The sequence below is a fragment of the Lysobacter concretionis Ko07 = DSM 16239 genome, from assembly GCF_000768345.1.
Taxonomy (GTDB): domain Bacteria; phylum Pseudomonadota; class Gammaproteobacteria; order Xanthomonadales; family Xanthomonadaceae; genus Novilysobacter; species Novilysobacter concretionis.
In genome coordinates this window covers 1-54,666 of record NZ_AVPS01000011.1, presented here as the reverse complement: position 1 = coordinate 54,666, position 54,666 = coordinate 1, and the positions used below count along the sequence as shown (strand labels likewise).

Sequence of the window (54,666 nt, the reverse complement as noted above, 5' to 3'; positions counted from 1 at the left end):
TCGGCGCCGGCACCTGGGCCGACCGGCAATGCGGCGTGTCGGGCACGGGCTGGGGCGAGTTCTACATCCGCAACGCGGTCGCCCATGACATCTGCGCACGCGTGGCCTATCGCGGCGATTCGCTGGGCGATGCGGCCGAGGAAGTGGTCAACAGGATCGTGACCGCGGCCGGCGGCGACGGGGGCGCGATCGCGCTGGACGTCGACGGCAATATCGCGATGCCGTTCAACAGCGGCACCATGTATCGCGGCTGGATCCACCCCGACGGCAGCCGCGGCGTGGCGATCTTCGAAGACTGAGCGGACCCGGTTCTGCCCGATGATGCCGGCGCCTCGCCGGTCGGTTTGCTGCCGGCGCAAACGGGGCGTGATGACGGGCGTTGTGTCAAAATCCCCCGTTTGTCGCGGCCGCTGGCAGTATCCACCCGGCCTGGCGGTATGACCCTGAGACCTCCGGCTCCATGTTGATGCCCCGAATCCTGATGCCCCACCAGTCTGGTTGTCCTTGTCCGTCTCGCGCGCCGGTTTGTCGACATGGCCGATAAGTTCGGTCACCTGCCGCGTGGGCCGGGACGGGTGCTGAAGGCGGCGAAATGGTCGATCCAGGGGCTGGCTGCCGCGTGGCTGCACGAATCCTCGTTCCGGCTTGAAGTCTGCCTGTTCGTGGTTCTGGCGCCGATGGGCATCTGGTTGGGCCAGACACCGGTGGAACAGGTGCTGCTGGTTGGCGTGCTGATTCTGGTGCTGGCCGCCGAGCTGCTCAATTCGGCGATCGAAGCGGTCATCGAGCGTTTCGGCAATGAGCTGCACGATCTGGCCGGACGCGCCAAGGACATGGGCTCGGCGGCGGTGTTCGTGCTGATGATGAACGCGCTGCTGGCCTGGGGCCTGATCCTGGGGCCCCGTCTGTTCTTCACGTGATGCGACAGGTCGCTGCGAGCGCTTGATCGGGTCGCGACGGCCTCTGGTCGATACTTCTTTTCATGCCATTTTCTCCAACCAATCTGGAAATTCCCCGTGATTGAAATGCTGATGGATCCGGAAGTCTGGATCACCCTGGTCACCTTGAGCGCGATCGAGATCGTGCTCGGCATCGATAACCTGGTGTTCATTTCGATCGCGGTCAGCCGCTTGCCTATCGCGGTGCGGGAGAAGGCGCGCAAACTCGGCATTGCGGTCGCCTGTCTGACCCGCATCTGTCTGTTGTTGACCCTGGCCTGGCTGGCCGGGTTGACCAGCGACCTGTTCCAGCTGTTCGGCCAGGGGATATCGGTGCGCGACCTGGTGTTGATCCTGGGTGGCGCGTTCCTGCTGGTGAAGGGGACGATGGAGATCCGCGACGGCATCGTCGGCGAGCACGAGTCCAGCGATGTGCATGCCAGGCCGGTGGCATCGTTCGGCATGGTACTCGGGCAGATCGCCGTGATCGATCTCGTGTTCTCGCTGGATTCGGTGATCGCCGCGGTCGGCATGGCCAACCACACCTGGATCATGGTGACGGCGATCCTGCTGGCGGTGGTGGTGATGCTGGCCGCCGCGACCCCGCTGGGCCGTTTCATCGACCGCAATCCGACCGTGAAGATGCTCGCTTTGGCGTTCATCGTCCTGATCGGCGCGTACCTGGTGCTGGATGGCTTCGGTCTGCATATCCCGAAGGGATACATCTACGGTTCGATGGGTTTCTCGGCGCTGGTCGAGGGTCTCAATCTGTGGGCAAAGAGCCGCGCGTCGAAGCACGTGCTTGCCGAATAAGGCGGTGCCCGGCCCCGGTATCTGCCGCGCATCGCGCGCGGCCGGACACCGGGGATGACACGACGCCCGCCACCGTCCGCGGTCTGAGCGGGCACAATAGCCGGATCGCCATCGACCGGAATGCCTCGATTCATGATCATCCTGCACCAGATCGATCCGATCGCCCTCAGTCTGGGGCCGCTGCAAATCCACTGGTACGGAATCATGTACCTGCTCGGATTCGGCATCGCCTGGTGGCTGGGTGTACGCCGCATCCGCGCCGGCCGATTGCCGGGGGTGACCGAGCAGGCGTTTGGCGACCTGCTGTTCTACGGCATGCTCGGTGTGGTGCTGGGCGGCCGGATCGGGTACGTCCTGTTCTACGGGTTCAAGGACCTGCTCGATGATCCGCTGATGCTGTTCCGGATCTGGGAAGGCGGCATGAGCTTCCACGGCGGCCTGTTGGGGGTGGTGGTTGCGGCCCTGTGGTGGTCGCGCCGGCAACGCCTGCATTTCTTCGATGTCGCCGATTTCATCGTGCCGCTGGTGCCGGCCGGACTGGGGCTGGGCCGGGTGGGCAACTACATCGGCGGCGAGTTGTGGGGCAAATTCACCGGAGGCGGCTGGGGCGTGCTGTTCCCGCGTGCGCCGGAGTTTGCCGGCTGGAGCCAGGAGCAGCTGCAGGCGCAGTTCGCCAGTGGCGCCCTGGACCGCTTCGCCCGCCATCCCTCGCAGCTGTATCAGGCGCTGCTGGAGGGATTGGTGACGTTCGGCGTCCTGTGGTGGTTCTCGCGCAAACCGCGCCCGCGCTACGCGGTGTCGGGGTTGTTCATGCTGCTGTATGGCAGCTTTCGATTCCTGGTGGAGTTCGTGCGGGTGCCGGACGTGCAGCTGGGCTACCTCGCGTTCGGCTGGCTGACCATGGGGCAGGTGCTGAGCCTGCCGTTGATAGCGCTCGGCCTGTTCTGGCTGTGGTGCTCCCGCCGTTCCCCAACTATCCAGCCCGCGCCGGTCGCGGGATCCTGACATGCGCCAGTACCTCGATCTGTTGCGTCACGTCCTTGAGCAGGGCACCGAAAAATCCGACCGCACCGGCACCGGTACCCGCAGCGTGTTCGGCTGGCAGATGCGCTTCGACCTGGGCCAGGGGTTCCCGCTGGTCACCACCAAGAAGCTGCACCTGCGCTCGATCGTGCACGAGCTGCTGTGGTTCCTGAAGGGCGAGACCAACATCGCCTACCTGCGCGACAACAAGGTTGCAATCTGGGACGAGTGGGCCGATCCGGACGGCGAGCTGGGACCGGTGTACGGCAAGCAGTGGCGGCACTGGGCGGGCGCAGACGGAAGCGAGATCGACCAGATCGAATGGGTGGTGGGCGAGATCAAGCGCAACCCGGATTCGCGCCGGTTGATCGTATCGGCATGGAACGTCACCGACCTGCCGAAGATGGCCTTGATGCCCTGCCACACGATGTTCCAGTTCTACGTGGCCGACGGCAAGCTCAGCTGCCAGCTGTACCAGCGCAGCGGCGATATCTTCCTCGGGGTGCCGTTCAACATCGCCAGCTACGCGCTGCTGACCCACATGGTGGCGCAGGTGTGCGGCCTGGGTGTCGGCGACTTCGTGCACACGTTGGGCGATGCGCACCTGTATTCGAACCACGTTGATCAGGCGCGCGAGCAGCTGTCGCGTCAGCCGCGTGCGTTGCCGACGTTGAAGCTCAACCCGGCGGTGTCGGACATTTTCGGGTTCAGCTTCGATGACATCGCGATCGAGGGCTACGATCCGCTGCCGGCCATCAAGGCGCCGGTGGCGGTGTGAGCGTGGAGTTGGTGCTGATCGCGGCGCTGGATCGCCATCGCGCGATCGGTCGCCACAACGACCTGCCATGGCGGCTGCCCGACGACCTCAGGCGTTTCAAGGCGTTGACCCTGGGCAAGCCGATCCTGATGGGTCGAAAGACCGCGCAATCGCTGGGACGCGCGCTGCCGGGGCGGCGCAATCTGGTGCTGACCCGCAGCGGCCAGGTGCCCTTCGGGCAGATGGAGCCGGTCGCGTCACTGGATCAGGCCCTGGAAATGGTGTCCCACGGCAGCGATGGGCAGGCAGCGGCGGCGGAGCTGTGCGTGATCGGCGGCGGCGAGGTCTACGCCCTGTGCCTGCCGCGCGCCACCGCCATGCACCTGACCCATGTGGATACCGTGGTCGAGGGCGCCGATGCGTTCTTCCCGGCATTCGATCCGGCCGCGTGGCAGGTGCTGGCGCGCGATCCGCATGCGGCTGATGCACGGCATGCGCATGCGTTCGAGTTCATCGACTACCGGCGCATGCCACTTTTGTAGCCCCTGTAGGAGCGACGTGAGTCGCGAACGCGCAGAGACCGTGCGCTGGAGGGATTCCCTTCGGTGTGGAGCGTGGGATGTCGATGTCGCCACGTCCCCGTTCGAGGTCACTCGGTCGCGGGCGAGGATGGCCGGGTCGCGACTGACCGGTGGAGGCATGCCTCCACCACGCCTACGACCGAAAGAAGTCCAGTCGGGCGACCACATCGACCCGGTACGTCTCAACGGCGACGGCGGTGGCGTGGCTTCGGCGGGTTCGCCGGTACCGTGCGGCCGGGCACCTGCACCACCCGCAGTTCATCGGTGTCGAGTTGCAGCGCGGTGAGCTTTCCACCCCATACCGCACCGGTGTCGATCGCATGCACGCCGTGGCCGATGAACAGATCCAGCGCGGACCAGTGGCCGCACACGATTTTCAGGTCGCGCTCGACCCGGCCGGGGACTGCGTACCAGGGATACAGCCCGGGCGGCTGAGTCCCCGGCACGCCCTTTTCCTCGTACGAGATGCGTCCACGCGGCGAGCAATAGCGCAGCCGGGTCAGCAGGTTGATGATCGCGCGCTGGCGATCGATCCCGACCAGTCGCGGGTTCCACACGGGGCCATCGCCGTACATGTTCTTCAGCAATCGCTGGTACTGGTCCCCGCGGAGCACGGCCTCGATCTCGCGTGCGTGCTTCTCGGCCAGCTGGGTCGTCCACTTCGGGGCGAGGCCCGCATGCACCATCATCCAGCCCAGTTCGCGGTCGACGTGCACCAGCTCCTGCATCCGCAGCCAGGTCAGCAGGGTGTCGCTGTCCTGGGCGAACACCACGCGCTGCAGATCGGGATTGACCTTGCGCTGCTCCTCCTCGCGGCGATCGCCGACGGCGAGCAGTGACAGGTCGTGGTTGCCGAGCACCACGGTCGAGTTCGCGCGCAGCGAATGCACCAGGCGCAAGGTCTCCAGCGACTGCCCGCCGCGGTTGACCAGGTCGCCGCAGAACCACAGCCGGTCGCGGGCCGGGTCGAACGCGATCTTTTCCAGCAACCGCTGGGTGACGTCGTAGCAGCCCTGCAGGTCGCCGATGGCCCAAACACTCATGTCCAGCCCGCCATCAGTGCAGCGTGCGCGGCACGGTCAGGGTGAAGGCGGGAATCGGCACCTCGAAGCGGGTGCCATCGTCGGCCACCATCGTGTAGCTGCCTTCCATGGTGCCCAGGTCGGTCTCCAGCACCGCGCCGGAGGTGTATTCGAAACCTTCGCCCGGACGCAGCCGCGGCTGCTCGCCGACCACGCCGTCGCCTTCCACTTCCTGCACCTTGTCGTTCGCGTCGGTGATCAGCCAGCGGCGCGAGAGCAAGCGGGCGGGCACCTTGCCGCTGTTGCGGATCTGGATGGTGTAGGCAAAGACGAAACGGCCCTGTGCGGGCTCGGATTGCTCATCGAGATAGCGGGTGGCGATGTCAATGATGAAAGCGTGATCGGTGTGGCGTTCCATGCCCGACAGTGTAGTGGCTGGTTGGCGGAAGCGGGGACGCAACGCGCATCGCCGCGGTGTGCGGCTTTAATCGACCAGCGAATTGCTCAAGGCGACGAAGTCGGCGACGGCCACCTGTTCCGCACGCGCCTGCGGCGACATGCCGGCGGCTTCGATGGCGGCGGCATCGCAGATTTTCGACAGGGCGTTGCGCAGGGTCTTGCGACGCTGGCCGAACGCATCGCGGACCACGCGGGCGAACAACCCGCGATCGCGGACGTCGATGCGATCCGCCGGCAGCGGCACCAGCCGCACCACCGCCGAGTCCACCTTCGGTGCCGGCCGGAACGCCCCCGGCGGCACGATGAACAACGGCGTGACCGTGCAGTACGCCTGCAGCATCACGCTGAGCCGGCCGTAGACCTTGCTGCCGGGCCCGGCCGCCATGCGGTCGACGACTTCCTTCTGCAGCATGAACACCATGTCCTCGATGGCCGGCGCGTGCTCGAGCGCGTGGAACAGGATCGGCGAGGACAGGTTGTAGGGAAGGTTGCCGACCAGCCGGATCCTGCTGCCGGGCATCGCCGGATGGCCGTCGTCCGCGCCGGCGGCCAGCGCGCTGAAATCGACCTGCAGCACGTCACGGTGGATCACCGTCAGGTGGCCATGCGCGCGCGCGGCTTCGGTCAACGGGGCGATCAGGTCGCGGTCGAACTCGATGACGGTCAACGCGCCGTGGCGGTCGAGCAGCGGGAAGGTGATCGCGCCCTGGCCGGGGCCGATTTCCACCAGGCGATCGCCGGGCTTCGGGTTCACCGCCTGCACGATCTTGTCGATGATCGTGCGCTCGTGCAGGAAGTTCTGGCCGAGGTGTTTTTTTGCCTTGGCGGAGAAACCGTCGCCGTGGCCACTGGAAGGATGCTTGGCGGGAGTCATGGCGCGATTATGCGGGAGCGTGCGCGAGCGATCCGCGCGCAGGTGTCGGCGGCGGCGATCAGGCTGGAGGGATCGGCGACACCCTTGCCGGCCAGGTCCAGTGCGGTGCCGTGGTCGACCGCCACGCGCGGGTAGGGCAGGCCGAGGGTCAGGTTCACCGCGTGTTCGAAGCCGCTGAACTTGAGCACCGGCAGGCCCTGGTCGTGGTACATCGCCAGCACCGCGTCGAACGTCCGCAGTTTCGCGGGCAGGAAGGCGGTATCGGCCGGCAGCGGTCCGACCAGGTCCATGCCCTGCGCGCGCAGTGTGGCCAGGACCGGCTCGATGACCTCGATCTCCTCGTGTCCCAGGTGTCCGGCTTCCCCGGCGTGTGGGTTGAGGCCGAGCACGGCGATCGAAGGCCGGGCGATCCCGAAGTCGGATTGCATAGCCTGATGCAGGATCTGCAATGTGCGTGTGAGCGATCCGGCGGTGATCGCATCGGCGACCGCGCGCAAGGGCAGGTGGGTCGTGGCCAGCGCGACACGCATGGTCGGATTGGCCAGCATCATGACCACGTCGCAACCGGCCTGCCTGGCCAGCAGCTCGGTGGTGCCGCTGTACGGAATGCCGCCTTCGTTGATCACGGCCTTGTGCACCGGGCCGGTGATCAGGCCGTGGAATTCGCCCCGCAGGCATCCGTCGGCGGCGCGCTGCATCGCCTCGATCACCGCGGGCGCATTTCGCGCATCGGGCTGGCCGAAGGGGGCGTGGACGGCATTCGGCGTGTCGATCAGCACCAGTTCGCCGGCCTGGTCGCCGGCCTGGTCGGGCTCCAGCAGCCGCAGCGGGAGCCCGAGGACGGCAGCGGCGGCCTGCAGTGTGGCGCGGTCGCCGAATGCAACGAGCTGGTAATCACGCGGCAACTGGGCCAGCCGCACACACAACTCGGGGCCGACGCCGGCCGGCTCACCCGGAACCAGCGCGAGCCGAAGCGGCATCACTCAGTTGCCGTTGGTGGTGGAGTCAGCCTGCTCGGCGTCCGCGGCACCGGTGCGGAAGTCGACGAAGGCCTCGCCGCGCATTTCGCGCAGGAAGCGGTTCCACTCGTCCTCCAGCTTGCGCCGGCCGATCGTCTCGCGGATCTGGGCGCGTTGCGACTCGTCGCCGACGTCCGCCTGGCGGCTGCCGGTGCGCTTGACGATGTGCCAGCCGGCCTGGGTGCGGAACGGCGCGGAGATGCCGCCGTCGCTCAGGGCCGCGACCTGGCTGCCGAAATCGGGGCCGAACTGGTCCTGGGTGAACCAGCCCAGGTCGCCGCCACGGCTCTTGGAGCTGGGGTCTTCGGAATTCTCACGCGCCAGCGCCGCGAAATCGGCACCGCCGACCAGGCGCGCATGGAGGGTGTCGGCTTTGGCTTTCGCCTTGGCGACGTTGGCCGGGTCGTCGGCGCGGATCAGGATGTGGCTGGCCTGGTACTGCGTCACCAGGCTGGGGCCGGCCTGCGCGGCGTCGCGGCTTTCCACCACCTGCAGCAGCTGGAATCCGCTGGGGCCGCGGATCGGCTCGGTGACCTGTCCCGGGCGCATGCCCTTGACCATGTCAGCAAACGCGGACGGGATCTCGTCCGCCGAGCGCCAGCCCAGATCGCCGCCTTCCAGCGCGTTGGGGCTGTCGGAATACCGCACCGCGGCGGCGGCGAAATCCATCTCGCCGCGCTGGATCAGGTCGCGGACGCCCTCGATCTTGGACTGCGCGGTGGCGATCTGTTCCGGCGTGGCGCCCTCGGGCAACGCCACCAGGATGTGGGCGAGGTGGTACTGGCTGCCGGCACCTTGCTGCGCTGCCAGCGCGGCGTCCACTTCGGCGTCGCTGACCGAGATCTGGGTCTGTGCCAGGCGCTGGCGCAGGCGCTGGACCAGCAGCTCGTCACGGATGGAATCGCGGAACTGCGGCATGGAGGTGCCGTCGCGTGCCAGCTGGGCGGTCAACTGGTCGACATTCATCTGGTTCTGGGCCGCGATCGCGCCGATGGTCTGGTCGACCTCCTGATCGCTCACGCGCACGCCGGTGCTTTTGGCGCGGGCGACCTGCAGCTTGAGCAGCACCAGCCGTTCGGCAACCTGGCGCTCAAGCACTCCCGGCGGCGGCAGCTGCTCGGTGCGGCCCGCATATTGACTGCGGATGTTGGCCACCGCGCGGTCGAGCTCGCTTTGCAGGATGACATCCTCGTCGACCACCACCGCGATGCCGTCGATCGGCGCAAGCTGTTGTGCGTAGGCGGGCGCGATCAGAAACGCGCCGACAAGGAGAGACGCGAGTAGTTTCTTCATGGAGTCGGATCGAGGGAGTTGGTGTAATCGTCGCCATCCAGAGAGGACGGCGGCACAAGATAGAGATCGTCACGATCGTAGCCGAGGATAGCACGGCTCAAAATGCTCTCGGTCTTCTGTCCGGCCGAGCCCAGGCCCTTGAGTTCGAACTCGAGCCGCAGCGAGTCGTCGAGCTCGCCATTGCGTTCGCGGATGTAGCGTCGGGCGATCAGGCGCACCGCCATGCAGCAGCTTTCCCACTGCACGCCGGCGATCGACTCCAGCAGCTTGCGGTCGTCGATCGAGTAGTAATAGCGACCCACGACGCTCCAGCTCGGGTTGAGCGGGTACAGGAACGAGAAGTCGGCCTGCTCGGTCAGGTCGCGGCGGTAGCGATAGCCCAGGTTGACCACGCCGCTGTCGCCGATCAGGTAGCGGGTGCGGATGCTGGCCAGGTCCTGGCGGCGGTATTTCGGGTCCCATTGGTAGGCGGCGTTGATGCTCCAGCGTTGGCTCGGCGACACGCCGACGTCGGCCACCCACGCCGATTTGCCGCGCTCGACGGCGGTCTCGCCGGGGACCACGACGCGGCTGTCATCGAAGTACTGGATCTGGCCGAGACTGGCCGACAGGCGCTCGCGGCCGTCCGCCTCGTTGATGAAGCGGGTGGTGACGGCGGTGGTCAGCTGGTTGGCGTCGATCTGCCGGTCCGGCCCGGTGTAGCGGTTGTCGCGGAACAGCTGGCCCCAGCTGAAGGTCATGGGGTTGGTGTCGAAACGCGGCAGCCCGCCCTGGTCGCGGTATGGCACGTTGAGGTAGAACACCCGCGGTTCCAGCGTCTGCAGATAGGAATCGCCACCGAAACTCATCTTGCGGTCGAAGAACAGGCCCGCATCCACCGAACTGATCGGCAGGCTGCGGGTCGGCGCGCTGTCCCCGCCATTCGCCGCAGCGAGGGCGTCATCCAGTTGGTAGGCGGTGTAACGCCAGGCCAGTTTCGGCGTGACAAACCAGCTGGCGCCTTCCAGCGGCATGCTGATGTAGGGCTTGAGGTCGAGCCGGCTGCCTTCGTTGCGGACTTCATGACGGAAGCGCACCGCTTCGGTCGTTACGCCAGCTTCAAACCAGCGACCGAACGGCTGGCTCCAGTTGAGGTAGGCGCGCGGCATCCGGTCGTAGCGCAGATTGCGTTCGGTGAGGGTGTAGTCGGCCAGCTGGTTGTGGTCGGCCATCAGGCCGGCATCCCAATATCGGCCACGACCGTAGAAGCCTGCTTCGCTGCGAATTTGCCAGTTGGACAGGCCATAGAGGCTGTTGCTGAAGTCCTCCAGATAATGACTGTCGCTGATCCAGCCCAGGTTGGCCTGCGCGCGCCAGCCGTGACCAAGTCCGTGTACACCATTGAACTTGAACTGCCCGCGGTCCTTGTCCGGCAACGTCGCGCCGGCAATGGGACGTCCGTTGAGATCATTGAGATAGCGATCCGGCTCGTTCTCGGGCAGTTTGTCCTTCGGCATCCATTCGCCCGACAGTTCGCCCCGACCACCTGCATACAGCCAGCGGAACTCGCCGCCCAGCTGGACGCCGCGCTCGGTCATTATCCGCGGGGTGAGGGTGGCGTCGTAGTTCGGCGCGAGGTTCAGGTAGATCGGCTGGCGCCAGTCGAATCCGTTGCGCCCGGAGATCTTTACCGCCGGATACAGCAGGCCTGTGCGGCGACGGTCGTCGATCGGGAACATCAGCCACGGCACGTACAGCACCGGGACCTTGCCGATGCGTACGACGGCGTTGCGGGCCACGCCGATACCCTCTTCGGTGTCGAAGTCGATCTCGCGGGCGCGAAGCTCCCACGCCCGTTGTGACGGGGGGCAGGTGGAATAGGTGGAGCCGACCAGCTTGCCCACATCGCCATCCATGTCGATCCGCTCGGCGCCGCCGTTGCCACGCTGCTCGATCAGCTGGTAACGAAGGTCTTCGATGGTGTGGGTGTCGGCGTCCTGGTCGCCACGCGCACGCTCGGCGACGATGCGCATCCCGGAATCCTGGTAGCGCACGCTGCCTTCGGCGACGTACGTGCCGTCCTGGTTGTAGGTCATCTTGTCGGTGCCCAGGAACTGGTCGCCGCGCCGGAGCGCGACATTGCCCTGGAACACAGTGCGGTCGCTTTCGCTGGCACTGAGCGCGTCGCCGCTGATGTCGGTCGGCAGGTCGATGCGGTTTTCCGGGGTGCCGGTGGGCTCCGGGGCATCGATGAACGCGGGAACGGCGTCCTCGATCGGACACATCCCCCAGTTCTCGGAGTCGCGGGCTTGGGCCGGCAGGGCCAGCGCGATGCACATCGATAATGGGAGCAGGCGGAAACTGGTGCGCACGCGGCGATCCGGAGAACGTGAAACGGCCGTTAGCTTGCCGCATCGCTCCAGTGGCGGCAACGAGGCCTTGTCGGGGGGCGGTTCATCATTCATGTTTTCGCGCCAGCGTGTGAGGGGAGCCCTGTGGCCACGATCGCCGGGTCCGGAGCCCGGCAGTGTGAATGGCCGGACGCCCCGCCGTCGGGTTTTGCGCGAACGGCCCTCGTCAGTGCCCGGTGCCGATGATCGGGTGAGCCTGCATGTCGCAAAGATGCGGTGATCAAGCCGACAGCAGGGCATCGATGTGGGCGACGCTGCATTCGCGCAGGGCCACCAGGTCGTATCCACCTTCCAGGGTCGACACGATCCGGCCGGAGGCGTGTCTGTCGGCGATCCCCGCCAGCTCGGTGGTGAGCCAGCGGAAGTCATCGGGTTCCAGTTCCAGCCCGGCCAGTGGGTCGCGTCGATGCCCGTCGAAGCCGGCCGAGATGAACAGCATCTGCGGACGGAATCCGTTCAAAGCAGCCAGCAGGCTGTCGTGCCATGCCGCGCGAAAGTCCCGGCTGCCGGTGCCGGGTGGCAGTGGCCGGTTGATCACATTGCCGATGCCGTGCTCATTGGCGGAGCCGGTGCCGGGAAACAGCGGCGACTGGTGCGACGACAGGTACATCACCCGCGCGTCGCTGCTGAAGATCGCCTGGGTGCCATTGCCGTGATGGACATCGAAATCGATGATCGCCACCCGCGTCAGTCCATGCGCCTCGCAGGCGTGGGCGGCGGCGACGGCCACATTGTTGAACAGGCAGAACCCCATCGCCCGGTCAACGCTGGCGTGGTGGCCCGGTGGCCGTACCGCGCAAAAAGCCCGGCGCGCGTGTCCTGCCATCAGCGCATCGACCGCGGCAACGCCGGCGCCGGCGGCGTGCAGGGCGGCTTCGGCCGAACCGGCGCCGAGCAGGGTGTCGGTGTCGATGGCAAGGGGTCCGGCGCCGGCCGGGATCGGCGTGTCCAGTACCAGCCGCAGCAGGTCGTCGTGGTGGACGCGCAGGAGCTGGGCACGCGTTGCCGGCGGTGCCTGGTGCCAGGCCAGTTCCGGCCAGGTGGCGGCAATCGCGTCGATGACGGCTTCAAGGCGGGCCGGGCGTTCGGGGTTGCCGGTGCCGGGCTGGTGGGTCAGGCAGGCTGGGTGGGTGTACAGGCGCAGCGCGGACGCGCTCACGGCGGCAATGGACTCAGGCCTTGCGGCGTTCGTGGTGCCACACCACTTCGCCGTGGCCGCTGGCGCGGGCCAGCACCCGCGAAAGCACGAACAGCAGGTCGGACAAGCGGTTCAGGTAACGCACCGCCTCCGGCCGCACCGGTTCCAGCCGGGACAGGGTCACGGTTTCGCGCTCGGCACGGCGCACCACCGTGCGGGCGATGTGGCAGCGCGCGCCTGCTTCGCCACCGCCGGGGAGAATGAACTCCTTCAAGGGCGGCAGGTCCTGGTTGTAGGTATCCAGGTGCTGCTCCAGCCGGTCGATATCCGCATCGACGATCGCGGCGTGACCGGGAATGCAGAGCTCGCCGCCGAGGTCGAACAACTGGTGCTGGATCGCGGTCAGCAGGTTGCGGACGTCATCGGGAACCTCGCTGGCGAGGATCAGCCCGATCGCCGAATTGGCCTCGTCCACGGTTCCGTACGCATTGACCCGCGCGGAATCCTTGGCGACCCGGCTGCCGTCGCCCAGGCCCGTGCTGCCGTCATCGCCGGTGCGGGTGTAGATCCTGGAAAGACGGTTGCCCATGCCGAGCGGTCAGGCGGTATGGGCGCGCAGCGCCGGCAACTGCGAGCGCAGCAGCGCGAATCCGCCGAACAGCACTGCCGAATACACCAGCGTGCCCAGTACCGTCCATTGGAAGAACGGGATCCCGGCGGCGTAGGCGGCCGTCAGCCCCGTCGCGGTTTTCGGGTACATCGGATCGAACAGGAACGCGCCGAAGTTGGTGACCAGGAAGAACAGCACCGAGCCGGCCAGCGAAAAGCCCAGCACGGAGGCGCCACCAACCTTGCCGCGCATGCCGAAGCCCAGGACCGTGGTCAGCGCGATGCAGCCGTACACCATCCAGATGCCGGTGCTGGAGAACCAGCTGGCGTAGAGGCCGCCATTGAGCGACGCGAGCACCAGGTCGGAAAGGAACAGGCCGATCAACGGCACGACCAGCGCCCAGCTGCGGTTGGCGAAATACGCGCCGCCGAACAGCGCGATCGCGGTCACCGGCGAGAAGTTCGGCGGGTGCGGCAGCACCCGGGTCAGCGCCGCAAGCACGATCAATCCGATCAGCACGAGCGGGCCGGCGGCGAGAAGGGGAGAGGAGACGGGGTTTTTCATCGTGACTGGGTGCGAACCGACGGAGCCGTTAGCATAGCGCAATGGCCGCCCGTCCCAAGTCTCCCGAAGCCTCCCCGTCGCCCGCGCCATTGCACGATGTGTTGATCATCGGCGGCGGATTGGTGGGTTCCAGTCTGGCGATCGCGCTGGAAGGCATCGGGATCGATGTGGGTCTGGTCGAGGCGGTAGCGCCGCAGGCATCGCGGGATGTTGCGTCGTCCGCCGCGACAAGCGGTGAGCCGACGAGCGTTTTCGACGGGCGCAACCTCAGTTTTGCCGAAGCCACCATCAATGCACTGACCGCGCTGGGCGTGATGCAGAAGCTGTCGGTGCCGGGCGGGGCGATCGAGCGGATCCACGTCAGTCGGCAGGGCGATTTTGGCCGCAGCGTGCTGGCCGCTTCCGAGCACGGTCGCAGCGAATTCGGGCGTGTCGTGGTCGCCCATGACTTCGGCCAGGCGCTGGAGGCGCGGCTGGACGAGCTGCCGCGACTGACCCGTTATCGACCGGTGCGTTTCGTGGGTTTGGCCGACAGTGACGACGCCGGCTGCCGGGCGGTCCGTATCGCCGACGGGAATGGCGAACGTGTAGTGCGTGCACGGTTGCTGGTCGGCGCCGACGGTACCCGCAGTGGCGTGCGCGACGCGCTGGGTATCGGTACCCACAGCCACGACTATCGGCAGACCCTGTTTGTCACCCGCCTGCGGACCGATCGTGCGCCCGATGGAACCGCCTACGAACGGTTGACCGACCACGGGCCGACCGCACTGCTGCCGCGCGGCGATCGTCATTACGGACTCGTCCATGGCGTGGCGCGCGCCGAGGCCGACGCGGTGGCGGCGCTCGACGAAGCCGGTTTCCTTGCCCGCGTGCAGGCCGCGTTTGGCTGGCGCGCCGGCCGCTTCCTGTCCTGCGGGCCACGCGTCGCCTATCCCGCGATCCGGGTGCTGGCCGATCGCGCCACCGCGACGCGCGCGGTGCTGGTCGGCAACGCGGTCCAGACCATCCACCCGCTGGGCGCGCAGGGTTTCAACCTGGGGCTGCGTGACGCGCTGACGCTGGCGGAGCTGATCGATGAAGCCCGGCGACAGGACCCGGCGGCGGATTGCGGGGGTGCCGGGCTGCTGGCCCACTATGTCGGACGCCGCAGTGAGGACCGCCGCCGCACGCTGGAATTCTCCGACGGACTGGCGCGACTGACGGCCAATCCGTCGTCGCTGTTGCGGCCCTTGCGCAGCTTTGGCTTGCTGGCGATCGATCAGCTGCCGTCGCTGCAGGCCGGAATCGTCGCCGGTGCGCTGGGTTATCGCGCCGACGTACCGGCGCTGTGCCGTCCGCCGGCCCTGCGCGCATGAGCCGCCGCGGAATGCTCGATGTCGTGGTGGTCGGCGCCGGCGTGGTGGGCGCCGCCGCCGCGCTCAGTTTCGCCCGCCAGGGATTCCAGGTGGCGCTGGTCGAGGGCCGGGAGCCGGCGCCGTGGCAGCGGGAAGCGCCGGATCTGCGCGTGTTTGCGTTCGCGCCCGACAACGCCGCGCTGCTGGCGGAACTCGGCGTCTGGGACGCCATCGTCGCCGCCCGGGCGCAGCCCTATCGGGCGATGCGGGTCTGGGATGCGGCCGGCGGCGGTGAGCTTGCGTTCGATGCCGACCGGTTGGGACGGCGCGAACTGGGCTGGATCGTCGAGAACGGGTTGCTGATCGATCGACTGTGGCATGCGGCGATCGCAGCCGGTGTGCAGCAGTATTGCCCGGACAGGGTCGTCGGCCTGGATACGGGGCCAACCTCGGACGAAGGCAGCGTAACGGTCGAGTTGGCATCGGGCGTCCGCCTGGTCACCCGGCTGGTGGTCGCCGCCGACGGGGCCGACTCGCGGCTGCGTGCGCTGGCGGGAATCGACGCGCCGCGGCACGACTACCACCAGCGCGGCCTGGTCGCCTTCATCGAACATGAATTGCCGCACCAGGCGACCTGCTGGCAACGCTTCCTTCCGGGCGGGCCATTGGCCTTCCTGCCGTTTCCGGACACGGACGACGGCCGGCCGCGCAGCTCGATCGTCTGGAGCCTGCCCGAGGACGAGGCGGTGCGCCTGCTGGCGGTCGACGATCAAGCGTTCCTGCACGAACTCGGGCGCGCATTCGATGGCCCGCTGGGGGCGTTGCGGGCGGTATCCCGGCGCGCGGCCTTCCCGTTGCGTCGGCAACTGGCAGACAGCCAATGGGCCGGGCGGGTGATCCTGGTCGGCGATGCCGCGCATGCCGTGCATCCGCTGGCGGGACAGGGCGTGAATCTGGGGTTGCGTGATATCGCCGGGCTGCGTGCCATCCTCGCCAGGCCCTTGCGCGGCGAGGTCGATCCGGGGTCGCCGCACCGGCTGGAACGCTGGAATCGCCAGCGCCTCAGTGACAGCGCCGTGTCGGCCTACGCCTTCGAAGCACTCAACCGGGTGTTCTCCAACGACGCGGTGGTCCCGACTTTGTTGCGTGGCCATCTGCTTGGCCTGGCGGGGCGCGCGCCACCGCTGACGCGGGCGTTGTGGCGGCACGCGGCGGGCCTGTAAGTCCTCTCACGGCGCGCGGATTCCGGGATACGACAACGCCCCGCGGGGCGGGGCGTCGGGTGTTGTGTGGCGGTGGCTACCTCATCTTCCTTGCGCTCACTTGACCGTACTCATTCGATCCAGCCTTTCAGTTCGGCCTTGCTGAGGCGGCCATTGTGGTCGTTGTCCACCGCAGCGAATTCGGCCGTCAGGGTCGGGTTGGTCCTGGCCTCGGCACGACTGATGTTGTCGTTGTGGTTGGTGTCCATCGCGGCGAAATCGATCGAGTAGTCGCCGACGATCGAGTCCGGTTCGCTCGAGGTGACGGTGACCTGGGATGTGTCGGTCATGCCGGCCGCGGCGGGTGAGGGCAGCACAGGGGTGGGCGGCATCGTGGCAGCGTCTCTGGTTGCCATCGCTGCGGCTTCGGCCGCGGCAGCTGCATCGGCGGCGTTCATGCTGGCCACGTCAGCGGCGGCGGCGCGTTGTGCCTCATCCAGGCTGCCGACGGGCTGGTTGCCGTAGTCGGTTGCCGTCTTCGCCCCGAGTGCGGCTTTGGCGGCGTGCGAGGCTTGCTGGGAGGATCTTTGGGCATCCAGGGAGGATTGCTGGGCAATCTTGCTGGTGGCGGCTGCGGTGGCGGCACCTTGTGCGGTCAGCGCTCCCTGCCTGGTGATCATGTCGGCGGTCTTGGCCGACTCGCGCGCGGACTCCGCGTCGGCGTGCGCCGTGTGGGCATCGTCCACCGCCGCGTCTGCGGCAGCCGTGGCCTGGACCTTCTCCTTTACGCTCAGCGCTGCATCCTGCGCCATCGCTGTGCCGCAAGCGCCCAGCGCGACCAGCAGGGCCAGGCTCAGGGTTCTGGATGGCTTCGTTTTGGACAACACGTTCATGGGATGGCCTCGCGGCTGGGATTGAGGCCGTCAGCGTGGTCCCTGGGAAGTAAACCCATCGTCAAAAAAGGGCCGTGTGCCTGAACCTCGCCGATATGCCTGCCGTACCAGGACGAGCCGGTTCCCGTCAGCGTTGGGGCATCGCGAACACGGTGATTTCCTCGCGATCGTGGAACAGCTGGCGCGCGCGGATGACCATCGGTCGATGGGTCTGCAGCTCGAACGCCTCCAGGCAGATGCGGGTTTCCTCCCAGCGCTTCTTCATCGGCAGCTTGAGGTTGAACACCGCGTACTTGCACCAGTCCTCGCGGAACCAGGTGGCCATGCGGTCGGCGACCCGGCGCGGTTGCTCGACCATGTCGCAGACCATCCAGTCGACCCGCCGCCGGGGCTGCCACTGGAAGCCGTCGGCGCGCACGTGCTCGACGCGGCCGCTTTCCAGCAGCTGTTCGCGCATCGGACCGTTGTCGACGGCGGTCACCAGCATGCCGTGGCGGACCAGCACCCAGCTCCAGCCGCCAGGCGAGGCGCCCAGGTCGGCGGCCTGCATGTTGTCGCGCAGCAGCAGCTCGCGTTCCTTGTCGTCGAGCAGGGTCAGCAGGGCTTCCTCGAGCTTCAGCGCCGAGCGGCTGGGTGCGTCGGGATGCATCCGCAGGCGCGGAATGCCCAGCGGCCAAGGGGCGCTGTCGCGCGGGTTGCTGGTGGCCAGCACGACGTGATGCCCACCCAGGAACACCACGTGCAGCCGTGGCCGGCGCGGGTCGTCCTTCGGGGTCAACCAGCCGGCCTTGCGCAGCGCCGGACGCAGGGCATTGCCGAAGCTGCGGGCCAGTCCCGCCAGCGGCTTGCCGGTGTCCGAATCGGGGTGTTCCATCCACAGGTCGCCGAAGCGCTCCTGCCCCTCGGCGATGTCGCCCTGGCCGCGCAGGGTTTCCAGCGCGGCCAGGATCGGGGTGATCCGATCGGTCGGGTCGAGGCTGTGAAGGTCGGCCAGACGTACCAGCTTCTGGCGCGCGAACACCAGCCGGTCGAACGGCAGTGCGCGCGACAATGCGGCGGCGTCCTCGACCTTGAACTCGACATAGCCGTTGCCGCGTTCCGCGCGGGCGTAGCCGGGGTGGCCAGCGAGTGCGGCCCGCTCGGTCAACTCGGCGGCAAGCTCGGGCTCGAAGCCGGCGCGGCACCAGCAGAACAGGGTGTCGGTCATCTCAGTACCCCGGCCCGCCAACCTGCCCGTAGTGCTTGAGCACCTCGCAGGCGGCGTCGCGGTGGATGTCGCGGGCGACCTCGATGCCGCGCCGCGCGAGTTCGCCGATCCAGTCGGCCGGCAACGGGCCTTCGTCGAACTCGGTCAGCGCTTCCACGTCCTCACTGCGGGCGCCGATCAGCAGGCGGTCGATGCCGGCCCAGACGGTCGCGCCGTAGCACTGGCAGCAGGGCTGCGCGGAAGTCGCCATGGTCACCGGGCCGACGCTGACGCCGGGCTCGCTCTCGTTGAGGCGGATGCGCTGGGTGCGTTGCTGCGCCAGCATGAAGGCCATGGTTTCGGCATGCGCGAGCGAGCAGGCCTGTGGCACCACGCGGTTGACGCCGACCGCGATGATGCGGTCGTCGCGGCCGAATATCGCCGCCCCGAACGGGCCGCCACTGCGGGCCTCGATGTTGCGCCGGGACAGCTCGATCGCCAGCGCGACCTTGGCCTCGTCACCGGAATAGACCGCGTTGGTGTCGATTCCCTCGTGCACCCACGCCGGCAGGGTGAGGTGGACTTGTGCGTACAGCATCAACAGATCTCCATCAGTTCAACATCTTCTTGCTGCTGCCCTGGCACTGCCGGGCCACGCATTGGCAGTGGCTGATTGCGGGAAATCCGCATACCGAAGCTCGGCCATCCTTCGCGCATTGCGCCCGCACCGCGGCCGGGTCGGTGGGGCTGTCCACGTTGACGCAGGCGGGGTAATAGCCGCAGCAGTTGCCGACATCCTTGACCGTGCAATCGGCATCGGTGGTGCAGCTGCGGTCAATCCGGGCCGGTCCGGCGACGATGGCGGGTGCCGCCCCGGAAGCCGGCAACTCCGGCAAGGGCGGCGAGGCGGCGTCGGGTGCGGATGCGGCGATGCAGCCGGTCAACACCAGCAAGGCCGGCAGGAGCAGGGCAAGCAGCAACGGCAGCATCCGCCGCCGCACCGGCAGCGTTGTCGCGCTGGATTGCCGGGCGTTGCTCAAGCCTTGTTCGCCCAGATGTCGCGCAGGGTGACGCTGCGGTTGAACACCGGCTTGCCGGCGGCGTGGTCGTGGCGGTCGGCGACGAAATATCCCAGACGTTCGAACTGGAACGATTGTTCCGGTGCGGCCTGGGCAGCGGACGGTTCGATATAGCCGGTCACCGTGCGACGCGAGTCGGGGTTGAGGTGGTCTTCGTAGCTCTTGCCGTCGCTGCCGTCGTCCGGATCGGCGACCGAGAACAGGCGGTCGTACAGGCGGATTTCGGTTTCGATGGCAGCCCGTGCGCAGACCCAGTGGATGGTGCCCTTGATCTTGCGGTTGGCGCCTTCCATGCCGGGGCGGGATTCGGGATCGAGCGTCACGCGCAGTTCGACCACATTGCCGTCGGCGTCCTTGACGACCTCGTCGCAGCGCACGATGCCGGCGCCGCGCAGGCGCACCTCGCCGCCCGGGATCAGGCGCTTGAAGCCCTTGGGCGGCACTTCGGCGAAGTCGTCGCGCTCGATCCACAACCGGTTCGAGAACGGCACCTCGCGCGTGCCGAAGCCCTCGTCCTTGGGGTGATTCGGGAATGCGAGCGATTCGACGTGGTCATCGGCCAGGTTGGTGATGACCAGCTTGAGCGGATCGATCACCGCCATCCGGCGCGCCGCCGCGGCGTCCAGGTCCTCGCGCAGGCAGCCTTCCAGCACCGAGAAATCGATCATCGAATTCTGCTTGCTCACGCCCAGCCGGTCGACGAACAGGCGCAGCGATGCGGGTGTGTAGCCGCGACGGCGCAGGCCGAGCAGGGTCGGCATGCGCGGGTCGTCCCAGCCGTCGACCAGGCCGGACTGCACCAGCGCCATCAGCTTGCGCTTGCTCATCACCGTGTAGTTGATGTTGAGCCGGGAGAACTCGATCTGGCGCGGCTTGGCGGCCTCCAGCGGCAGGCCGGCATCGGTCAGCGGCTTCAGCAGTTCCGGGTGGCCGGCCAGGTCGACCTTGTCCACGCACCAGTCGTACAGCGGCCGGTGGTCCTCGAACTCCAGCGTGCACAGCGAGTGGGTGATGCCCTCGACCGCGTCGCCCAGCGCATGCGCGTAGTCGTACATCGGGTAGATGCACCAGGCATCGCCGGTGTTCTGGTGCGCCATGTGCTTGATCCGGTAGATCGCCGGGTCGCGCAGGTTGATGTTGCCGCTGGCCATGTCGATCTTGGCCCGCAGCGTGCGCATGCCTTCGGCGAACTCGCCCGCGCGCATGCGGCGGAACAGGTCCAGGTTCTCCTCGACGCTGCGGTTGCGGAAGGGCGATTCGCGGCCCGGCTCGGTCAGGCTGCCGCGGTATTCGCGCACGTCCTCGGCGCTCAGGTCGCAGACGAAGGCATCGCCCTGCAGGATCAGTTTTTCCGCGCCGAGGTAGAACACCTCGAAGTAGTCGGAGGCGTGGCGCAGCTCGTTCCACTGGAAACCCAGCCAGCGCACGTCGTCCTGGATCGCGGTGACGTATTCCATGTCCTCGCGCGAGGGGTTGGTGTCGTCCAGGCGCAGGTTGCAGACGCCGCCGAACTCGGCCGCGATGCCGAAGTCCAGGCAGATCGCCTTGGCATGGCCGATGTGCAGGTAGCCGTTGGGCTCGGGCGGAAAGCGGGTCTTGATCGCCGTGTGCTTGCCGCTGGCGATGTCGTCACGGACGATCTGGCGGACGAAGTCCTGCTTCAGCGGGGCGTCGGAGTTGTTGGAGGAAATAGTGGCAGTGGAGTCGGACATGCGGCGCGCTGACAAGCGGGGGGAAGCGCCCAGTCTAGCCGGTGTCGCGCCGCGACTGGCCGGTGGTGCAGCGGTGCTGGATGACGGCGGCGTATGCTCGGTCCAGACGCCGCGCAGCCACCGGGCTGCGGGTTCGCCGACGAGGCCTGCCGATGAGAGTTGTCTACGAAGCCGCCGGCATCATCGATGCCCACCTGATCCGCCACGCATTGGAGGCGGCGGACATCCCGGTGTTCGTGAAGGGTGAAGCGCTGCTGGGCGGCATGGGCGAGTTGCCGATGTTCGGGCTGGTGCAGGTCTGCGTGCCCGACTCGGCCTGGCGGCAGGCGCGCGAGGTGGTGGAGTCGGTCGGGCTGGGAGCGCCGGTCGCGCTGTCCGAGGATGAGGCGGCCTGGGAGGATGGCCCGTTGCCCTCGGTCGGATAGCGGTTGCCGGCGCTGCAGGGGCTTTTGTCGGACTGGACTGGCTTCGGTCGCAGGAGCGGCTTCAGTTGCGAACCGGAGCCGGTTCGCACACAACGCCCAGACAACCTCGTGCAGGAGCGATGTCAGTCGCGACCTGTACATCGCCTCAGGGATTCAGTGGGTCGCGACTCACGTCGCTCCTACAACGGAACCTGTTTCTCTGCGATCAGATCCCGTAGCTCACGGCAGCAGCAGCTCCTGTGACGGCTGTCGTGGCGGCTGCAGCCGTCAACCCACCTCGGGCGGACGCAGCAGTTTCGCGGGCATCTGCCGGAGCACATGGGACAACTGCTCCAGCAGCGGACCCAGGGCCGAGCTTTTGCGCCAGACCATCGCGATGCGGCGGTGTGGTGCTTCGCCACGGAACTGCAGCAGGGCGATATCCGCTGACGGCGGCACTGGCGGCTGCACCGCGAGCACCGGCAACAGGGTCAGGCCGACTCCGGAGGCGACCATCTGCCGCAGGGTCTCAAGGCTGGTGGCGCGGAACCCGTCCCGCTCGCCGGCGCCGGCCATCCGACACACATCCAGCGCCTGGTCGCGCAGGCAGTGGCCTTCCTCCAGCAACAGCAGCGGAACGTGATCGAGCTCGTGCAGGTCCAGTGTCGTCTGCGCGGCCAGCGGATGTTGGCTCGGCACGGCGAGCAAAAACGGCTCGTCGAATAGGGGCTCGACCTGCAGTTGATCGTCGTGGATCGGCAGCGCCAGCAAGGCGGCGTCCAGGCGACCTTCGCGCAGGCGCGTCAGCAGCGCGTCGGTCTTCTCCTCGACCAGCAGTATTTCCAGCCGGGGGAAGCGCTCGCGCAGGTCGGGCAGCACGTGCGGCAACAGGTAGGGGCCCAGGGTCGGGAACATCCCCAGCCGGATCGTGCCGGCCTCGGGGTCCTGGCTGCGGCGGGCGATCTCGCCCAGCTGATCGATGTCCGACAGCACCTTGCGTGCGCGCTCGACGATCTCGCGGCCGACCGGGGTCAGCATCACCTTGCGCGGCGCGCGCTCGAACAGCGACACGCCCAGTTCCTCCTCCAGCTTGCGGATCTGGGTGGACAGGGTGGGCTGGCTGACGAAGCTGGCCGCCGCCGCGCGACCGAAGTGCCGATGCTCGGCCAGCGCCACCAGGTATTTGAGATCGCGCAGGTTCAATGCTGGGGCCTCGGTGAAGGCAGGCCGGACCGATCCCGGGGAAGTTTTCCCGGAACCGGCCCGGCCCGCGACATGGCGTGATCAGGCGACGGCGGATTCCGCATCGTGATGGGCTGCCGTTGCGGGCGCCGGCGTGCGGATCAAATGGTCGAACGCGCTCAGCGCGGCGGTCGAGCCGGCCCCCATCGCGATCACGATCTGCTTGTATGGCACCGTGGTCGCGTCGCCGGCGGCGAACACGCCCGGCATCGAGGTCGCACCCCGCTCGTCGATGACGATCTCGCCGCGCGGGGACAGCGCCAGGTCGCCCTTCAGCCAGTCGGTGTTGGGCAGCAGGCCGATCTGCACGAAGATGCCGTCCAGCTCGATCCGGTGGCTGTCGCCGCCCTCGCGGTCCTGGTAGACCAGCGCGGTGACCCGCTTGCCGTCGCCCTGCACTTCGGTGCTCTGCGCGCTGACGATGATGGTCACGTTGGGCAGGCTGCGCAGCTTGCGTTGCAGGACCTCATCGGCGCGCAGCTGGCTGTCGAACTCGACCAGGGTGACGTGCCTGACGATGCCGGCCAGGTCGATCGCGGCCTCGACGCCGGAGTTGCCGCCGCCGATCACCGCCACGTCCTTGCCCTTGTACAGCGGGCCGTCGCAGTGCGGGCAATAGGCCACGCCCTTGTTGCGGTATTCCTCCTCGCCGGGCACGCCCATCTGGCGCCAGCGCGCGCCGGTGGCCAGGACCACGCTGCGCGATTTCAGCGAGGCGCCGTTGGCCAGCTGCACCTCGACCAGACCGCCGGGCTCGCTCGCCGGGATCAGCTTTGTTGCCTGCTGCAGGTTCATGATGTCGACGTCGTATTCGCGCACATGCTGCTCCATGGCCACCGCGAATTTCGGGCCTTCGGTGTACGGCACCGAGATGAAGTTTTCGATCGCCATCGTGTCCAGCACCTGGCCGCCGAAACGCTCGGCCGCCACGCCGGTGCGGATGCCCTTGCGGGCGGCGTAGATCGCCGCCGCTGCACCGGCCGGGCCGCCACCGATCACCAGCACCTCGAACGGTGCCTTGGTCCTGATCTCCTCGGCCATGCGCTTCTCGGCGCCGGTATCCAGCCGGGCGACGATCTGCTCGACCGTCATCCGGCCGGTGTCGAAGGCTTCGCCGTTGAGCAGCACGGTGGGCACGGACATGATCTCCCGCGCCTCGACCTCGTCCTGGAACAGCGCGCCGTCGATCGCGACGTGCCGGATGTTCGGGTTCAGCACGCTCATCAGGTTCAGCGCCTGCACCGTGTCCGGGCAGCTCTGGCACGACAGCGACATGAAGGTCTCGAAGCGGTACTCACCTTCCAGGTCACGGATCTGGTTGGCCTGCTCCTCGGAGATCTTCGCCGGGTGGCCACCGACCTGCAGCAGCGCCAGCACCAGCGAGGTGAACTCGTGACCGAGCGGGATCGCGGCGAAGCTGACGCCCACGTCGGTGCCGATGCGGTTGATTGCGAACGACGGTTTGCGCGGCTGCGAATCGTCGCGGCGCACGCTGATCTTGTCCGACAGCCCGGCGATCTCCTGCAACAGGATGTCGAGCTCCTGTGACTTGGGGCTTTCATCCAGGCTGGCGACCAGCTCGATCGGCTGGGTCAGTTTCTCCAGGTAGGACTTCAGTTGGGCTTTGAGGTTGTCATCGAGCATGGCGACGGCTCCATCAGTGGATCAGGGGAAGAAGGCGGGGTGCTTGCAGGAGCGGCCTGGGCCGGGGGAGGGAGCCGGAGAGGGGAGCCGATCAAGGCATCCGGCGCAGCCCAAGCCGCTGATGCAAGCAACCTGAGACAACAGATGTGTTGAAAAAACCCGGGGAAGCGGGGCGAAGCGGGAAGGGCGGTGACTCGCGGGCGTCGGACCGGTGTCGCGTATCGGGTTGCTTCGCGGTGCTGCCGTTGCGGGTGCCGCAAACGGTGGCCCGCGCGGACTTGTGCCTGTGGCATCGGAATCCCGGGCGACACGCGCCCGGGTTCCTTATCAAGTGTTCGTCACTCCCGTAGCGGGAGCCCGGGACATTGCCAATTGCCGGCTTGACGTCCATGGATCCCCGCCTTCGCGGGGATGACGAAAAGTTCAGGTGTACTTAGATCTTGCCGACCAGATCCAGCGACGGCGCCAGGGTCTTCTCGCCTTCCTTCCACTTGGCCGGGCAGACCTCGTTCGGGTGCGCGGCGACGTACTGGGCGGCCTTGACCTTGCGCAGCAACTCGGAGGCGTCGCGGCCGATACCGCCGGCGTTGACTTCCACGATCTGGATCTTGCCTTCCGGGTCGATCACGAAGGTGCCGCGATCAGCCAGGCCGGCTTCCTCGATCATCACATCGAAGTTGCGGCAGATCGTGCCGGTCGGGTCGCCGACCATCGTGTACTCGATCTTCTTGATCGCCTCGGAGGTGTCGTGCCAGGCCTTGTGGGAGAAGTGGGTGTCGGTGGAGACCGAGTAGATCTCGACGCCCAGCTTCTGGAACTCGGCGTAGTTGTCGGCCAGGTCTTCCAGCTCGGTCGGGCACACGAAGGTGAAGTTGGCCGGGTAGAAGAACACCACGGACCACTTGCCCTTCAGGTCGGCGTCGGAAACCTTGATGAACTTGCCGTTCTTGAACGCGTCGGCGGTAAACGGCTTGATTTCGGTGTTGATCAGAGACATCGATGAATCCTCGGTTGGAGTGGATGGGAGGAAGAGTGCAGCCATCCTAGTGCGGTCTATGGAATCATTCAAATCGATTGATTTTATGTATTCAATAGGCTTCAACTATCGAGCTGCAGTGTTGGTTGGCCGGGCGGATCGCAATGCCGCTGGGCCATATCAGGCCTGGGGACGTGCAGCAGGGTCGCATCTGACGTCGGCACGAAGTACCGCAGACACGCGGATGCGGTGTCGTCCACATCGTGGCGATGGCCGCACTTATCAAGCCCGTTCGGGGCAGGCGGCGGTTCGGACGCGTGCGCCCGTTGGCATCGCGTACGATTCGCCGCGTTGAAAGCCGTCCGTGCGCCGACAATGGATGCGAGGCGGTCACCGGAAATCCGCTGGGGAATCAAAACCGCATGGCCCGGATAGATGACAGTTTGCGCGCGGCGCGCTCACAAACCGGGCCGGGCGACGCGGAATGGTTGCTCGCCCACGTGCTGGGGCAGTCGCGTGGGTGGCTGTATGCGCACGGCGACGACGAGCTCGACGCCGCCGCGGAGGCGCGTTTCGCCGAGTTGCTCGCACGCCGGATTGCCGGGGAGCCGGTGGCGTATCTGGTGGGGCGGCGTGGATTCTGGTGCTTCGATCTGAAGGTCACCCCGGCGACCCTGATCCCCCGGCCGGAAACCGAATTGCTGGTCGAACTGGCACTGGAGCGTTTGCCGCCCGGCCGCGCGTTGAACATCGCCGACCTGGGCACCGGCAGCGGTGCGATTGCGCTGGCATTGGCGCACGAACGTCCCGATGCGCGGGTCATCGCCACCGATGCCAGTGCCGCCGCGCTGGCGGTGGCCGACGGCAACGCGCGCGCGCTGGGGCTGGAGAACATCGGCTTCCTCCAGGGCGACTGGCTTGTTCCGCTGAGGGGCGAGGCGTTCGACCTCATTGCCAGCAATCCGCCATACATTGCTGCCTCCGATGCGCACTTGGACCGGGGCGACCTGCGCTTCGAGCCGCCTGGCGCGCTGGCATCGGGCATCGACGGGCTGGATGCGATCCGCGTGATCGTGCGCGATGCGCCGGCGCACCTGGTGCCGGGTGGATGGCTGCTGCTGGAGCACGGCTGGGACCAGGGTGAAGCCGTGCGCGAACTGCTCACTGGCGCCGGTCTGGTCGATGTCGACACAGCGCGTGACCTGGAAGACCGCGATCGCGTCAGCTTCGGCCGGCTTGGCGGGGCGGCGCCGGATGCTGCGGGCGCGCACGGCGCTGGTTAGACTCGATGGCCCCGTTCCCGTGGAGCCCCCATGCGCACCCTGTACCCCGAGATCCAGCCCTACGACACCGGCACCATCCAGGTCGATGACCGCCACACGCTGTATTACGAGCAGTGCGGCAACCCCGACGGCAAGCCGGTGGTGCTGCTGCACGGCGGCCCCGGGGGCGGTTGCAACGACAAGATGCGCCGGTTCCACGACCCGGCCAAGTACCGGATCATCCTGTTCGACCAGCGCGGCAGCGGCCGCTCCACGCCCCACGCCGACCTGGTGGACAACACCACCTGGCATCTGGTGGAGGACATCGAGAAGCTGCGGGTCAGGCTCGGCATCGAGCGCTGGCAGGTGTTCGGCGGCAGCTGGGGCTCGACCCTGGCCCTGGCGTATGCGGAGAAGCATCCCAAGCGCGTCACCGAGTTGGTCCTGCGGGGCATCTTCATGCTGCGCCGCTGGGAGCTGGAGTGGTTCTACCAGGAAGGCGCCAGCCGCCTGTTCCCGGAACCCTGGGAGCACTACCTCGCGGCGATCCCGGTCACCGAGCGGCACGACCTGATCAGCGCGTTCCACCGTCGCCTGACCAGCACCGACGAAGCGACCCGGCTGGCCGCGGCCAAGGCGTGGAGCGTGTGGGAAGGCGCGACCAGCTTCCTGCACGTCGACGAGGATTTCACCACCAGCCACGAGGACCCGCAGTTCGCCCTGGCGTTCGCGCGGATCGAGAACCACTACTTCGTCAACGGCGGTTTCTTCGAGGTCGATGACCAGCTGCTGCGCGACGTGGGCGCGATCGCCGACATCCCCGGCGTGATCGTGCACGGTCGCTACGACGTCGTGTGCCCGGTGCAGAACGCCTGGGACCTGCACAAGGCCTGGCCGAAGGCCGAGCTGACCATCACCCCGGGTTCCGGACATTCCGCCTTCGAGCCCGAGAACATCGACGCCCTGGTCCGGGCGACCGACGGCTTCGCCGGATAAGGCCCCGTCGGACAGCTGGCCTCTCCGCGACCCCGCCGCATCCCGGCGGGGCCGCACCTGGTGCCTAGGGCCTGGCCGGTGACCCGTCCGGATTCCGGTCGATCATCCACAGCCCCGCCCACAGTTTCAGGTCCAGTTCGAAACCTTCGCGCTGTTTCTCCATCAGCCATGCCGGTGCCTGCTCGCGCGGCACCTTGTGCACGGTGATGTCCTCGCTGTCGGTGCCGCCGCCTTCGCCGACCTGGGTCAGCTCCAGCGCACGCACGAACGCGATGCGCTCGCTGCTCATGCCCGAGGAAGTCGGTCCGGTCAGCAGCACGTCGACGCGACCGGGCTCCCAGCCGGTTTCCTCGACCAGTTCCCGGTGCGCGGCGCTGGCCAGGGTGTCATCGGCGTGGTCATCGCCCACCAGGCCGGCGGGCATCTCGATGGTGCGCGCGCCCAGCGGCACCCGGTACTGCTCGACGAACAGCACACAGTCGTCGGGCGTGACCGCGATGATGATCACCGCCATGCCCTTGCCGTGGGTGCGCTCGGCGTATTCCCAGCGGCCGCGGCGGATCATGCGCAGCCACTGGCCGTCATAGAGGATTTCGGGCGTTTCGTCGTAATCGTTCATGGGCTGGTACCGACCTCGATGCATGGGCCGTGGATTGTCGAATCATGACCGCCGCTCGCGCCGGGGCACCATGCGAGGCGGCGACGTTGCCAGCGATATCTGATGCCGATGCTACGCCGGCAAAAACGCCAGTCCGGCGGCATCGTGCAGCCGTCGCCGGGTCATCGGGCCGAAGCGCAGGTCCTCGCACAAGGCCGCCAGGCCGGCGCCGTCGGCATCCCCGCGGGCGAAGTGGGTGTCGCTGCCAGCCAGCGGCACGTCACAGGCGATCGTCGAGAGTTGTCGGCACAGCAGGGCGAGTTCGCGATTGGCCCGCAGTCGGGTCGCACAGCTCGCCGCGCCGCGCAGGCGCAGGTACGGCACCTCGTCGATGCGCTCCAGCAGGGCGTCCAGGGTGTCGAAGTGGGCCAGCAACGCGGCCGCGGTCTTGGAGCCGATGCCGGGTACACCGGGAATGTTGTCGACCGCATCGCCGGTGAGGGCGAGGTAGTCGGCTATCTGCCGTGCCTGCACCCCGTGCCGGGCGGGCACGCCGTCCGCGCCCCAGCGCTGGCCGCGGGCGAAATCCCACTGCTCGTCGTGATCGCCCAGCAGCTGGGACAGGTCCTTGTCGGCCGACACGATCACCGACCGGAAGCCCTGTGTGCGTGCCCCGATGCAGGCGCTGCCGATCAGGTCGTCGGCCTCGTACTCGCGGTGACCCAGCACGCTCAGTCCCAGCGCGGCACACAGCGCGCGGCAATGGCCGAACTGGCGTTTGAGTTCTTCCGGCGCCGGGTCGCGATTGGCCTTGTAGGCCGGGTACAGGGTGTTGCGGAAGCAGGAGTCCAGCGCCTCGTCGAACGCGATGGCGATGTGCTGCGGCCGCGCGCGGTCAAGCAGTTCCAGCAGGAAACGGGCGAAGCCGTGCACCGCGTTGGTGGGCCAGCCGTCGGCACCGCGGAATTCGTCGGGCATCGAATGCCAGGCGCGGAAGATGTACAGGCTGGCATCGACCAGATACAGCGTGCGCGCCGGCGCGCCGGCCGTGTTGCTCAAGGTGTCCACTCGGCCAGCAGGGTGGCCGGGTCGGGACGCTCGCGCTCGGCCACGTCACGTTTTGGCGTGCCCAGGTGGATGAAGCCGATGACGTGTTCGTCCCCGTCCAGTCCGAGCAGCGCGGCCACGCCGCGGTCGTAGGCGGCCCAGCCGGTCAGCCAGCAACCGCGGAAACCCGTGGCCTGGGCCGCCTGCAGCAAGGCGAAGCCGGCACAGCCCGCGCTCAGCAGGCGTTCCTGTGCGGGAATCTTGTCGTCGGGGCCGAGCCGGGCGACCAGCACCACGATGACAGGTGCGTGCAGGTAGCGATCGAGATCCTTGGCGATCGCGCTCTCGCTGGCAGCGGGGTCGGCCTCGCGATGGCGCGCGGCGAGGCGTTCGCCGAACACGCGCCGGGCCTCGCCACGAATGCTCAAAAACCGGAAGGGCACCCGCCGGCCGTGGTCGGGCACCCGCACCGCGCTGGCGAGGATGCGCAACAGCGTGGCCCGATCCGGGCCGGGTTCCTGCAACAGCATGAACGGGACGGACCGGCGCGCGTCCAGCGCGGCCAAGGCATCCATTGGTGAGGGAATCGTGACGGCGTCACTGGCCGGGGTGGAGTCGTTGGAGTGCATGGATCACAGTTCGCGAAAATTGTTAATAAGCTGACCCATCTTGCCACTATGCTGCCCAGTACGTTCCCGGCGGCGTATTAACGTCACTCCGGATCTGGAGCCCACGTGCCTATCCCATCCCACCGAGGCGTTCTCGCCAGGCCAACCGATCCCACGCGCTTGCTTGAGGAGATCAAGCGGCTCGTGCTCGAGCAACTGGGCGGCTTGCCGGGTGAATTCTACGGGCCGATCGAGGCGGCACTGAGCACCACGGTGCTCAGCGGTGAAGAGGCGCGTTCGCCGCAGGTGCTTTACCAGAGCCAGGCCGCGTTGTGGGTGCTGCGACAGCATCATGCCGCCCATGTGATGCGTTACCGGCAGCAGATCGCACAGGGCTTCGATGATTTCCGCTCGTTGCGCATCCGTCACAGCGGCGACCTGCCGTTGGGGTTGATCGACGAGAGCCAGATCGACTTCCACCTGGCCGGCCAGTCGCTCGCCACGACGCTGGAGCAGCGTTACAACGTCCCGCTGGAAGTGATGGATGCGCGCCTGGCGATGCTGGCTGCGGCGCTGGGCGCGGAGCCCGCGCTCAATCCGCTGGGCGCCAGCCGGCTGGCGACCGCGTTTGTCGAGACTTTCCGGGACGAGCAGATCCCGGAGATCCTGCGCCGTTTGCTGTTCGAGCATTACGAAAAGGCGCTGGGCCGCGTCCTTGCCGAACTTTATGAGAAGGCCAACGCCCTGTTGTTGAACGCCGGTTATGGCGTGCCCGCGAACGCCCGGTCCGCCGCGCAGGCCCCGCCACATCCGCCGCGTCCGCCGGCACCGGCAGGTTTCGGCGATGCCGTGCCTGGCGTTGCTGATGGGCAAGGCTTCGCCGGTGCGGATCACGGTGTGCCGGGGACCGGGGCTGGTTACAGGCACGGTGCCGGTGGGTATGGCTCGGGCGGAGCCGGCCAGGGCGGCTATGGCCAAGGCGGGAATGTCCCGGGTGGCCACAGGCAAGGCGGGCACGCCCCAGGTGGGCTTGGCCACGGCAATGCGCATCCAGGTGCGGGACTTGGTGCCGACATGCCGACGTCGGCCGAGTTGGGTGAGCTGCGCAGCCTGCTGCACGCCTGGCGGGAAGGCGGTTTGGGCAATGAGGCCGCGGCCGGGGCACGTTCGACCAAGGCGGCCTCCGGGCAGCGCCGTGAACTGCGGCTGGAAGAGCTGGTCAGTGTCGCCTCGCTGCTGCAATCCGAACCGGCGGACGTGTTCGCGCGCGCGCTGGCCGGTTCCGGCACGCTCGCCGGTGTGATCCGTGAGCAGCTCAATGACGGTTCGCGCCGGTTGGGACTGGATCCGGAGCGCACCCGTCTCAGCGTCGAGGATGAGGATGCGATCGACCTGGTGGGATTGCTGTTCGATTCGCTGTTCAGCAGCCAGCAGTTGCAGGAGCGCGCGCGCCGGCTGTACGCCCGGCTGGTGCTGCCTTTCGTCAAGGTGGCGCTGACCGATCAGCAGCTGTTCGTGCAGCCCGCCCATCCGGCGCGGCGCCTGTTTGATTCGATCACCGAGGCCGTTGCCGGCAACCGCGGCGAGACGCCGCAGGAGCGGGAGTTGCTCGATCGTGCCGCATCTATTTCGCAGCGCGTGGTGGCCGAGTACAACGAAGACCTGACCATTTTCGAGACCGCCCATCGTGAACTTGATGCGTTGCTGCACCAGCAGCGTCGGCGGATCGAACTGCAGGCCGAGCGCGCCGCGAAGGCGACCAACGGCCGCGAGCGACTCAATTACGCGCGCGAGCAGGCCGACGCGGTGCTCGCACGCCGCCTGGCCGCACCGCCGCTGAGCCCGGCCATCGCCGAGTTCCTGAGCACGTCGTGGCGTCATCATCTGGTCCAGACCTGGCTGCGTGATGGCAGCGACAGCGAGCGTTTTGCCCAGGCCATTTCGCTGGGTGACGGTCTGGTCGAGGCCGACCGCATCGCGGCGGCCGGCCGCGGGAATGACCTGGCCAACCACCTCTTGGCGCTGGAGCCGATGATCGGTGCCTGCCTGGCCAGCTCCGGCCTCGACCAGAGTGCGGCCGAGCATGGCTTGGCCATCCTGGTGAAAGGGCTGGTCTACCCGAATACCCCGCGAGACCTGCACCCGCCGCCGCCACGCCAGGCGGAAGAGGATGCCGAGGAACGCGGACTCTGGCTCGACGCAACGGTGGATTCATTGCGCCTGGATCCCGCCGACCTGGAACATCTGGGCTCGCTTCCGGCAGGTGCGTGGTTGCAGGTGACCGATGTCCGCGGCGAATCCATGGCGGTGAAGATCGCCTGGATCAGTCCGCTGACCGCACGTCGCCTGCTGGTCAATCGGCGCGGTCTGCGGGTGCTGGTGGCGTCGGTGGAGGAGTTGGCGGCGCTGGCCGCGAGCGGCCGTCTGCAGATGGGCGCCGAGCCCACCGCCTTCGAGCAGGCGATGCGGCACGTGCGGCAACAGCTCGATCTGGCCGCTGCCAGACGCTGAGCCGGAGTTGAGTGGGCGGGCCGCAGCAGCGCCCAGCCCGTCGCCTGATCCTTCGTGCTTCGCATCGGTGCGTGTCCTTCGTTACGATGCGGCGACCCCGGCAAAGGAAATGCGTCCATGGCGACGGCAATCACTATCGGTGTGGCGCGGGAAACCGCAACCGGTGAACGCCGGGTTCCGCTGACTCCGGAAACCGCGAAAAAACTGATTGCACTGGGCGCACGGTTGCAGCTGCAGCGCGGCGCCGGCATCAGTGCGGGGTTTAGCGATGAGGCCTACGCCCAGGCGGGGGTGGAGCTGGTGGACGATGCTGCGGCTGCACTGTCATCCGCCGATGTGGTGTTGTGCGTGCAGTCGCCGCCGGTGGCGATGCTGGAAGGCCTCCGCGAGCACACCGTGCTGGTCGGCCAGATCGCGCCGCAGGCCGATCCGGCCCGCGCCGAGGCGATCGTCTCGCGCGGACTGGTGGCGTTCCCGCTGGAGCGCCTGCCGCGCACCACGCGCGCGCAGGCAATGGACGTGCTCAGCTCACAGGCCGGCATGGCGGGGTACAAGGCGGTGCTGCTCGCCGCCCAGCTTGCGCCGCGGTTCTTCCCGATGCTGACCACAGCCGCCGGCACGATCCGCCCCTCGCGGGTGCTGATCATCGGCGCGGGTGTCGCCGGCCTGCAGGCGGTGGCGACGGCGAAGCGGCTGGGGGCGCAGGTCGACGGGTTCGACGTGCGCCCGGAAACCCGCGAGCAGATCGAATCACTGGGCGGCAAGTTCCTCGATCTGGGCGTCAGTGCCGTGGGGGAGGGCGGCTATGCGCGCCAGCTCACCGATGACGAACGTGCGGAGCAGCAGCGTCGGCTCGGCGAATATCTGAGGCAGGTCGATGTGGTCGTGACCACCGCGGCGGTGCCCGGCAGGCCGGCACCGAAGATCGTCACCGAAGCGATGGTGGCGGGAATGAAACCCGGCAGCGTGATCGTCGACCTGGCCGCCGAGACCGGCGGCAACTGCGAACTGACCCAGCCCGGGGACACCATCGAGACGGGCGGGGTCACCATTGCCGGCCCGCTCAACCTGGCCAGCAGCGGCGCCACCCACGCCAGCGAGATGTTCGCCCGCAACGTGTTCAATTTCGTCAGCCTTTTCCTGCAGGAGGGCGCGATCGCGTTCGACTGGGATGACGAGTTGCTGGCGAAGACGGTCTGGCCGGAGCGGTCGTCGTCCGGATCTTCCTGAAGATGGCACCGGCTGGCTGACCGCTGCGGGCGGCCCTCCCACCACGCTCGCGTTATTTGTCGCCGGTACCGGATCTGTCGCGGCTGCGGGGCGGCGCCGGGTTTGCCTCGACCCAGGCCTTGCGTTGTTCCGGGGTCATTGCGCGCCACTTCTCTTTCAGTGCGGCGCGTCCATCGGGATCGAGGCTGCGCATCTTGCCGTACAACGCCCGCGCCTCGACGCGCTGCTCCGGCGACATGTGTTGCCAGCGCTCCATCCCGTGATGGGCATGTCTGCGTTGCGGCGGTGTCAGCGTGTCCCAGCGCCTGGCATGTTCGAGCATGCGCGCGCGTTCCTCGGGCTGTGCGTTCCAGCGTGCCCGGATCGGCGCCGTCAGTTGCTGCTGTTGTTCGGCGGTCAGGTGGTCCCAGTCGGGCAGGTCCGGTTCGGCGGCCAGTACGGGGTTGGCCAGCAAGGGGCCGATGAGCAGCGCAGTCAGCAACAGCGCAGTGGGGAAACGGAAATGAAGGGCCATGGTCATTGCTCCGAGGGAGGCGGTAGCGCGCTGTCGTTGGCGGCCAGCCAGAGGTAGAAGTCGGGGTTCTCGTCGAGCGCGGCGAGCATGCTGGCGACTTCGTTGTCGATTGCCGCCTGTTTGTTTACCGGGTGGTTGTCCGCCGGGACTGCAGCCAGCGGTGTGGCCGGCGGGAGGTCGATCGGGGCGTGGCGCAGTTGCAGGCCGACGATCAGGGACAGGACCGCGGCACTGCCGGCCCAGGCCCAACCGAGGCGGTGGCGCTTCGGGCCGGGAGCAGCCTGGGTCGCGGCATGGCGCGCCTGCTGCAGACGCACGCGCACGGCGGGCGACAGGTGTTCGAGCGCCTCCGTGTACCGGGCGCGGGCGGTCCGGTCGAACGACGCGTTGCGGGCGTCCGGGCTGTCCATTCTGTTCTCGGGTGTAGTGTTTTGGGGTCGAGGGGTGGTCATTTCCAATCCTCCAGTTGCCGTTGCAGCGTCTCGCGCGCCCGCGACAGATGGGTCTTTACCGAGCCTTCGCTGCAGCCCATCGCCTGCGCGGTGGTCGCCACGTCGAGCTCCTCCAGGATGCGCAGGCTGAACGCTTCGCGCTGGCGTCGGGGTAGCTGGGCCACGGCGTCGGTCAGCCGGGCATAGGCTTCGCGGCCATCGTGGGTGCGTGCCGGGTCGGGGCCGGTGTCCGGCCAGTCCGGCATGCTGCCGTCCTTGCGTTCGTGCACCGGCAGCATCCAGCGCAACCGGAACGTGCGGCGGCGCTGGATGTCGACGATCCGGCTGCGCAGGATGCTCCAGAACAGCGGTGTCCATTCGGCGGCCGGCCGGTCCTGGTAATTGATCATCTTCATCATCGCGTCCTGCACCGCATCGAGGGCGTCGTCGCGCTGGCGCAGGCCGATCTCGGCGAAGCGGAAGGCGCGGGTGCCCACGCCGGCAAGGAACTCGTCCAGGGTTGCCGGCTCGCGCGCCACCGGGACGACGCGATCCATCTCCGCAACCGCGTCGGCGAGGGATGGTGTCGGGCTGTCATTGGCGTCATTGGTCACGAAATCGAGCATATACGGCCGGCATCCGGGCGTCCGCGACAAGCCGGTCGCGGTGGTCCGTCGCAGCGGTTGCTGCAGGAAGGGGAACGCCTGAGATGCGGGGCGGTTGACACGTCGCGGATGGCGGCAGCCCAGGTCATGACGCTTGGCGGGGTCCGTCACGGCACGGTTATGATGCGGTGAACACCGGCTGGGGAAGCAGGCAATGGGCGACGGGCTGATGGTGCAGGCGTTTACGATGCTCTACATCTTCATGCTGGCGGCCATTGCCGGCCACGTGATCATCTCGCGGGTGCCGGTGATCCTGCATACCCCGCTGATGTCGGGCTCCAACTTCATCCACGGCATTGTGCTGATCGGGGCGATGGTGGTGCTCGGTCACGCCGACACCACGCTGGAGAAGGTCATCGGGTTCATCGCGGTGCTGCTGGGGGCGGGCAACGCCGCCGGCGGTTATGTGGTGACCGAGCGGATGCTGGAGATGTTCAAGCCCAGCACCAAGCCGGCCAAGCCCTCCGGCGATTCGCCATGAGCGCGGCGGAGTGGCAGTCGCTGGCCGCGGCGACCAGCTATTTCATCGCCGCGACGTTGTTCCTGCTGGGCCTGCAGCGCATGGCCTCGCCGCGCACCGCGCGCAGCGGCATCCGTTGGGCCGGCGCCGGCATGCTGGTCGCCACGTTCGCGACCTTCCTGCTGCCGGAACTGCACAACATCGGCCTGATCCTGGTCGCACTGGTGATCGGCACGGTGGCGGCGTGGGTGTCGGGCAAGAAGGTCGCGATCACCGACATGCCGCAGATGGTCGCGCTGTACAACGGCATGGGCGGCGGCGCGGCGGCGGCGATCGGCGCGGTGGAACTGCTGAAATTCTCCGCGTCGGCAGCCGGTCATCCGGGACTGGAATCGGCCGGAGGGCTTCAGGCGTCCACGATGGATCTGGCGCTGCATCCGGCGACCCTGACCCTGGGCCTGGCCGTGCTGGGGGCGGCGATCGGCGCGGTCTCGCTGTCGGGTTCGGTCATCGCCTGGGCCAAGCTCGACGGCCGGCTGGACCGGCGGGTGGTGTTCCCGGTGCAGCAGGCACTCAATGCGCTGGTGTTCATCGCGATGGTGATGGCCGGCGGCTGGGCGGTGCTGACTTTGGACGTGCCGGTGATCGTCGCGTTCTTCGCCCTGGCGCTGCTGCTGGGCGTGCTGATGACGCTGCCGATCGGCGGCGCCGACATGCCGGTGGTGATCTCGCTGTACAACGCGTTGACCGGACTTGCGGTCGCGTTCGAGGGCTTTGTGCTGGGCAACCAGGCGTTGATCATCGCCGGCACGATGGTCGGCGCGGCCGGCATGCTGTTGACCCGGTTGATGGCCAAGGCGATGAACCGGCCGATCAGCCGCGTGCTGTTCTCGCATTTCGGCGGCGCTGGCGAGGCACAGGAGATCGCCGGCTCGCAGAAGCCCATCGAGGCCGGCGATGTCGCCGCGATGATGGCCTTCGCCGAACGCGTGGTGATCGTGCCCGGTTACGGCATGGCCGTTGCGCAGGCCCAGCACAAGGTCTGGGAGCTGGCCCAGCGCCTGATCGAGCGCGGGGTCAAGGTGAAGTTCGCGATCCACCCGGTCGCCGGACGGATGCCTGGCCACATGAACGTGCTGCTCGCCGAGGCCGGCGTGCCGTATGACCTGATCGCCGACATGGACGACATCAACCCGGAATTTCCGCAGACCGACGTGGCGCTGGTGATCGGCGCCAACGACGTGGTCAACCCGGTGGCAAAGACCGACCCTGCCAGTCCGATCTACGGCATGCCGATCCTGGAAGTGGTCAATGCGAAGAACGCGGTGGTGGTCAAGCGCGGCAAGGGCCGGGGATTTGCCGGCATCGAGAATGCGCTGTTCTACGCCGACAACGCCCGGATGCTTTATGGCGACGGCGCGGAGGTGCTGGGCGCGCTGGTGACTGAGCTCAAGCTGCTCGACAACTGATGACGGGGGCAGGCGCGTGGGGGTGTCAGCGGGGCTGGTCAGCGGATACTGGTTTAACGGGTGCTGGTTTAGCGGGTACTGATCGCCGCGACCAGCCATGCCGCCGCCAGCCACGCCAGGTCGCCGGTGCCATTGGCGAGGGTGGCCAGCGTCCAGGCGTGGTGGCTGCCCAGGCGCAATGCCGAGTCCCACGGTGACAGGCCGAGCATCGCGCCCAGCTGCGCGGCGATGATGGTCCAGTTGGCCAGGATGATGATGGCGGTGGTCGCCAGCACGGCCAGCGTCACCCGCCCGGGGCCCGGACGCCAGCTTCCCAGTCGCAGGATGATGGCGACATCCAGTGCGCCCAGGATGGCCATCACGCTGCATTGGCGGCCGGTGTACAGCGCGAGCATCACCCACACCGCGGCAAAACCGCAGACGCCCAGCACCAGCAGCAGCCAGGACAGGAGCTGTCGGGGCAGCCGATTTTGATGACCGGAGGTGCGGACGGAGGCGTGCATGGGAAGCGTCGAGGCGGGCAGCCCGCCAGCATAGCGGCCCGGCGGCAAACGGCATATTGGACTAGAATGGTCCTACTTCATTACCGTGACCCCAAGGCCGGCCAAACGTATGTACTCCCGCAGCAGCGAACCCGTCCGTTTCGAGCGTGACTGCCCCGCCGTCCTGGTGCCGCAAGGCGACGAGGTCAACCTGCCGGCCGGCACCGCCGGCTACATCACCCAGGCGCTGGGCGGCAGCTACACCGTGTTCGTCGACGGCAACCTGTTCCGGATCGCCGGGCAGGATGCGGACGCGATCGGCAAGGAGCCGGCCGAGCCGTTGGAGTTGCCCGAGGGCGCCGATGACGAGATGGTCGAGCAGATGGTCTGGAAGCAGTTGCGGACCTGTTTCGATCCGGAAATCCCGATCAACGTGGTCGATCTCGGGCTGGTGTACGAGGCCAGGGTGCTGCCCCACCCCGAGCAGGAAGGACAACGTCTGGTGGAGGTCAAGATGACGCTGACCGCGCCGGGCTGCGGCATGGGCGAGATCCTGGTGGCGGACGTGAGCGACAAGCTCAAGCTGATCCCCACCGTGATCGACACGGACGTGGAGCTGGTGTTCGAGCCGCCGTGGAACCGCCACATGATGTCCGAGGCGGCGCGGCTGGAAACCGGCATGTTCTGAGTGAGCGGCGCCGAGTGAGCAGCGGCAATCCGGCAAGAGTCTGGAGGAGGAACCCATGCATGCAGCAGACATCATCTTCCGCGGCGGGTTGGCGGCGACGCTGGTCGCGGCCATGAGTGCGTGCGCAGCGGGTCCCGTCGGCCCGGGCACACCGCCGGCAGGTGCGGAGTCGGGCGTCGCCGCAGGCATGGCGCGGATTGGCGACCTGCCCGGCGATAGCCAATACCAGCGCTTCATCGTCAAGTACCGTCCGGCCAGCGAGCCGGGGCGGAGCTCGGCTGCCGTGCAGCAACGGCTCGATGCCGTGGCATCCTCGGCGGGTTTCGCGGGCGGGCCGCTGAGGCTGGAATGGCAGCGACGACTGGCGGTCGATGCGGACGTGTTCAAGGCCAGCCGGCCACTGGATCGCGACGAGGCGGCGGCACTGATGGCGCAGTTCGCCCGCGATCCGCAGGTCGAATACATCGAGGTCGATGGCGTGGTCACCATCCGCCAGGGCGTGGACGTGCCACCGGTAAAGCCCTTGGGCGACGGTTAGCGGGCGATGCTCAGAGGCCTCAGCAGGCGGTGCTCAGGAGCGCGCCTCAGAGCGCCTCGAAACGGTTGGCATCGACGTTCTTGCGTACCGCGGCCGGGTCCCAGATCCGCCCGTTCATGGCGATATAGACGCCTGCCGGCAGCGACTGCACCGCGCCCACCGCGGTGCCGATATTGAATTCCGCATCCGACCCGCGGAAGCGCGCCGGGTTCAGCGCGCCGGTCAGCACGATGGTCTTGCCCGGAATGCTGGCCAGCACCTTGGCGGTCTCCACCATGGAATCGGTGCCGTGGGTGACCAGCACGTGCGGCGTGTCCTGGGCGGCGATGGTGGCGCGGATCAGTTCGCGGTCACCGTCGTTGATGTGCAGTGAATCCTTGCGCAGGATCGGGATCACCCGGTAACGGAACGCCACGCCCAGCTCTTCCAGGATCAGCCCGATCTGCGGCTCGCCGATCTGGTAGTCCGACTTGTCGTCGAAATAGATCTTGTCGATCGTGCCACCGGTGGTGACGATGCAGAGCTGGTCCATGGGGCTTCGCGTGACGGGAAAGCCCGTGATTATAGGCGTTGGCGTCGTCCGGCCGGATCTGCCAACGACCGGGCCGCGATTACTGCGCCGGAGGCCGCTTTTTAGCGAACCGCGCGCGCAGCCCCGGCAGGTTCGCGGCGTACACCACCACCAGCGCCAGCAAGGTTTCCAGCAGGCCGAAGGCCAGCTCGGGCGGACGCGTCCAGGACGCCATGATGCCGTGGCTGAACCACGCCAGCGCCAGCACCGAGGCCCAGAATGCCGCCGTGCGCGAACGCAGCATCGCGGCGATCCCCAGGGCCAGCGGCGGCAGGGCGAATACTGCCAGCGCCGCCCAATCCCGTGCCGGCCCGAACCAGACCGCAAACAGCAGCGCCAGCGCGATCAAAGCAGCCACCAGCGTGCGCGAGACCGGCGGTCGTCCGGGTGACGCCGGGGGTGTCGCCGGGCTGCTCATGCCAGCCTCCGCGCGGTCAGGGCCAGACGCTTGCCCAGCGCCCGCGCCAGATGCGCTTCGTCCTCGCTGGGTTGCGGATCATCGCCGATCCCGCTGACGTGGCTGGCGCCGTAGGGCGTGCCGCCGGTGCGGGTGGTGCTGAGCCGCGGCTCGGTGAACGGGATGCCCATCAGCAGGCAGCCGTGGTGCAACAGCGGCACCATCATCGTCAGCAGGGTCGACTCCTGGCCGCCGTGCATGGTGGTGGTGGAGGTGAACACCGCCGCCGGCTTGCCGACCAGCGTGCCGCTGGCCCACTGCGCGCCCAGCCCGTCGAGCCAGTGCTTGAGCGGCGCGGCCATGTTGCCGAACCGGGTCGGGCTGCCGATCACCAGGCCGGTGCATTCCTCCAGATCGCGCGGCTCGACATACGGTGCGCCGTCCTCCGGCACCGACGGCGCGATCGCCTGGGTGACCGCCGTGACCGGTGGCACCGTGCGCAGACGCGCGCTCATGCCGTCGACCTCGCCGATGCCGCGCGCGATCTGCCGCGCGAGCTGCGCGACCGAGCCATTGCGGCTGTAATAGAGCACCAGAATCTCGGCCATCGCCTCGTTCAACCCCCACCATCGAAGCCGCCAAGGATAGAGGATGCGCGCGATACCGAGTCGCGAGCCTCTGTGCCAGCTGCGGTCATCCGACCGCGGCCCATCCCGCGCCGGCCGGTCGCCGCGTGCGTTAACCTCCCCACGATGGAACCGCTGGACACCCTGTACCGCTGGAGTGAACGTGTGCGCGACCGCGCGCGGGTGGGCTCGTTCCTGCGGTTCCTCGCCCGGCGCGTGCTGGATGACAACCTGTTCCAGGCGGCCGGTGCGCTGTCGTACACCACCGTGTTCGCGCTGGTGCCGTTGTCGATGGTGGTGTTCGGGGTGTTGTCGGCGTTTCCGGTGTTCGCGGTGTGGAGCGAGCGCCTCAGCGATTACATCTTTTCCAACTTCGTCCCTTCCGCGGCGCGCTCGGTCGAGGACTATCTGCTGCAGTTCTCCACCAATGCCGGCCAGCTCACCACCGCCGGCATCGTGGCGCTGGTGGTGTCGCTGCTGATCACCCTCAACGGGGTGGAGACGACGTTCAACCGGATCTGGCGGGTGAAGGCGGCGCGACCGAAGTTCAGCCGGTTCCTGGTGTATTGGACCGTGCTGACCCTCGGCGCGATCATGGCCGCGGCCAGTCTGGCACTGTCGGCACGCATTTTCGCCCTGTCGATATTCGCCACCAGCGCCGGCCACGCACTGCAGGACATGGTGTTGCGCGTGGCGCCGATGGCGCTGGAGTTGCTGGCGTTTGCCGCGATCTACCGCGTGGTGCCGCATCGCACCGTGCAATGGCGCCATGCGTTCGCCGGCGCGCTGCTGGCGACCTGCGCCTTCGAGCTGGTGCGCTGGGGGCTGGGCGTGTACCTGGGCACCTTCGGCAACTATTCGAAGATCTACGGCACCCTCGCGTTCGTGCCGATCTTCATGATGTGGATCTTCCTCAGCTGGGTGGGCGTGTTGATGGGCGCGTCGCTGGCGTCGTCCAGCTCGGCATTCCGCTACCAGCCGGTGGCGATGCGGCTGCCCGTGGGCTACGAGATGTACGGCCTGTTGCGCCTGCTCGCCCGCTTCAACGAGGCGCGCGGGCACGGCAACGGCCTGCACACCGACGACATCCTGCGGCTGGAACCGATCCTGACCGACGCGCTGGTGCAGGAAATGCTGGCCCAGTTGTGCGACATCAACGTCGTGCGCCGTGCCGAAGACGGCGAATGGCTGCTTGCCCGGGATCTGGACACCCTGTCGCTGGCGGAGCTTTACGAGGCCTGCCAGTTGCGGATTCCGATCGCCGAGGCGCGCCTGCCCTGCGGCGACGATGCGTTCGGCCGGTCGGTCGCCGCCACCCTGGACGAGCTGCGCCTGCCGCTGCGTGACCTGCTCAAACGCCGTGTTTCCACCATCCATGCCCAGGAGTGACTTTCCCATGCGTACCGTTGTTGCCGCAGCGCTGCTGGCCGGCCTGCTGAGCGCCTGCCAACCCTCGACCGCGCCTGATACGGAAGACGCCGTCGCCCCGGCCCCTGCCACACCGCCGTCCGCATCGGAAGAAGCCGCACCGGCTGGGACGAAGCCGGCGCCTGCCGGAGACGTGACCCATCCGAAGCTGGTGCTCACCACGCTGGATGGCGCGACCTACGATCTGGCGGCCCATCGCGGCAAGTGGGTGGTGGTGAATTTCTGGGCGACCTGGTGCGCGCCCTGCCTGAAGGAGATGCCCGAGTTGTCCGCGCTGGATGCGATGCGTGAGCACATCGAGGTGGTCGGCCTGGCGTACGAGGACATCGAACCGGCGGAGATGAAGGCGTTCCTGCTCGAACACCCGGTGGTGTATCCGATCGCGATCGTCGATACCTACGACCCGCCGGCGGATTTCGATACCCCGCGCGGCCTGCCGATGACCTACGTGATTGCGCCCGACGGCAGTGTCGCCAGCAAGATCCTCGGTCCGGTGACGGCGCAGGACATCGAGGACGTGGTCGCTGCGGCCGACGCCGCGCAACCCGCGCGCGCCACCGCGCCGGAGTCAACGTGAGCGGCGCGGCCCGTTTCATCGTCGGCGGCAAGGTGCAGGGCGTGTTTTTCCGCGCCTCGACCCGCGAACAGGCCAGCGCGCTGGGCCTGCGCGGCTACGCGAAAAACCTGCCCGACGGCCGTGTCGACATTCTCGCCGTCGGCGATGCCGAGGCCATCGACCAGCTCGCCGACTGGCTGCGCCGGGGCCCCCCGCAAGCCCGGGTGGACGAGCTGGAGCGCGTGGAGGTGAGCGAGGACGAAATGCGCGACGGCAGCCTGGGCGAGCGTTTCACGATCCTCTGAACCTGGGTCGATGTGGCCACAACCCCACCGGTCCGACAGGGCCGACCTCCCGCCGCGAAGCCGCCGGTCCGGACTGGCTTCCCACAATGCCGCCCGCCGGGCTGGCGCGACGTCGGTCGCGACCTGCACCTCACATCCAACATCCGCAGGTTCGCGGCTGAACCTCCTGCGAAAGCGGTATCCATCCCACGGTAGGAGCGACGTGAGTCGCGAATGCACTGACGTCCGGTTTCGGCGTGCTGTCGCGACCGACGTCGCTCCGCCGCGCGGCGCATTGAGCGCCCGGCTGTCACGTCGACACGCCGGGTGACGGGGGCATCCGCGACCGGCCGCCTTGCGCCATCAACTCCACCGCATCGATGAAATCGCGAGCGAATCCGGCCATGTCGAACAGCCCGCTGTCGCGACGTTGCCGCACCAGTTCGGTCCGCAGCGAATCGAGCAAGGCCGGGTCGCGGCCGCAGTCGATCGCGCGGGCGATGAATTCGGCGTCGCTGGCGACATTCATCGACGCCATGCCGAGGTGGTGGTTGAGGCTGCCGGCAACGCGGGCGGCGAAGGTCTCGCCGGGGCGGGTCAGCACCGGGCAGCCGGCCCACAGCGCGTCGGAGGCGGTGGTGTGCGCGTTGTAGGGTTCGGTGTCGAGGAACAGGTCGGCGTGTTGCAGGCGTGCCAGGTACCGGGGGTGCGGCTGCTTGGGCATGAACACCAGCCGGTGCGGATCGATGCCTTCGTCGCGGGCGACCGCGCGCAGGCGCTCGTCGGCGCGGCCGGGGCCGGACAGCAGCCACAGCACGCTGCCGGGCACGCCGCGCAGCACCGCCAAGGCGCGCGTCACGCTGCGGGGATTGAGCTTGTAGCTGTTGTTGAAGCAGCAGAACACCACGCCATCGCCGCGTTCGGGCAGGCCGCATTCGGCGCGCGATGGCGGCATCGACAGTTCGCGGCGGGTGTCGGAGGGCTGGAAGCAGCGCGGCAGCCGCAGCACGTTTTCGCTGAAATGCGGTGCCAGCGACTCGGGCAGGACGAAGTGGTCGGCCAATACGAAATCAATCCAGGGCGCGCCGGAGGTGCCGGGGTAGGCGAGCCAGTTGACCTGTACCGGCGCCGGGCGCATCGCCAGCACCTGCGGTGCACCGCCGCCGCCCCAGCCGCGCAGGTCGAACAGGACGTCGATCGCGGCATCGCGGATGGCCATCGCGACCTGGCCGTGGCTGCGGCCGGCGACGTCATGCAGGCGGGTCGCCGTCTGCAGGCGCTGGCGGATCCCGCTGCCGTCATCGGGATTGAGCGCGAACAGGTGCAGGTCCAGCGTGGCCTGCGCGGCCAGCGCGTCGAACAGCGCTACGGTCAGCAGGCCGGTCGGGTGCGCGCCGAAGCCGTTGGACAGGAACCCGACACGCAGGGCCTTTGTGGCATCGCGCGGAGGCGGGGGTGGCAACGGCCGTACCGAGCGGGCGACGGCGGTCGCGCGCAACCGCGCACAAAGCAGTTGTTCGGCGGCGCTGCTGTCCTCGCTCAGGAACGCGAACGGCTCGACCGCGGCGTGACCGTCACGGACCGCGCTGCGGACCTGCTTCGACAAGGCTTCCAGGTCGCGCCAGTCGCACAGCTTGCGCCGCCAGGCGAGCAGGTAGGCGGCCAGCTGGGGCTCGTCGGGCGCGAGCGCGTGGGCGCGGGCGTATGCCTCCGACGCGGCTTCGGCCTCGCCGATGTCCTCCAGCACATGGCCGAGCCAGACCGCGATACCGGGGTGGTCGGGGGCGTTGTTGGCGGCGGCGCGCAGGCTGGCGGCGGCGTCCCCGTGGCGGCCCTGCATCCACTGCGCGCGTCCCAAACGGGCCAACGCTTCGGGGTGGCCCGGCGCCAGCGCCAGGGCGCGCCGGCTTGCCGCCTCGCCGGCCCGGGCGTCACCGCTGTCCAGTTCGGCTTCCGACAGCAGGATCCAGGCCAGCGGGTTGTCCGGCTCGCGGGTGACGGCGTGGCGGGCTTCGGCGCGGGGATCGGTGAATCGCATGCCGTTCACGTCCCCTGGGTGAGACGGGCGAGCTCGTCGGCCTGGTGTTCCTGCTGCAGCCGCGCCACGAGCGCGTCGAGGTCGCCGGTCAGCACGTTGGGCAGGTCGTACAGGGTCAGGCCCTCGACGCGGTGGTCGGTGATCCGGCCCTGCGAGTAGTTGTAGGTGCGGATGCGCTGGCTGCGGTCGCCGCTGCCGACCTGCAGCTTGCGGTCCTGGGCGACGGCGGCGGCGGCCTTGTTGGCCTGCTCCTCGGCCAGGGTCGCGCGCAGGCGCTTCATCGCGGTGTCGCGGTTGGCGTGCTGGCTGCGCTCGGTCTGGCTCTCGACCACGATGCCGCTGGGCAGGTGGGTGATGCGGATCGCCGAATCGGTCTTGTTGACGTGCTGGCCGCCGGCACCGGAGGAGCGGAAGGTGTCTATCCGCAGGTCGGCCGGGTTGATCTCGACCGGTTCGCCTTCGGGTTCGACCGCGATGATCGCCACCGTCGCCGCCGACGTGTGCACCCGGCCCTGGGACTCGGTTTCCGGCACGCGCTGGACGCGGTGGGTGCCGGACTCGAACTTCAGCTTCGAATACGCGCCGCGGCCTTCGACCCGGGCGATGACCTCCTTGAAACCGCCGTGCTCGCCCTGGCTGGCCGATTCGATCTCGACCCGCCAGCCTTGGCGCTCGGCATAGCGCGAGTACATGCGGAACAGGTCGCCGGCGAAGATGGCGGCCTCGTCGCCGCCGGTGCCGGCCCGGACTTCCAGGTACAGGTCCCCTTCGTCGCGCGGATCCTTCGGCACCAGGTGGGCCAGCAACTCGACATCGAGTTGTTGCAGGCGCGCGGTCGCGGCGGCGATTTCCTCCTCGGCCAGCTCGCCCAGCTCCGGGTCGCCGCGCATTGCCTGCGCCGCGGCCAGGTCGGCTTTCGCTGCCGCCTCGTCGGCCAGGGCGGTGGCGACCGGCTCCAGCTGTGAGAACTCGCGCGAGAGCTGGCGGAAGCGCGGGTTGTCGCCGATCACCTGGGGGTCGGCGAGCAGGCGCTCCAACTCCTCGCGTCGTTCGACGAGGGCTTCGAGCTTACGGCGCAGGCTGGGGGTCATCGGAGGCTCGGTCGATCGGGAAAGTCGTCCGCGGGGCGGGCGTGAGGCGGTGCAGGGCGGGGTCGGAGCGAGGCGCGTCGGCCGGACCGGTTCCAGTGAGCGGCGCTACTTGCGGCCGGTGCCCGGAGGCGGGTCGGCAGGCGCAGCGTCATCGCCGCCCGGGAACAGCCGGTCGGCGGCGCGTGCGAGCTCCGCGTTGCCGCTCAGCGCCGCTTCGCGCAGGGCGATGGTCGGGGCGTGCAGCAGGCGGTTGGTCAGGGTGTGGGCGAGGAAGTCGAGCACCGCGGACGGGTCTTCGCCGGCGGCCAGTTGCGCCCTGGCCTTGGCCAGCGACTCCGCACGCGCCGCTTCGCCGTGGGCGCGCAGGCGCTTGAGCGGGGCGGTGCGGGTGCGGGCGACAAAACTTTCCATGAACCGGGCGACCTGCACCTCGACGATGGCTTCCGCCTCGCTGGCCGCCTCGCGACGGCTGCGGCGGTTGTCCTCGATCGAGCGTTCCAGGTCGTCCACCGTGTAGAGGTAGACGTCGCGCAAGCCGGCCACGTCGGCGGCGATGTCGCGCGGCACGGCCAGGTCCAGCAGCAGCATCGGCCGGTGCTTGCGGTTGGCCAGCGCGGCGCTGACCTGGTCGCGGTGCAGGATCGGCGCGCGCGCGGCGGTGGCCGACAGCACGATGTCGGCCTCGCCCAGGTGCCGGTCCAGTTCCTCCAGCGGCAGGGCGACGCCGCCGTGACGGCTGGCCAGTTCCTGCGCGTGGGCGAGGGTGCGGTTGGCGATCAGCAGGCGCTTGGCCTTGGCCTGCACCAGGTGGCGCGCGGCCAGCTCGATGGTGTCGCCGGCGCCGATCAGCAGCACGGTGGAATCCTCCAGCCGGGCGAACGACTCCTGCGCCAGCCGCACCGCCGCGGAGGCGACCGAGACCGGGTTCGCGCCGATGCGGGTGTCGGTGCGCGCACGCTTGGCGGTGGTGAAGGTGTGCTGGAACAGGCGGTCCAGCTGGCTGCCCAGGCTGCCGGCGGCGCGTGCGCTGGCCCAGGCGTCCTTCACCTGGCCGAGGATCTGCGGCTCGCCCAGCACCAGCGAATCCAGTCCGGTGGCGACCCGGAACAGGTGGCGCACCGCGTCGGCACCGGCGTGGCGGTACAGGTAGGCGTGCAGGTCTGCGGACTCGCCGGGCTGGTTGGCCAGCCAGTCCGCCACCGCCGCCCCGTCATCGTCGACGACGGTGTAGATCTCGGTGCGGTTGCAGGTCGACAGCAGCGCGGCCTCATGCACCTGCGACAACCCACGCAACGACATCAGAGCGGCCGGCAGGCTGTCGGCCGAAAACGCCACCTGCTCGCGCAGGCTGACCGGCGCGGTCTGATGGTTGATGCCCAGCACGTACAGGCTGGTCGAAGCGCGTGTTGTCGCCGGACTCATTGGAAATGCGCTACCCGTTCAGGTGCTTGCGATAAGCTGCTGGCTGCTGAAAGCCGACATTCTACCGGCCTCGCGAAACTCAGGGATTCCCGCCCGATGCCCGCAATCCTGCGTGTGTTCACCATCAGTATCGTCCTGCTTGTCGCGTGCGCGGTTTCCACGCCGATCGCCCAGGCGGCGCAGACGCCGCCGCAGGACGATGCCGTCGTGCGGACACTGGAACCCTTGATGGCGGCCGAATTCGCGCTGCAGGCCGGCCGCCTCGACGAGGCCGCGCGCTGGTACCTGCAGGCCGCCTTGGCCGCGCAGGACATGCCGCTGACCGAGCGCGCGACGCGGATCGCCTTGCTGGCCCGCGACGACGACAGCGCCGACCGGTTGCTGTCGCTGTGGCGCAGGCAGGGCGGGCAGGGCGTCAATTTCCTCGCCGCCGAGGCCAGTCTGGCATTGCGTCACGGCAACGAACGCCAGGCGCGCAAGTACCTGGTGCAACTGCTGGACATGCCCGGTGACGAGGGCTGGCGGCAGGTGCTGGGGGTGATCGTCGCCGGTGCGCGCGACCCTGCGCAGGCCGCCACCGTGCTGGAAACACTGGTCAGGCAAGGGCGCATCCCCGGCAAGCTGCAAGCCTGGCTCGCGTTCGGCGGCCTTGCCCAGCGGCTGGAACAGCCCGAACTTGCCGAGCGCATCGTCGCCGAGGTGGTCAAGCGGTTCCCCGGCGAACCCCGGGTCGCCCTGTTGCGTGCCAGCCAGCTGCGCGAGGCCCGCAAGAAGGACCAGGCCCGCGACGTGCTCGCCGGGGTGGTCGAGCAGGCCGGCGGCGACAGCGACCTGCGCCTGGCCATTGCCTACGAGTACGACGCGCTCGGCGATCTGGACGCCGCGGCGGCGACCCTCGCGCGCGGCCCGCAGGACGAGCAGACCTATGCCTTGCGCGCCTCGTTGCTGGCGCGCGGCCAGGACAAGACCGCGCTGGTCGCGCTGTATGACGAACTGCGCCGCCACGCCGACACGCCGGATCCGCAGCGCCGCCTGCTGCTGGGCCAGATCGCCGAGTTCCTGGACCGCTTCGACGAGGCGCTGGGCTGGTATCAGGGCGTTCCGGGCGGTCCCCAGCGTTGGCCGGCGAGCCTTCGCAGCGCGAACGTGCTGTACGAGCTGGGCCGCGCGCAGGAAGGTTTCGCCCACCTGCACGACATGCAGGCCGATGCCGGCGCGCCCGACGACGCCCGCCGCGATGCGTACCTGCTGGAAGCGGCGCTGCACGAGAAAGCCAGGGACGCCGTGGCCGAGAAGGATGCGTTTTCCCGCGGACTGGCCGCGTTTCCGGACGACCTGGAAATCCTCTACGCCCGCGCACTGAGCTGGGAGCGCGCGGACGACATCGCCCGTGCCGAGGCCGACCTGCGCCGGATCCTGGTGATCGATCCCGAGTCGGTCGCCGCCTTGAATGCCCTGGGCTACACCCTGGCCGATCGCACCGACCGCTACCAGGAAGCGCTGGAACTCATCAACCGCGCGCGCGCCGCGCAGCCCGACAACGCCGCGATCATCGACAGCTACGGCTGGGTGCTGTACCGGCTGGGCCGCAACGAGGAGGCGCTGGGCGAACTGCGCCAGGCCTTCGCGTTGCAGAAGGACGCCGAGATCGCCGCCCATCTGGGCGAGGTGCTGTGGGTGCTGGGCAAGCGCGACGAGGCCCGCAAGTATTTCGAAGAAGCCCGCCAGATCGACCCGGACAACCGCTCCCTGCAGCGCGCGCTGGAGAAGACGGTGCCGGAGAAAAGCACGCCATGACGGGACGCCTTGTCGCCGTCGCCGCGCTGGCCCTGTTGTTGGCGGCCTGCGCCGGCGCGCCCGTACGGCCGGAGCTGACCCCCGCCGCGCTGGCCGCCGCCGAGGCTGCCCAGGCAGGCCGCGAACAGGCGCTGGGTGCGCAGTCGGACTGGTCGCTGGCGGGGCGCATCGCCGTGTCCAACCAGGGCAAGGGCGGCAGCGGCCGGATCGAATGGACCCAGGCCGGCCCGGACTACCGCATCACCCTGAGCGCGCCGGTCACCCGGCAGGGCTGGCAGTTGTCCGGCAATGCGGATTCGGCCCGGCTGGAGGGCCTGGAGGGCGGGCCGCGTTCGGGTCCGGACGCGCAGGCGTTGCTGCTGGCGGCGACCGGCTGGGACATCCCGGTCGACGCGCTGGCCCAATGGGTTCGCGGCGCGCGCGCCCCGGCGCTGGGTCCGGCGCGGATCGATTACGGCAGCGACGGGTTGCCGTGGCGGATCCGGCAGGCGGGCTGGTCGATCGAGTACCGCTGGCCGCCGGCCGATCCGGCGATGCCGGCGGCGCAGATCCGCCTGCCGAGCCGCCTGGATGCCAAGCGCGACGAGGCAGGCGTCCGTCTGGTGGTCGACGAGTGGGGCGTCGATGAATGGGGAAGCCGCAACCCGTCCTCTCCGCCGTGAAAAGCAGCATCGAAGCAACCGGCGCCGACCTGGACGCAACCTGGAGCGTCTGGCCGGCCCCGGCCAAGCTCAATCTGTTCCTGCGCATTCCGGGCCGGCGTCCGGACGGGTATCACCGGCTGCAGACCGTGTTCCGCCTGCTCGACTGGGGCGACACGATCCGCTTGCGGGTGCGCCGGGACGGCCGGATCGTGCGTCATGGGGTGTCGGTGGCCGGCGTCGCCGAGGCCGACGACCTCACGGTGCGCGCGGCGAAACTGCTGCAGGCGGCGTCGGTACCTGCGCTGGGCGCCGACATCATGGTCGAGAAGCGCATCCCGGCCGGCGGTGGTTTCGGCGGCGGCTCCTCCGATGCCGCCACCGTGCTGGTCGCGCTGGACAGGCTGTGGGAGACCCGGCTGGGGGTGGACGCCCTGGCGGCGCTGGGCCTGCAACTGGGCGCGGACGTGCCGGTGTTCGTGCGCGGCGACAACGCCTGGGCCGAAGGCGTGGGCGAGTTGCTGACACCGCTGGCGCTGCCGCCGGCCTGGTACCTGCTGGTCGACCCGGGCGTCCACGTGTCCACGGCTGAACTTTTCCAGTCGCCCGAATTGACGCGCGATGCGCGGCCCGCGACAATGTCCGACTTCGTTTCGGGCATCCCGCTCGGGAACGCGTTCGAGCCGGTGTTGCGCGGCCGCGAACCGGCCGTCAACGCCGCGTTTGCCGCCCTGTCGCCGTTCGGCACGCCGCGTCTGACGGGCTCCGGCAGCGGTTGTTTCGTCGAGTTCGCGACCCGCGAATCCGCCGAGGCGGCACTGGCGGCGTTGCCGACCGGCCTCAAGGCGTGGTTGGCGGCAGGCGCGGCGCGGTCACCGTTGCACGCCGGGTTCGGCGGGGCCACGGACTGACTCCCGGCGCGATGCAGTCGAAACCCTGCCGGCAACGGCAGAAACAGTTACACAGGGGCGTCGCCAAGAGGCCTAAGGCACCAGGTTTTGATCCTGGCATTCGTAGGTTCGAATCCTACCGCCCCTGCCAATCCTGAAACACATCCGCCGCAAGGCCGGAGCCAAGCGGAAAATGACCGTCCAAACCGATCGCAACCTGTTGGTCTTTTCCGGCAACGCCAACCGCCCGTTGGCGCAGGCCGTCTGCAAGGAACTCGGCATCCGCATGGGCAAGGCGCTGGTCAGCCGCTTTTCCGATGGCGAAGTCCAGGTCGAGATCGAGGAGAACGTGCGCCGCCAGGAGGCGTTCGTGATCCAGCCGACCTGCGCGCCCAGCGCGGAGAACCTGGTCGAGCTGCTGGTGCTGATCGACGCGCTCAAGCGCGCCTCCATCAGCAGCGTCACCGCGGTGGTGCCGTACTTCGGCTACGCCCGCCAGGACCGCCGGCCGCGTTCGTCGCGGGTGCCGATAACCGCCAAGGTCGCGGCCAAGATGTTCAGCGCGGTCGGCTGCGACCGGGTGCTGACGATCGACCTGCATGCCGACCAGATCCAGGGTTTCTTCGACATTCCGGTCGACAACGTCTACGCCTCGCCGCTGCTGCTGGCCGATATCTGGCGCGCGCACGGCACCGACAACCTGATCGTGGTCAGTCCCGACGTGGGCGGCGTGGTGCGCGCCCGCGCGATCGCCAAACGCCTGGATGACGCCGACCTGGCGATCATCGACAAGCGCCGTCCGCGCGCCAACGTCGCCACGGTGATGAACATCATCGGCGACGTGTCGGGCAAGACCTGCGTGCTGGTCGACGACATCGTCGATACCGCCGGCACCCTGTGCGCCGCGGCCGCCGCGCTCAAGGCGCAGGGCGCGATCAAGGTCGTGGCCTACTGCACCCACGCGGTGCTGTCGGGCGCGGCCATCAGCAACATCCGCGGCTCCGAGCTCGACGAGCTGGTGGTGACGGACACGATTCCGCTGACCGATGCGGCACGCGAGTGCGGCCGGGTGCGCCAGCTCAGCGTGGCCGAACTGCTGGCCGAGACGATCCGCCGGATTTCGGGCGGCGAGTCGGTCAGCTCCCTGTACGTGGATTGAGCGATAGCGACATCCGACGATTTTTGACTCGCCTGGTCGCGGGCGAGTCTTCCGGGTCACCGCGAGGTGGCTTTCCAATGCAACAAAGCGAGTAACCAAGCAATGTCCAACAAAGTCATCAAGGCCACTGGCCGCAGTGTCGAGGGGAAGGGTGCGAGCCGCCGCCTGCGTCACGCGGGCAAGATTCCGGCCATCGTCTATGGCGGCACCGCCGCTCCGCAGCCGGTCCTGCTGGATCAGGAAAAGATCTGGGTCGCCAGCCAGAACGAGTGGTTCTATTCCACCATTCTCGACCTGGACGTCGACGGCAAGGTCGAGAGCGTGCTGCTGCGTGACATGCAGCGCCACCCGTACAAGCAGATCATCATGCACCTGGATTTCATGCGGGTGAACCAGAAGGAAGTCCTGCGCGCCTCGGTGCCGCTGCACTTCATCAATGAGGACATCTCGCCGGCCGGCAAGAACGCCGACGTGATCATCATGAAGGAGCTGGTGCAGGTCGAAGTGAGCTGCCTGCCGAAGGATCTGCCGGAGAACCTCCAGGTCGACCTGAGCGAGCTGGAGCTGGGCGACATCATCCACCTGTCGAAGATCCAGTTGCCCGAGGGCGTCGAGATCCCGAGCCTGGCGCTGGGTGCCGAGCATGACGTCGCCGTCGTGGTCGCCCGCAAGGGTCGCGTCGAAGCCGAGCCGGAAGTCGCCGATGAAGAAGCGACGGATGCCGAAGTGCCGGCGACCAAGGCCGAGAAGGACGCCGAATAAGCCCGCGTCGGGCCGAGGCGCCTGCCATCGCGGGCGCCTCGGCACGCGGCTTGTTCGCCTGCAATGGCCGGTTTGCGACTTATCGTCGGGCTGGGCAATCCCGGACCCGAGCACTCCCGGACCCGGCACAATGCCGGGTTCTGGCTAGTTGACGCCCTGGCGGAAAAGCTGGGTGCGCGTTTCGGACTTGAATCCAAGCTGTTCGGCCAGACCGCGAAGGTCGAGATCGCCGGGCAAGCGGTGTGGTTGTTGAAGCCGGCAACCTTCATGAACCTGTCGGGCAAGTCGGTCACCGCGGCGATGCGCTACTGGAAAATCGAGCCCGAAGAGGCCCTGCTGGCGCACGACGAGCTCGATCTGCCCACGGGTACCGCGCGGCTGAAGTTCGATGGCGGCCACGGCGGCCAGAACGGCCTGCGCGACACCATGCGCCTGCTCGGTCACGGCGGGTTTCACCGCTTGCGGATCGGCATCGGCCATCCCGGGCACAAGGACATCGTCACCCCATGGGTGCTGGGCCGGCCGGGTCGCGAGGATGAAGCACTGATCCTGCGCGCGATTGACGATGCGATCGACGTGTTGCCGCTGGCGGTGGCCGGCGACTTCAACGAGGCCATGAAGCGGTTGCATACGCCCCGGGTCTGACCAGTCACCACACAAGCTCCACGTTCCACCCCTATCAACGAAAGCGAGTACAGCGTCATGGGCATCACCTGCGGCATCGTCGGATTGCCGAACGTCGGCAAGTCGACCCTCTTCAATGCCCTGACCAAGGCCGGCATCGCGGCGGCCAATTTTCCGTTCTGCACGATCGAGCCGAACGTCGGCGTGGTGCCGGTGCCGGACCCGCGCCTGAATGCGCTGGCCGAGATCGTCAAACCGCAACGGTGCCTGCCGACGGCGGTCGAGTTCGTCGATATCGCCGGGCTGGTCGCCGGTGCCGCCAGCGGCGAGGGCCTGGGCAACAAGTTCCTCGCCCACATCCGCGAGGTCGACGCCATCACCCATGTGGTGCGCTGCTTCGACAACGACGACATCATCCACGTCAGCAACAGGATCGACCCGATCGCCGACATCGATACGATCGATACCGAGCTGGCGCTGGCCGACCTGGATTCGGTCGAGAAGGCCTTGCAGCGCGCCGAGCGCAGCGCCAAGACCGGCGACAAGGACGCCAAGGCGCGCGTCGAGGTGCTGACGCGGGTGCGTGATGGTCTGGATGCCGGCAAGCCCGCGCGTGCGCTGGGGTTGTCCGAGGACGATCGGCTTGCCGTGCGCGACCTGTTCCTGTTGACCCTGAAGCCGGTGATGTACGTCGCCAACGTGCTCGAGGATGGCTTCGAGAACAATCCCCACCTGGATGCCGTGCGTGCCCGTGCGGCGACCGAGGGCGCGGAAGTGGTGCCGGTGTCGGCCGCGATCGAGGAGGAACTGAGCCAGCTCGAGGACGAGGACCGCGACGCGTTCCTGGCCGACCTGGGTCTGGAAGAGCCCGGCCTCAACCGCGTCATCCGTGCCGCCTACAAGTTGCTGGGCCTGCAGACCTACTTCACCGCCGGCGTGAAGGAAGTCCGCGCCTGGACGGTCAAGGGCGGATCCACCGCGCCGCAGGCCGCCGCGGTGATCCACACCGACTTCGAGAAGGGCTTCATCCGCGCCGAGACGATCGGCTACGACGACTTCATCCAGTACAGGGGCGAGGCCGGTGCGCGCGATGCGGGCCGGATGCGCAAGGAAGGCAAGGAATACATCGTCCAGGAAGGCGACGTGCTGCACTTCCTGTTCAACGTCTGACCCGGTCGGCCAGCCTGGAAAAGCGGTTTCCGGCATTAATCTGCAATTTGGCGTCGGAATGCGTTGACATCCGCCGCAAGGCCATCCAGAATTGCGGGCTCTTTGGAGGGATACCCAAGCGGCCAACGGGGGCAGACTGTAAATCTGCTGGCTTACGCCTTCGGTGGTTCGAATCCACCTCCCTCCACCAGCATTGCTGCAGTCGCGATGCCGGTAGACGAAACGCAGTAAACCGATAGACTTACCATCCGTCGGCGCAACACCCAAGCAGGTCAGTCCGGCGCGGGAGTAGTTCAATGGTAGAACCTCAGCCTTCCAAGCTGATGGTGCGGGTTCGATCCCCGTCTCCCGCTCCATTGATGCCGCGACGTTTGTAATGCACCTGCTGGAACAATCTGCTCACGTAGCTCAGTCGGTAGAGCACCTCCTTGGTAAGGAGGAGGTCACTGGTTCGATTCCAGTCGTGAGCACCACACATTCCACCGAAGCACACCGTCCCACAGCGAGAAGCGACAGCCATGGCCAAAGGTAAATTCGAGCGCACCAAGCCGCACGTGA

The 54,666-nt window shown here is 68.1% G+C and carries 56 protein-coding genes, 4 tRNA genes and 1 pseudogene (1 of these 61 only partly in view); 31 read left to right on the top strand and 30 right to left on the bottom strand.

Annotation, left to right across the window (positions count from 1 at the left end):
• From N792_RS12765 to N792_RS12740, 6 genes are all read left to right on the top strand, one after another.
• Positions 1-299, top strand: the 3' portion of a protein-coding gene (locus N792_RS12765) for an isoaspartyl peptidase/L-asparaginase family protein (RefSeq protein WP_425478890.1). The gene continues 697 nt to the left of window position 1, outside the view; only the last 299 of its 996 coding nucleotides appear in the window; the start codon falls outside the window, past its left edge; the stop codon is at positions 297-299.
• Between the two features lie 234 nt (positions 300-533).
• Positions 534-920, top strand: coding sequence for a diacylglycerol kinase (locus N792_RS12760; protein WP_036195886.1), 387 nt, complete (start codon positions 534-536; stop codon positions 918-920).
• A 105-nt stretch (positions 921-1,025) separates the two neighbouring features.
• Positions 1,026-1,751: a TerC family protein gene (locus N792_RS12755; protein ID WP_036195883.1), complete on the top strand. Its 726-nt coding sequence runs from the start codon at positions 1,026-1,028 to the stop codon at positions 1,749-1,751.
• 132 nt (positions 1,752-1,883) lie between these two features.
• Entirely contained in the window at positions 1,884-2,756 is an 873-nt protein-coding gene (gene lgt / locus N792_RS12750) for a prolipoprotein diacylglyceryl transferase (RefSeq protein WP_036195880.1), read from the top strand.
• Between the two features lies 1 nt (position 2,757).
• Positions 2,758-3,552 carry a thymidylate synthase gene (locus N792_RS12745; RefSeq protein ID WP_036195878.1) on the top strand — a complete coding sequence of 265 codons (795 nt, stop codon included), beginning with the start codon at positions 2,758-2,760 and terminating at the stop codon, positions 3,550-3,552.
• 2 nt (positions 3,553-3,554) lie between these two features.
• Entirely contained in the window at positions 3,555-4,073 is a 519-nt protein-coding gene (locus N792_RS12740) for a dihydrofolate reductase (RefSeq protein WP_036195961.1), read from the top strand.
• 227 nt (positions 4,074-4,300) lie between these two features.
• Here the strand turns inward: N792_RS12740 and N792_RS12735 are convergent.
• The 9 genes and pseudogenes from N792_RS12735 to N792_RS12695 form a co-directional block, all read right to left on the bottom strand.
• Positions 4,301-5,155 (bottom strand): annotated as a pseudogene (locus N792_RS12735) (symmetrical bis(5'-nucleosyl)-tetraphosphatase); the annotation flags it as partial.
• 13 nt (positions 5,156-5,168) lie between these two features.
• Positions 5,169-5,552 (bottom strand): Co2+/Mg2+ efflux protein ApaG, encoded by a 384-nt coding sequence (gene apaG / locus N792_RS12730; protein ID WP_036195876.1) that lies wholly within the window; start codon positions 5,550-5,552, stop codon positions 5,169-5,171.
• 66 nt (positions 5,553-5,618) lie between these two features.
• Positions 5,619-6,467, bottom strand: coding sequence for a 16S rRNA (adenine(1518)-N(6)/adenine(1519)-N(6))-dimethyltransferase RsmA (gene rsmA / locus N792_RS12725; protein ID WP_052104123.1), 849 nt, complete (start codon positions 6,465-6,467; stop codon positions 5,619-5,621).
• Positions 6,464-7,450, bottom strand: coding sequence for a 4-hydroxythreonine-4-phosphate dehydrogenase PdxA (gene pdxA / locus N792_RS12720; RefSeq protein WP_191150494.1), 987 nt, complete (start codon positions 7,448-7,450; stop codon positions 6,464-6,466). The genes rsmA and pdxA overlap by 4 nt, the downstream gene beginning before the upstream one ends.
• Positions 7,451-8,779 carry a peptidylprolyl isomerase gene (locus N792_RS12715; protein WP_036195872.1) on the bottom strand — a complete coding sequence of 443 codons (1,329 nt, stop codon included), beginning with the start codon at positions 8,777-8,779 and terminating at the stop codon, positions 7,451-7,453.
• Positions 8,776-11,130, bottom strand: a complete 2,355-nt coding sequence (lptD, locus tag N792_RS12710) for an LPS assembly protein LptD (protein WP_425478889.1) — start codon at positions 11,128-11,130, stop codon at positions 8,776-8,778. Before lptD ends, N792_RS12715 begins: the two co-directional genes overlap by 4 nt.
• A gap of 259 nt (positions 11,131-11,389) precedes the next feature.
• Positions 11,390-12,313: a histone deacetylase family protein gene (locus N792_RS12705; RefSeq protein ID WP_036195953.1), complete on the bottom strand. Its 924-nt coding sequence runs from the start codon at positions 12,311-12,313 to the stop codon at positions 11,390-11,392.
• A 28-nt stretch (positions 12,314-12,341) separates the two neighbouring features.
• Complete coding sequence (locus N792_RS12700) at positions 12,342-12,896, bottom strand: cob(I)yrinic acid a,c-diamide adenosyltransferase (RefSeq protein ID WP_036195869.1); 555 nt, start codon at positions 12,894-12,896, stop codon at positions 12,342-12,344.
• A 9-nt stretch (positions 12,897-12,905) separates the two neighbouring features.
• Positions 12,906-13,481: a DUF6580 family putative transport protein gene (locus tag N792_RS12695; protein WP_084105818.1), complete on the bottom strand. Its 576-nt coding sequence runs from the start codon at positions 13,479-13,481 to the stop codon at positions 12,906-12,908.
• 41 nt (positions 13,482-13,522) lie between these two features.
• Here N792_RS12695 and ubiH point away from each other — a divergent pair, with 41 nt between their 5' ends.
• Both ubiH and N792_RS12685 read left to right on the top strand, forming a co-directional pair.
• Positions 13,523-14,836: a 2-octaprenyl-6-methoxyphenyl hydroxylase gene (gene ubiH, locus N792_RS12690; protein ID WP_052104121.1), complete on the top strand. Its 1,314-nt coding sequence runs from the start codon at positions 13,523-13,525 to the stop codon at positions 14,834-14,836.
• A complete protein-coding gene (locus N792_RS12685; RefSeq protein ID WP_036195951.1) occupies positions 14,833-16,038 on the top strand; it encodes an FAD-dependent oxidoreductase in 1,206 nt (401 codons plus the stop codon). Before ubiH ends, N792_RS12685 begins: the two co-directional genes overlap by 4 nt.
• Positions 16,039-16,148: 110 nt before the next feature.
• On the opposite strand, the gene N792_RS14225 is transcribed toward N792_RS12685, so the two are convergent.
• From N792_RS14225 to N792_RS12660, 5 genes are all read right to left on the bottom strand, one after another.
• Entirely contained in the window at positions 16,149-16,901 is a 753-nt protein-coding gene (locus N792_RS14225; RefSeq protein WP_232220013.1) for an EF-hand domain-containing protein, read from the bottom strand.
• A gap of 136 nt (positions 16,902-17,037) precedes the next feature.
• The gene (gene rlmM / locus N792_RS12675; RefSeq protein WP_036195864.1) at positions 17,038-18,117 is read right to left on the bottom strand and encodes a 23S rRNA (cytidine(2498)-2'-O)-methyltransferase RlmM; all 1,080 of its coding nucleotides are present in this window, start codon (positions 18,115-18,117) and stop codon (positions 17,038-17,040) included.
• A 1-nt stretch (position 18,118) separates the two neighbouring features.
• The gene (locus tag N792_RS12670) at positions 18,119-18,694 is read right to left on the bottom strand and encodes a nucleoside deaminase (protein ID WP_036195862.1); all 576 of its coding nucleotides are present in this window, start codon (positions 18,692-18,694) and stop codon (positions 18,119-18,121) included.
• A 13-nt stretch (positions 18,695-18,707) separates the two neighbouring features.
• On the bottom strand, positions 18,708-19,136 hold the full coding sequence (locus N792_RS12665) for a hypothetical protein (RefSeq protein ID WP_156969421.1): 429 nt from the start codon (positions 19,134-19,136) through the stop codon (positions 18,708-18,710).
• The gene (locus N792_RS12660; protein WP_036195860.1) at positions 19,133-20,887 is read right to left on the bottom strand and encodes a glutamine--tRNA ligase/YqeY domain fusion protein; all 1,755 of its coding nucleotides are present in this window, start codon (positions 20,885-20,887) and stop codon (positions 19,133-19,135) included. The genes N792_RS12665 and N792_RS12660 overlap by 4 nt, the downstream gene beginning before the upstream one ends.
• Before the next feature lie 152 nt (positions 20,888-21,039).
• Here N792_RS12660 and N792_RS12655 point away from each other — a divergent pair, with 152 nt between their 5' ends.
• Positions 21,040-21,312: a putative signal transducing protein gene (locus N792_RS12655; RefSeq protein WP_036195856.1), complete on the top strand. Its 273-nt coding sequence runs from the start codon at positions 21,040-21,042 to the stop codon at positions 21,310-21,312.
• Positions 21,313-21,579: 267 nt separating this feature from the next.
• Here the strand turns inward: N792_RS12655 and N792_RS12650 are convergent, their stop codons facing one another.
• The 3 genes from N792_RS12650 to ahpC all read right to left on the bottom strand — a co-directional run bounded on the left by N792_RS12650 (position 21,580) and on the right by ahpC (position 25,174).
• Positions 21,580-22,494 (bottom strand): LysR substrate-binding domain-containing protein, encoded by a 915-nt coding sequence (locus tag N792_RS12650; RefSeq protein ID WP_036195854.1) that lies wholly within the window; start codon positions 22,492-22,494, stop codon positions 21,580-21,582.
• An 81-nt stretch (positions 22,495-22,575) separates the two neighbouring features.
• Complete coding sequence (gene ahpF / locus N792_RS12645; RefSeq protein WP_036195851.1) at positions 22,576-24,177, bottom strand: alkyl hydroperoxide reductase subunit F; 1,602 nt, start codon at positions 24,175-24,177, stop codon at positions 22,576-22,578.
• Positions 24,178-24,610: 433 nt separating this feature from the next.
• Positions 24,611-25,174, bottom strand: coding sequence for an alkyl hydroperoxide reductase subunit C (gene ahpC / locus N792_RS12640; RefSeq protein WP_036195849.1), 564 nt, complete (start codon positions 25,172-25,174; stop codon positions 24,611-24,613).
• A gap of 401 nt (positions 25,175-25,575) precedes the next feature.
• Here ahpC and prmC point away from each other — a divergent pair, with 401 nt between their 5' ends.
• A complete protein-coding gene (gene prmC, locus N792_RS12635) occupies positions 25,576-26,436 on the top strand; it encodes a peptide chain release factor N(5)-glutamine methyltransferase (RefSeq protein ID WP_036195847.1) in 861 nt (286 codons plus the stop codon).
• Positions 26,437-26,466: 30 nt separating this feature from the next.
• Entirely contained in the window at positions 26,467-27,411 is a 945-nt protein-coding gene (gene pip, locus N792_RS12630; RefSeq protein ID WP_036195845.1) for a prolyl aminopeptidase, read from the top strand.
• Positions 27,412-27,475: 64 nt separating this feature from the next.
• Here pip and N792_RS12625 read toward each other — a convergent pair whose 3' ends face one another.
• The 3 genes from N792_RS12625 to N792_RS12615 all read right to left on the bottom strand — a co-directional run bounded on the left by N792_RS12625 (position 27,476) and on the right by N792_RS12615 (position 29,631).
• Positions 27,476-28,030, bottom strand: coding sequence for an NUDIX hydrolase (locus N792_RS12625; protein WP_036195843.1), 555 nt, complete (start codon positions 28,028-28,030; stop codon positions 27,476-27,478).
• Positions 28,031-28,141: 111 nt separating this feature from the next.
• A complete protein-coding gene (locus N792_RS12620; protein WP_052104116.1) occupies positions 28,142-29,077 on the bottom strand; it encodes a 5'-3' exonuclease in 936 nt (311 codons plus the stop codon).
• Positions 29,065-29,631 (bottom strand): nitroreductase family protein, encoded by a 567-nt coding sequence (locus tag N792_RS12615; protein ID WP_425478888.1) that lies wholly within the window; start codon positions 29,629-29,631, stop codon positions 29,065-29,067. Before N792_RS12615 ends, N792_RS12620 begins: the two co-directional genes overlap by 13 nt.
• A gap of 159 nt (positions 29,632-29,790) precedes the next feature.
• Here N792_RS12615 and N792_RS12610 point away from each other — a divergent pair, with 159 nt between their 5' ends.
• Positions 29,791-32,175 (top strand): DUF1631 family protein, encoded by a 2,385-nt coding sequence (locus N792_RS12610; RefSeq protein WP_084105816.1) that lies wholly within the window; start codon positions 29,791-29,793, stop codon positions 32,173-32,175.
• Between the two features lie 117 nt (positions 32,176-32,292).
• Positions 32,293-33,405, top strand: coding sequence for an NAD(P) transhydrogenase subunit alpha (locus N792_RS12605; protein ID WP_036195838.1), 1,113 nt, complete (start codon positions 32,293-32,295; stop codon positions 33,403-33,405).
• A gap of 52 nt (positions 33,406-33,457) precedes the next feature.
• Here the strand turns inward: N792_RS12605 and N792_RS12600 are convergent, their stop codons facing one another.
• Genes N792_RS12600 through N792_RS12590 form a run of 3 tightly spaced genes read right to left on the bottom strand, consistent with a single transcriptional unit; the run spans position 33,458 to position 34,907 of the window.
• Entirely contained in the window at positions 33,458-33,919 is a 462-nt protein-coding gene (locus N792_RS12600; protein WP_036195836.1) for a DUF3106 domain-containing protein, read from the bottom strand.
• A gap of 2 nt (positions 33,920-33,921) precedes the next feature.
• Positions 33,922-34,329, bottom strand: coding sequence for a hypothetical protein (locus N792_RS13560; RefSeq protein ID WP_052104114.1), 408 nt, complete (start codon positions 34,327-34,329; stop codon positions 33,922-33,924).
• A gap of 38 nt (positions 34,330-34,367) precedes the next feature.
• On the bottom strand, positions 34,368-34,907 hold the full coding sequence (locus tag N792_RS12590; protein WP_036195940.1) for an RNA polymerase sigma factor: 540 nt from the start codon (positions 34,905-34,907) through the stop codon (positions 34,368-34,370).
• Positions 34,908-35,169: 262 nt separating this feature from the next.
• Here N792_RS12590 and N792_RS12585 point away from each other — a divergent pair, with 262 nt between their 5' ends.
• A complete protein-coding gene (locus tag N792_RS12585; protein WP_224743907.1) occupies positions 35,170-35,496 on the top strand; it encodes an NAD(P) transhydrogenase subunit alpha part 2 in 327 nt (108 codons plus the stop codon).
• Positions 35,493-36,944 (top strand): NAD(P)(+) transhydrogenase (Re/Si-specific) subunit beta, encoded by a 1,452-nt coding sequence (locus N792_RS12580; protein ID WP_036195834.1) that lies wholly within the window; start codon positions 35,493-35,495, stop codon positions 36,942-36,944. Before N792_RS12585 ends, N792_RS12580 begins: the two co-directional genes overlap by 4 nt.
• Before the next feature lie 68 nt (positions 36,945-37,012).
• On the opposite strand, the gene N792_RS12575 is transcribed toward N792_RS12580, so the two are convergent.
• Positions 37,013-37,447, bottom strand: coding sequence for a hypothetical protein (locus tag N792_RS12575; RefSeq protein WP_224743908.1), 435 nt, complete (start codon positions 37,445-37,447; stop codon positions 37,013-37,015).
• Positions 37,448-37,556: 109 nt separating this feature from the next.
• Between N792_RS12575 and sufT the strand changes: the two genes are divergently transcribed.
• Positions 37,557-38,114 (top strand): putative Fe-S cluster assembly protein SufT, encoded by a 558-nt coding sequence (sufT, locus tag N792_RS12570; protein WP_036195832.1) that lies wholly within the window; start codon positions 37,557-37,559, stop codon positions 38,112-38,114.
• Positions 38,115-38,169: 55 nt separating this feature from the next.
• Positions 38,170-38,652, top strand: coding sequence for a hypothetical protein (locus N792_RS12565; RefSeq protein ID WP_036195830.1), 483 nt, complete (start codon positions 38,170-38,172; stop codon positions 38,650-38,652).
• Positions 38,653-38,698: 46 nt separating this feature from the next.
• Here the strand turns inward: N792_RS12565 and N792_RS12560 are convergent, their stop codons facing one another.
• The 3 genes from N792_RS12560 to wrbA all read right to left on the bottom strand — a co-directional run bounded on the left by N792_RS12560 (position 38,699) and on the right by wrbA (position 40,228).
• Positions 38,699-39,184, bottom strand: a complete 486-nt coding sequence (locus N792_RS12560) for an asparaginase domain-containing protein (RefSeq protein WP_036195827.1) — start codon at positions 39,182-39,184, stop codon at positions 38,699-38,701.
• A 79-nt stretch (positions 39,185-39,263) separates the two neighbouring features.
• Positions 39,264-39,641 carry a DUF2069 domain-containing protein gene (locus tag N792_RS12555; protein WP_052104112.1) on the bottom strand — a complete coding sequence of 126 codons (378 nt, stop codon included), beginning with the start codon at positions 39,639-39,641 and terminating at the stop codon, positions 39,264-39,266.
• Positions 39,638-40,228: an NAD(P)H:quinone oxidoreductase gene (gene wrbA, locus N792_RS12550; RefSeq protein WP_036195931.1), complete on the bottom strand. Its 591-nt coding sequence runs from the start codon at positions 40,226-40,228 to the stop codon at positions 39,638-39,640. The genes N792_RS12555 and wrbA overlap by 4 nt, the downstream gene beginning before the upstream one ends.
• A gap of 144 nt (positions 40,229-40,372) precedes the next feature.
• On the opposite strand from wrbA, the gene N792_RS12545 reads away from it, so the two are divergent.
• From N792_RS12545 to N792_RS12535, 3 genes are read left to right on the top strand one after another with little or no spacing between them, the layout of a single operon-like run.
• Positions 40,373-41,635: a YihY family inner membrane protein gene (locus N792_RS12545; RefSeq protein ID WP_036195825.1), complete on the top strand. Its 1,263-nt coding sequence runs from the start codon at positions 40,373-40,375 to the stop codon at positions 41,633-41,635.
• Positions 41,636-41,642: 7 nt separating this feature from the next.
• Positions 41,643-42,251, top strand: coding sequence for a TlpA family protein disulfide reductase (locus N792_RS12540; protein ID WP_156969419.1), 609 nt, complete (start codon positions 41,643-41,645; stop codon positions 42,249-42,251).
• Positions 42,248-42,535, top strand: coding sequence for an acylphosphatase (locus N792_RS12535; RefSeq protein WP_036195823.1), 288 nt, complete (start codon positions 42,248-42,250; stop codon positions 42,533-42,535). The genes N792_RS12540 and N792_RS12535 overlap by 4 nt, the downstream gene beginning before the upstream one ends.
• A gap of 289 nt (positions 42,536-42,824) precedes the next feature.
• Here N792_RS12535 and N792_RS12530 read toward each other — a convergent pair whose 3' ends face one another.
• From N792_RS12530 to hemA, 3 genes are all read right to left on the bottom strand, one after another.
• The gene (locus N792_RS12530) at positions 42,825-44,552 is read right to left on the bottom strand and encodes an O-linked N-acetylglucosamine transferase, SPINDLY family protein (RefSeq protein ID WP_052104129.1); all 1,728 of its coding nucleotides are present in this window, start codon (positions 44,550-44,552) and stop codon (positions 42,825-42,827) included.
• Positions 44,553-44,557: 5 nt separating this feature from the next.
• Positions 44,558-45,643 (bottom strand): peptide chain release factor 1, encoded by a 1,086-nt coding sequence (gene prfA / locus N792_RS12525; protein WP_036195822.1) that lies wholly within the window; start codon positions 45,641-45,643, stop codon positions 44,558-44,560.
• A gap of 105 nt (positions 45,644-45,748) precedes the next feature.
• Entirely contained in the window at positions 45,749-47,065 is a 1,317-nt protein-coding gene (hemA, locus tag N792_RS12520; protein WP_052104109.1) for a glutamyl-tRNA reductase, read from the bottom strand.
• A 96-nt stretch (positions 47,066-47,161) separates the two neighbouring features.
• On the opposite strand from hemA, the gene N792_RS12515 reads away from it, so the two are divergent.
• From N792_RS12515 to N792_RS12465, 11 genes are all read left to right on the top strand, one after another.
• On the top strand, positions 47,162-48,862 hold the full coding sequence (locus tag N792_RS12515) for a tetratricopeptide repeat protein (RefSeq protein WP_036195820.1): 1,701 nt from the start codon (positions 47,162-47,164) through the stop codon (positions 48,860-48,862).
• Positions 48,859-49,524, top strand: a complete 666-nt coding sequence (lolB, locus tag N792_RS12510) for a lipoprotein insertase outer membrane protein LolB (RefSeq protein ID WP_052104107.1) — start codon at positions 48,859-48,861, stop codon at positions 49,522-49,524. The genes N792_RS12515 and lolB overlap by 4 nt, the downstream gene beginning before the upstream one ends.
• Positions 49,491-50,414, top strand: a complete 924-nt coding sequence (gene ispE / locus N792_RS12505; protein WP_084105814.1) for a 4-(cytidine 5'-diphospho)-2-C-methyl-D-erythritol kinase — start codon at positions 49,491-49,493, stop codon at positions 50,412-50,414. Before lolB ends, ispE begins: the two co-directional genes overlap by 34 nt.
• 53 nt (positions 50,415-50,467) lie before the next feature.
• Positions 50,468-50,544: transfer RNA gene (locus N792_RS12500), tRNA-Gln, on the top strand.
• Between the two features lie 42 nt (positions 50,545-50,586).
• Positions 50,587-51,552: a ribose-phosphate diphosphokinase gene (locus N792_RS12495; RefSeq protein ID WP_036195817.1), complete on the top strand. Its 966-nt coding sequence runs from the start codon at positions 50,587-50,589 to the stop codon at positions 51,550-51,552.
• Positions 51,553-51,654: 102 nt separating this feature from the next.
• Entirely contained in the window at positions 51,655-52,314 is a 660-nt protein-coding gene (locus tag N792_RS12490) for a 50S ribosomal protein L25/general stress protein Ctc (RefSeq protein WP_036195815.1), read from the top strand.
• Positions 52,315-52,377: 63 nt separating this feature from the next.
• Positions 52,378-52,959, top strand: a complete 582-nt coding sequence (pth, locus tag N792_RS12485; protein ID WP_036195814.1) for an aminoacyl-tRNA hydrolase — start codon at positions 52,378-52,380, stop codon at positions 52,957-52,959.
• Between the two features lie 57 nt (positions 52,960-53,016).
• Positions 53,017-54,108, top strand: a complete 1,092-nt coding sequence (ychF, locus tag N792_RS12480) for a redox-regulated ATPase YchF (protein ID WP_036195812.1) — start codon at positions 53,017-53,019, stop codon at positions 54,106-54,108.
• 104 nt (positions 54,109-54,212) lie between these two features.
• Positions 54,213-54,298 (top strand) — tRNA-Tyr (locus N792_RS12475).
• A 92-nt stretch (positions 54,299-54,390) separates the two neighbouring features.
• Positions 54,391-54,464 (top strand) — tRNA-Gly (locus N792_RS12470).
• A 41-nt stretch (positions 54,465-54,505) separates the two neighbouring features.
• Positions 54,506-54,581, top strand: a tRNA-Thr gene (locus tag N792_RS12465).
• Positions 54,582-54,666 lie beyond the last annotated feature (85 nt).

Bases quoted from the DNA above. Each gene is read 5' to 3' on its own strand.
- N792_RS12530 (WP_052104129.1), bottom strand. From the start codon at position 44,552: ATGCGATTCACCGATCCCCGCGCCGAAGCCCGCCACGCCGTCACCCGC.
- N792_RS12625 (WP_036195843.1), bottom strand. From the start codon at position 28,030: ATGAACGATTACGACGAAACGCCCGAAATCCTCTATGACGGCCAGTGG.
- N792_RS12495 (WP_036195817.1), top strand. From the start codon at position 50,587: ATGACCGTCCAAACCGATCGCAACCTGTTGGTCTTTTCCGGCAACGCC.
- lgt (WP_036195880.1), top strand. From the start codon at position 1,884: ATGATCATCCTGCACCAGATCGATCCGATCGCCCTCAGTCTGGGGCCG.
- apaG (WP_036195876.1), bottom strand. From the start codon at position 5,552: ATGGAACGCCACACCGATCACGCTTTCATCATTGACATCGCCACCCGC.
- N792_RS12615 (WP_425478888.1), bottom strand. From the start codon at position 29,631: ATGGATGCCTTGGCCGCGCTGGACGCGCGCCGGTCCGTCCCGTTCATG.
- N792_RS12605 (WP_036195838.1), top strand. From the start codon at position 32,293: ATGGCGACGGCAATCACTATCGGTGTGGCGCGGGAAACCGCAACCGGT.
- N792_RS12515 (WP_036195820.1), top strand. From the start codon at position 47,162: ATGCCCGCAATCCTGCGTGTGTTCACCATCAGTATCGTCCTGCTTGTC.
- N792_RS12700 (WP_036195869.1), bottom strand. From the start codon at position 12,896: ATGGGCAACCGTCTTTCCAGGATCTACACCCGCACCGGCGATGACGGC.
- N792_RS12565 (WP_036195830.1), top strand. From the start codon at position 38,170: ATGCATGCAGCAGACATCATCTTCCGCGGCGGGTTGGCGGCGACGCTG.
- ubiH (WP_052104121.1), top strand. From the start codon at position 13,523: ATGGCCGCCCGTCCCAAGTCTCCCGAAGCCTCCCCGTCGCCCGCGCCA.
- N792_RS12715 (WP_036195872.1), bottom strand. From the start codon at position 8,779: ATGAAGAAACTACTCGCGTCTCTCCTTGTCGGCGCGTTTCTGATCGCG.
- hemA (WP_052104109.1), bottom strand. From the start codon at position 47,065: ATGAGTCCGGCGACAACACGCGCTTCGACCAGCCTGTACGTGCTGGGC.
- rsmA (WP_052104123.1), bottom strand. From the start codon at position 6,467: ATGACTCCCGCCAAGCATCCTTCCAGTGGCCACGGCGACGGTTTCTCC.
- N792_RS12745 (WP_036195878.1), top strand. From the start codon at position 2,758: ATGCGCCAGTACCTCGATCTGTTGCGTCACGTCCTTGAGCAGGGCACC.
- N792_RS12760 (WP_036195886.1), top strand. From the start codon at position 534: ATGGCCGATAAGTTCGGTCACCTGCCGCGTGGGCCGGGACGGGTGCTG.
- N792_RS12660 (WP_036195860.1), bottom strand. From the start codon at position 20,887: ATGTCCGACTCCACTGCCACTATTTCCTCCAACAACTCCGACGCCCCG.
- ahpF (WP_036195851.1), bottom strand. From the start codon at position 24,177: ATGCTCGATGACAACCTCAAAGCCCAACTGAAGTCCTACCTGGAGAAA.
- sufT (WP_036195832.1), top strand. From the start codon at position 37,557: ATGTACTCCCGCAGCAGCGAACCCGTCCGTTTCGAGCGTGACTGCCCC.
- N792_RS12670 (WP_036195862.1), bottom strand. From the start codon at position 18,694: ATGCTGTACGCACAAGTCCACCTCACCCTGCCGGCGTGGGTGCACGAG.
- N792_RS12560 (WP_036195827.1), bottom strand. From the start codon at position 39,184: ATGGACCAGCTCTGCATCGTCACCACCGGTGGCACGATCGACAAGATC.
- N792_RS12580 (WP_036195834.1), top strand. From the start codon at position 35,493: ATGAGCGCGGCGGAGTGGCAGTCGCTGGCCGCGGCGACCAGCTATTTC.
- prfA (WP_036195822.1), bottom strand. From the start codon at position 45,643: ATGACCCCCAGCCTGCGCCGTAAGCTCGAAGCCCTCGTCGAACGACGC.
- ispE (WP_084105814.1), top strand. From the start codon at position 49,491: ATGGGGAAGCCGCAACCCGTCCTCTCCGCCGTGAAAAGCAGCATCGAA.
- N792_RS12600 (WP_036195836.1), bottom strand. From the start codon at position 33,919: ATGGCCCTTCATTTCCGTTTCCCCACTGCGCTGTTGCTGACTGCGCTG.
- wrbA (WP_036195931.1), bottom strand. From the start codon at position 40,228: ATGGCCGAGATTCTGGTGCTCTATTACAGCCGCAATGGCTCGGTCGCG.
- N792_RS13560 (WP_052104114.1), bottom strand. From the start codon at position 34,329: ATGGACAGCCCGGACGCCCGCAACGCGTCGTTCGACCGGACCGCCCGC.
- ahpC (WP_036195849.1), bottom strand. From the start codon at position 25,174: ATGTCTCTGATCAACACCGAAATCAAGCCGTTTACCGCCGACGCGTTC.
- N792_RS12685 (WP_036195951.1), top strand. From the start codon at position 14,833: ATGAGCCGCCGCGGAATGCTCGATGTCGTGGTGGTCGGCGCCGGCGTG.
- prmC (WP_036195847.1), top strand. From the start codon at position 25,576: ATGGCCCGGATAGATGACAGTTTGCGCGCGGCGCGCTCACAAACCGGG.
- N792_RS12575 (WP_224743908.1), bottom strand. From the start codon at position 37,447: ATGCACGCCTCCGTCCGCACCTCCGGTCATCAAAATCGGCTGCCCCGA.
- N792_RS12555 (WP_052104112.1), bottom strand. From the start codon at position 39,641: ATGAGCAGCCCGGCGACACCCCCGGCGTCACCCGGACGACCGCCGGTC.
- N792_RS12590 (WP_036195940.1), bottom strand. From the start codon at position 34,907: ATGGATCGCGTCGTCCCGGTGGCGCGCGAGCCGGCAACCCTGGACGAG.
- rlmM (WP_036195864.1), bottom strand. From the start codon at position 18,117: ATGACCGACACCCTGTTCTGCTGGTGCCGCGCCGGCTTCGAGCCCGAG.
- N792_RS12545 (WP_036195825.1), top strand. From the start codon at position 40,373: ATGGAACCGCTGGACACCCTGTACCGCTGGAGTGAACGTGTGCGCGAC.
- N792_RS12540 (WP_156969419.1), top strand. From the start codon at position 41,643: ATGCGTACCGTTGTTGCCGCAGCGCTGCTGGCCGGCCTGCTGAGCGCC.
- N792_RS12695 (WP_084105818.1), bottom strand. From the start codon at position 13,481: ATGAAAAACCCCGTCTCCTCTCCCCTTCTCGCCGCCGGCCCGCTCGTG.
- pth (WP_036195814.1), top strand. From the start codon at position 52,378: ATGGCCGGTTTGCGACTTATCGTCGGGCTGGGCAATCCCGGACCCGAG.
- N792_RS12655 (WP_036195856.1), top strand. From the start codon at position 21,040: ATGAGAGTTGTCTACGAAGCCGCCGGCATCATCGATGCCCACCTGATC.
- pip (WP_036195845.1), top strand. From the start codon at position 26,467: ATGCGCACCCTGTACCCCGAGATCCAGCCCTACGACACCGGCACCATC.
- N792_RS12490 (WP_036195815.1), top strand. From the start codon at position 51,655: ATGTCCAACAAAGTCATCAAGGCCACTGGCCGCAGTGTCGAGGGGAAG.
- lolB (WP_052104107.1), top strand. From the start codon at position 48,859: ATGACGGGACGCCTTGTCGCCGTCGCCGCGCTGGCCCTGTTGTTGGCG.
- N792_RS12755 (WP_036195883.1), top strand. From the start codon at position 1,026: ATGCTGATGGATCCGGAAGTCTGGATCACCCTGGTCACCTTGAGCGCG.
- N792_RS12585 (WP_224743907.1), top strand. From the start codon at position 35,170: ATGGGCGACGGGCTGATGGTGCAGGCGTTTACGATGCTCTACATCTTC.
- ychF (WP_036195812.1), top strand. From the start codon at position 53,017: ATGGGCATCACCTGCGGCATCGTCGGATTGCCGAACGTCGGCAAGTCG.